General features: G+C 60.6%; 60 protein-coding genes, 2 tRNA genes and 1 other RNA gene (1 of these 63 running past the window's edge). 32 read left to right on the top strand and 31 right to left on the bottom strand.

Annotated elements, in window-relative coordinates; all coding sequences use genetic code 11:
* Nucleotides 1–712: the 5' portion of a BMP family lipoprotein gene (locus ACR3FE_RS06890; protein WP_458206341.1), read on the bottom strand. The gene continues 359 nt to the left of window position 1, outside the view; the window shows 712 of its 1,071 coding nt (coding positions 1–712); it begins with the start codon at nt 710–712; the stop codon falls past the left edge of the window.
* Between the two features lie 89 nt (nt 713–801).
* Complete coding sequence (locus ACR3FE_RS06885) at nt 802–2,163, bottom strand: phosphopentomutase/phosphoglucosamine mutase (RefSeq protein ID WP_458206340.1); 1,362 nt, start codon at nt 2,161–2,163, stop codon at nt 802–804.
* A gap of 92 nt (nt 2,164–2,255) precedes the next feature.
* On the opposite strand from ACR3FE_RS06885, the gene ACR3FE_RS06880 reads away from it, so the two are divergent.
* On the top strand, nt 2,256–2,387 hold the full coding sequence (locus ACR3FE_RS06880; protein ID WP_458206339.1) for a hypothetical protein: 132 nt from the start codon (nt 2,256–2,258) through the stop codon (nt 2,385–2,387).
* A gap of 15 nt (nt 2,388–2,402) precedes the next feature.
* Here ACR3FE_RS06880 and ACR3FE_RS06875 read toward each other — a convergent pair whose 3' ends face one another.
* A complete protein-coding gene (locus ACR3FE_RS06875) occupies nt 2,403–2,876 on the bottom strand; it encodes a DUF5793 family protein (protein WP_458206338.1) in 474 nt (157 codons plus the stop codon).
* A gap of 262 nt (nt 2,877–3,138) precedes the next feature.
* On the opposite strand from ACR3FE_RS06875, the gene ACR3FE_RS06870 reads away from it, so the two are divergent.
* The 8 genes from ACR3FE_RS06870 (at nt 3,139) to idsA3 (ending at nt 12,487) form a co-directional block, all read left to right on the top strand.
* Nucleotides 3,139–4,773 carry a type II/IV secretion system ATPase subunit gene (locus tag ACR3FE_RS06870; protein WP_458206337.1) on the top strand — a complete coding sequence of 545 codons (1,635 nt, stop codon included), beginning with the start codon at nt 3,139–3,141 and terminating at the stop codon, nt 4,771–4,773.
* The gene (locus ACR3FE_RS06865; RefSeq protein ID WP_458206336.1) at nt 4,773–6,857 is read left to right on the top strand and encodes a type II secretion system F family protein; all 2,085 of its coding nucleotides are present in this window, start codon (nt 4,773–4,775) and stop codon (nt 6,855–6,857) included. The genes ACR3FE_RS06870 and ACR3FE_RS06865 overlap by 1 nt, the downstream gene beginning before the upstream one ends.
* Nucleotides 6,858–6,954: 97 nt before the next feature.
* Nucleotides 6,955–7,596, top strand: coding sequence for a class I SAM-dependent methyltransferase (locus ACR3FE_RS06860; protein WP_458206335.1), 642 nt, complete (start codon nt 6,955–6,957; stop codon nt 7,594–7,596).
* Between the two features lie 70 nt (nt 7,597–7,666).
* Nucleotides 7,667–7,737: transfer RNA gene (locus tag ACR3FE_RS06855), tRNA-Gly, on the top strand.
* Nucleotides 7,738–8,328: 591 nt separating this feature from the next.
* The gene (locus ACR3FE_RS06850; RefSeq protein ID WP_458206334.1) at nt 8,329–8,781 is read left to right on the top strand and encodes a hypothetical protein; all 453 of its coding nucleotides are present in this window, start codon (nt 8,329–8,331) and stop codon (nt 8,779–8,781) included.
* 121 nt (nt 8,782–8,902) lie between these two features.
* Entirely contained in the window at nt 8,903–9,499 is a 597-nt protein-coding gene (locus ACR3FE_RS06845) for a class I SAM-dependent methyltransferase (protein WP_458206333.1), read from the top strand.
* Between the two features lie 584 nt (nt 9,500–10,083).
* Nucleotides 10,084–11,430 (top strand): RNase J family beta-CASP ribonuclease, encoded by a 1,347-nt coding sequence (locus ACR3FE_RS06840; protein WP_458206332.1) that lies wholly within the window; start codon nt 10,084–10,086, stop codon nt 11,428–11,430.
* Nucleotide 11,431: 1 nt separating this feature from the next.
* Complete coding sequence (gene idsA3, locus ACR3FE_RS06835) at nt 11,432–12,487, top strand: geranylfarnesyl diphosphate synthase (protein WP_458206331.1); 1,056 nt, start codon at nt 11,432–11,434, stop codon at nt 12,485–12,487.
* 23 nt (nt 12,488–12,510) lie between these two features.
* Here idsA3 and ACR3FE_RS06830 read toward each other — a convergent pair whose 3' ends face one another.
* On the bottom strand, nt 12,511–14,124 hold the full coding sequence (locus tag ACR3FE_RS06830) for a vWA domain-containing protein (protein ID WP_458206330.1): 1,614 nt from the start codon (nt 14,122–14,124) through the stop codon (nt 12,511–12,513).
* 110 nt (nt 14,125–14,234) lie between these two features.
* On the opposite strand from ACR3FE_RS06830, the gene ACR3FE_RS06825 reads away from it, so the two are divergent.
* Nucleotides 14,235–15,953, top strand: coding sequence for a glutamate--tRNA ligase (locus ACR3FE_RS06825; RefSeq protein WP_458206329.1), 1,719 nt, complete (start codon nt 14,235–14,237; stop codon nt 15,951–15,953).
* Between the two features lie 536 nt (nt 15,954–16,489).
* Here ACR3FE_RS06825 and ACR3FE_RS06820 read toward each other — a convergent pair.
* From ACR3FE_RS06820 to ACR3FE_RS06810, 3 genes are all read right to left on the bottom strand, one after another.
* Nucleotides 16,490–16,645: a DUF8014 family protein gene (locus tag ACR3FE_RS06820; protein WP_458206328.1), complete on the bottom strand. Its 156-nt coding sequence runs from the start codon at nt 16,643–16,645 to the stop codon at nt 16,490–16,492.
* A 23-nt stretch (nt 16,646–16,668) separates the two neighbouring features.
* Nucleotides 16,669–18,957, bottom strand: coding sequence for a tRNA(Met) cytidine acetyltransferase TmcA (gene tmcA, locus ACR3FE_RS06815; protein ID WP_458206327.1), 2,289 nt, complete (start codon nt 18,955–18,957; stop codon nt 16,669–16,671).
* A 186-nt stretch (nt 18,958–19,143) separates the two neighbouring features.
* Complete coding sequence (locus ACR3FE_RS06810) at nt 19,144–20,004, bottom strand: cytochrome c oxidase subunit 3 (protein WP_458206326.1); 861 nt, start codon at nt 20,002–20,004, stop codon at nt 19,144–19,146.
* A 182-nt stretch (nt 20,005–20,186) separates the two neighbouring features.
* On the opposite strand from ACR3FE_RS06810, the gene ACR3FE_RS06805 reads away from it, so the two are divergent.
* From ACR3FE_RS06805 to ACR3FE_RS06765, 9 genes are all read left to right on the top strand, one after another.
* Nucleotides 20,187–20,720 carry a GNAT family N-acetyltransferase gene (locus tag ACR3FE_RS06805; RefSeq protein ID WP_458206325.1) on the top strand — a complete coding sequence of 178 codons (534 nt, stop codon included), beginning with the start codon at nt 20,187–20,189 and terminating at the stop codon, nt 20,718–20,720.
* A gap of 193 nt (nt 20,721–20,913) precedes the next feature.
* Complete coding sequence (gene rpl7ae / locus ACR3FE_RS06800) at nt 20,914–21,276, top strand: 50S ribosomal protein L7Ae (protein ID WP_458206324.1); 363 nt, start codon at nt 20,914–20,916, stop codon at nt 21,274–21,276.
* An 11-nt stretch (nt 21,277–21,287) separates the two neighbouring features.
* Nucleotides 21,288–21,515 carry a 30S ribosomal protein S28e gene (locus ACR3FE_RS06795; RefSeq protein WP_049970866.1) on the top strand — a complete coding sequence of 76 codons (228 nt, stop codon included), beginning with the start codon at nt 21,288–21,290 and terminating at the stop codon, nt 21,513–21,515.
* Nucleotides 21,515–21,703, top strand: coding sequence for a 50S ribosomal protein L24e (locus ACR3FE_RS06790; RefSeq protein ID WP_458206323.1), 189 nt, complete (start codon nt 21,515–21,517; stop codon nt 21,701–21,703). Before ACR3FE_RS06795 ends, ACR3FE_RS06790 begins: the two co-directional genes overlap by 1 nt.
* Entirely contained in the window at nt 21,700–22,155 is a 456-nt protein-coding gene (gene ndk / locus ACR3FE_RS06785; protein ID WP_458206322.1) for a nucleoside-diphosphate kinase, read from the top strand. The genes ACR3FE_RS06790 and ndk overlap by 4 nt, the downstream gene beginning before the upstream one ends.
* Nucleotides 22,156–22,292: 137 nt before the next feature.
* Entirely contained in the window at nt 22,293–23,696 is a 1,404-nt protein-coding gene (locus ACR3FE_RS06780; RefSeq protein WP_458206321.1) for a selenium-binding family protein, read from the top strand.
* Nucleotides 23,687–24,010, top strand: coding sequence for a 2Fe-2S iron-sulfur cluster-binding protein (locus tag ACR3FE_RS06775; RefSeq protein ID WP_458206320.1), 324 nt, complete (start codon nt 23,687–23,689; stop codon nt 24,008–24,010). Before ACR3FE_RS06780 ends, ACR3FE_RS06775 begins: the two co-directional genes overlap by 10 nt.
* A 102-nt stretch (nt 24,011–24,112) precedes the next feature.
* Nucleotides 24,113–26,515, top strand: coding sequence for a penicillin acylase family protein (locus ACR3FE_RS06770; protein ID WP_458206319.1), 2,403 nt, complete (start codon nt 24,113–24,115; stop codon nt 26,513–26,515).
* Nucleotides 26,512–26,877: a hypothetical protein gene (locus ACR3FE_RS06765; RefSeq protein ID WP_458206318.1), complete on the top strand. Its 366-nt coding sequence runs from the start codon at nt 26,512–26,514 to the stop codon at nt 26,875–26,877. The genes ACR3FE_RS06770 and ACR3FE_RS06765 overlap by 4 nt, the downstream gene beginning before the upstream one ends.
* Nucleotides 26,878–27,022: 145 nt before the next feature.
* Here ACR3FE_RS06765 and ACR3FE_RS06760 read toward each other — a convergent pair whose 3' ends face one another.
* The 6 genes from ACR3FE_RS06760 to ACR3FE_RS06735 all read right to left on the bottom strand — a co-directional run bounded on the left by ACR3FE_RS06760 (nt 27,023) and on the right by ACR3FE_RS06735 (nt 32,504).
* Nucleotides 27,023–27,355 (bottom strand): hypothetical protein, encoded by a 333-nt coding sequence (locus tag ACR3FE_RS06760; RefSeq protein WP_458206317.1) that lies wholly within the window; start codon nt 27,353–27,355, stop codon nt 27,023–27,025.
* 333 nt (nt 27,356–27,688) lie between these two features.
* Nucleotides 27,689–28,816, bottom strand: coding sequence for a methionine synthase (locus tag ACR3FE_RS06755; RefSeq protein WP_458206316.1), 1,128 nt, complete (start codon nt 28,814–28,816; stop codon nt 27,689–27,691).
* Nucleotides 28,813–29,808, bottom strand: a complete 996-nt coding sequence (locus ACR3FE_RS06750; protein ID WP_458206315.1) for a 5-methyltetrahydropteroyltriglutamate--homocysteine methyltransferase — start codon at nt 29,806–29,808, stop codon at nt 28,813–28,815. Before ACR3FE_RS06750 ends, ACR3FE_RS06755 begins: the two co-directional genes overlap by 4 nt.
* Before the next feature lie 64 nt (nt 29,809–29,872).
* A complete protein-coding gene (locus tag ACR3FE_RS06745) occupies nt 29,873–30,448 on the bottom strand; it encodes a HemK2/MTQ2 family protein methyltransferase (protein WP_458206314.1) in 576 nt (191 codons plus the stop codon).
* A complete protein-coding gene (locus ACR3FE_RS06740; protein ID WP_458206313.1) occupies nt 30,445–31,620 on the bottom strand; it encodes a mechanosensitive ion channel family protein in 1,176 nt (391 codons plus the stop codon). Before ACR3FE_RS06740 ends, ACR3FE_RS06745 begins: the two co-directional genes overlap by 4 nt.
* Nucleotides 31,620–32,504, bottom strand: a complete 885-nt coding sequence (locus ACR3FE_RS06735; protein ID WP_458206312.1) for a 16S ribosomal RNA methyltransferase A — start codon at nt 32,502–32,504, stop codon at nt 31,620–31,622. The genes ACR3FE_RS06740 and ACR3FE_RS06735 overlap by 1 nt, the downstream gene beginning before the upstream one ends.
* A 112-nt stretch (nt 32,505–32,616) precedes the next feature.
* Between ACR3FE_RS06735 and ACR3FE_RS06730 the strand changes: the two genes are divergently transcribed.
* Nucleotides 32,617–32,925, top strand: coding sequence for a hypothetical protein (locus ACR3FE_RS06730; RefSeq protein ID WP_458206311.1), 309 nt, complete (start codon nt 32,617–32,619; stop codon nt 32,923–32,925).
* A gap of 51 nt (nt 32,926–32,976) precedes the next feature.
* On the opposite strand, the gene ACR3FE_RS06725 is transcribed toward ACR3FE_RS06730, so the two are convergent.
* Genes ACR3FE_RS06725 through ACR3FE_RS06715 form a run of 3 tightly spaced genes read right to left on the bottom strand, consistent with a single transcriptional unit; the run spans nt 32,977 to nt 34,244 of the window.
* Entirely contained in the window at nt 32,977–33,549 is a 573-nt protein-coding gene (locus ACR3FE_RS06725; protein ID WP_458206310.1) for a DUF655 domain-containing protein, read from the bottom strand.
* 43 nt (nt 33,550–33,592) lie between these two features.
* Nucleotides 33,593–33,949, bottom strand: a complete 357-nt coding sequence (locus ACR3FE_RS06720) for an RNA polymerase Rpb4 family protein (RefSeq protein ID WP_458206309.1) — start codon at nt 33,947–33,949, stop codon at nt 33,593–33,595.
* A gap of 4 nt (nt 33,950–33,953) precedes the next feature.
* Complete coding sequence (locus tag ACR3FE_RS06715) at nt 33,954–34,244, bottom strand: 50S ribosomal protein L21e (RefSeq protein WP_458206308.1); 291 nt, start codon at nt 34,242–34,244, stop codon at nt 33,954–33,956.
* Nucleotides 34,245–34,381: 137 nt separating this feature from the next.
* Between ACR3FE_RS06715 and ACR3FE_RS06710 the strand changes: the two genes are divergently transcribed.
* Nucleotides 34,382–35,548 carry a cystathionine gamma-synthase gene (locus ACR3FE_RS06710; RefSeq protein WP_458206307.1) on the top strand — a complete coding sequence of 389 codons (1,167 nt, stop codon included), beginning with the start codon at nt 34,382–34,384 and terminating at the stop codon, nt 35,546–35,548.
* 50 nt (nt 35,549–35,598) lie between these two features.
* Nucleotides 35,599–36,273: an MBL fold metallo-hydrolase gene (locus ACR3FE_RS06705; RefSeq protein WP_458206306.1), complete on the top strand. Its 675-nt coding sequence runs from the start codon at nt 35,599–35,601 to the stop codon at nt 36,271–36,273.
* Between the two features lie 25 nt (nt 36,274–36,298).
* Here ACR3FE_RS06705 and ACR3FE_RS06700 read toward each other — a convergent pair whose 3' ends face one another.
* The 4 genes from ACR3FE_RS06700 to ACR3FE_RS06685 all read right to left on the bottom strand — a co-directional run bounded on the left by ACR3FE_RS06700 (nt 36,299) and on the right by ACR3FE_RS06685 (nt 38,021).
* Complete coding sequence (locus tag ACR3FE_RS06700) at nt 36,299–36,565, bottom strand: elongation factor 1-beta (RefSeq protein WP_458206305.1); 267 nt, start codon at nt 36,563–36,565, stop codon at nt 36,299–36,301.
* A gap of 2 nt (nt 36,566–36,567) precedes the next feature.
* The gene (locus ACR3FE_RS06695) at nt 36,568–36,744 is read right to left on the bottom strand and encodes an HVO_2753 family zinc finger protein (RefSeq protein WP_007978781.1); all 177 of its coding nucleotides are present in this window, start codon (nt 36,742–36,744) and stop codon (nt 36,568–36,570) included.
* Between the two features lie 57 nt (nt 36,745–36,801).
* Nucleotides 36,802–37,194, bottom strand: coding sequence for an OsmC family protein (locus ACR3FE_RS06690; RefSeq protein WP_458206304.1), 393 nt, complete (start codon nt 37,192–37,194; stop codon nt 36,802–36,804).
* Between the two features lie 89 nt (nt 37,195–37,283).
* On the bottom strand, nt 37,284–38,021 hold the full coding sequence (locus ACR3FE_RS06685) for a metal-dependent hydrolase (RefSeq protein ID WP_458206303.1): 738 nt from the start codon (nt 38,019–38,021) through the stop codon (nt 37,284–37,286).
* A gap of 114 nt (nt 38,022–38,135) precedes the next feature.
* Between ACR3FE_RS06685 and ACR3FE_RS06680 the strand changes: the two genes are divergently transcribed.
* Nucleotides 38,136–38,867, top strand: coding sequence for a fumarylacetoacetate hydrolase family protein (locus ACR3FE_RS06680; protein WP_458206302.1), 732 nt, complete (start codon nt 38,136–38,138; stop codon nt 38,865–38,867).
* 122 nt (nt 38,868–38,989) lie between these two features.
* On the opposite strand, the gene ACR3FE_RS06675 is transcribed toward ACR3FE_RS06680, so the two are convergent.
* Nucleotides 38,990–40,141: an NAD(P)/FAD-dependent oxidoreductase gene (locus tag ACR3FE_RS06675; RefSeq protein WP_458206301.1), complete on the bottom strand. Its 1,152-nt coding sequence runs from the start codon at nt 40,139–40,141 to the stop codon at nt 38,990–38,992.
* Between the two features lie 135 nt (nt 40,142–40,276).
* On the opposite strand from ACR3FE_RS06675, the gene ACR3FE_RS06670 reads away from it, so the two are divergent.
* From ACR3FE_RS06670 to ACR3FE_RS06655, 4 genes are all read left to right on the top strand, one after another.
* Nucleotides 40,277–40,522: a YhbY family RNA-binding protein gene (locus ACR3FE_RS06670; protein ID WP_458206300.1), complete on the top strand. Its 246-nt coding sequence runs from the start codon at nt 40,277–40,279 to the stop codon at nt 40,520–40,522.
* On the top strand, nt 40,522–41,436 hold the full coding sequence (locus tag ACR3FE_RS06665; protein ID WP_458206299.1) for a mechanosensitive ion channel family protein: 915 nt from the start codon (nt 40,522–40,524) through the stop codon (nt 41,434–41,436). Before ACR3FE_RS06670 ends, ACR3FE_RS06665 begins: the two co-directional genes overlap by 1 nt.
* A gap of 322 nt (nt 41,437–41,758) precedes the next feature.
* A complete protein-coding gene (locus ACR3FE_RS06660; protein WP_458206298.1) occupies nt 41,759–41,932 on the top strand; it encodes a hypothetical protein in 174 nt (57 codons plus the stop codon).
* A 202-nt stretch (nt 41,933–42,134) separates the two neighbouring features.
* Nucleotides 42,135–43,028 (top strand): succinylglutamate desuccinylase/aspartoacylase family protein, encoded by an 894-nt coding sequence (locus ACR3FE_RS06655; RefSeq protein ID WP_458206297.1) that lies wholly within the window; start codon nt 42,135–42,137, stop codon nt 43,026–43,028.
* Nucleotides 43,029–43,052: 24 nt separating this feature from the next.
* Here the strand turns inward: ACR3FE_RS06655 and ffs are convergent.
* The 3 genes from ffs to ACR3FE_RS06640 form a co-directional block, all read right to left on the bottom strand.
* An RNA gene (gene ffs, locus ACR3FE_RS06650) (signal recognition particle sRNA) lies at nt 43,053–43,364 on the bottom strand.
* Between the two features lie 63 nt (nt 43,365–43,427).
* Complete coding sequence (locus tag ACR3FE_RS06645; RefSeq protein WP_458206296.1) at nt 43,428–43,760, bottom strand: DUF5658 family protein; 333 nt, start codon at nt 43,758–43,760, stop codon at nt 43,428–43,430.
* A gap of 82 nt (nt 43,761–43,842) precedes the next feature.
* A complete protein-coding gene (locus ACR3FE_RS06640) occupies nt 43,843–44,247 on the bottom strand; it encodes a DUF7548 family protein (RefSeq protein WP_458206295.1) in 405 nt (134 codons plus the stop codon).
* Nucleotides 44,248–44,328: 81 nt separating this feature from the next.
* Between ACR3FE_RS06640 and ACR3FE_RS06635 the strand changes: the two genes are divergently transcribed.
* A complete protein-coding gene (locus tag ACR3FE_RS06635; protein ID WP_458206294.1) occupies nt 44,329–44,649 on the top strand; it encodes a DUF5798 family protein in 321 nt (106 codons plus the stop codon).
* Between the two features lie 35 nt (nt 44,650–44,684).
* Nucleotides 44,685–45,665, top strand: coding sequence for a PLP-dependent cysteine synthase family protein (locus ACR3FE_RS06630; protein WP_458206293.1), 981 nt, complete (start codon nt 44,685–44,687; stop codon nt 45,663–45,665).
* Nucleotides 45,666–45,704: 39 nt separating this feature from the next.
* On the opposite strand, the gene ACR3FE_RS06625 is transcribed toward ACR3FE_RS06630, so the two are convergent.
* The 3 genes from ACR3FE_RS06625 to ACR3FE_RS06615 all read right to left on the bottom strand — a co-directional run bounded on the left by ACR3FE_RS06625 (nt 45,705) and on the right by ACR3FE_RS06615 (nt 47,807).
* Complete coding sequence (locus tag ACR3FE_RS06625) at nt 45,705–46,115, bottom strand: CoA-binding protein (RefSeq protein WP_458206292.1); 411 nt, start codon at nt 46,113–46,115, stop codon at nt 45,705–45,707.
* 57 nt (nt 46,116–46,172) lie between these two features.
* On the bottom strand, nt 46,173–46,814 hold the full coding sequence (locus ACR3FE_RS06620) for an RAD55 family ATPase (RefSeq protein WP_458206291.1): 642 nt from the start codon (nt 46,812–46,814) through the stop codon (nt 46,173–46,175).
* A 138-nt stretch (nt 46,815–46,952) separates the two neighbouring features.
* On the bottom strand, nt 46,953–47,807 hold the full coding sequence (locus ACR3FE_RS06615) for a geranylgeranylglycerol-phosphate geranylgeranyltransferase (RefSeq protein WP_458206290.1): 855 nt from the start codon (nt 47,805–47,807) through the stop codon (nt 46,953–46,955).
* 101 nt (nt 47,808–47,908) lie between these two features.
* Between ACR3FE_RS06615 and ACR3FE_RS06610 the strand changes: the two genes are divergently transcribed.
* Nucleotides 47,909–47,983, top strand: a tRNA-Arg gene (locus tag ACR3FE_RS06610).
* Between the two features lie 465 nt (nt 47,984–48,448).
* Here ACR3FE_RS06610 and ACR3FE_RS06605 read toward each other — a convergent pair.
* On the bottom strand, nt 48,449–50,278 hold the full coding sequence (locus ACR3FE_RS06605) for a twin-arginine translocation signal domain-containing protein (protein WP_458206289.1): 1,830 nt from the start codon (nt 50,276–50,278) through the stop codon (nt 48,449–48,451).
* A gap of 392 nt (nt 50,279–50,670) precedes the next feature.
* Nucleotides 50,671–50,856: a hypothetical protein gene (locus ACR3FE_RS06600; RefSeq protein WP_458206288.1), complete on the bottom strand. Its 186-nt coding sequence runs from the start codon at nt 50,854–50,856 to the stop codon at nt 50,671–50,673.
* A 367-nt stretch (nt 50,857–51,223) separates the two neighbouring features.
* Here ACR3FE_RS06600 and ACR3FE_RS06595 point away from each other — a divergent pair, with 367 nt between their 5' ends.
* Both ACR3FE_RS06595 and ACR3FE_RS06590 read left to right on the top strand, forming a co-directional pair.
* Entirely contained in the window at nt 51,224–51,583 is a 360-nt protein-coding gene (locus ACR3FE_RS06595) for a DUF7344 domain-containing protein (RefSeq protein WP_458206287.1), read from the top strand.
* A gap of 1,598 nt (nt 51,584–53,181) precedes the next feature.
* Complete coding sequence (locus tag ACR3FE_RS06590; RefSeq protein ID WP_458206286.1) at nt 53,182–53,598, top strand: DUF7344 domain-containing protein; 417 nt, start codon at nt 53,182–53,184, stop codon at nt 53,596–53,598.
* Between the two features lie 146 nt (nt 53,599–53,744).
* Here ACR3FE_RS06590 and ACR3FE_RS06585 read toward each other — a convergent pair whose 3' ends face one another.
* Together ACR3FE_RS06585 and ACR3FE_RS06580 are read right to left on the bottom strand one after the other, a co-directional pair.
* Nucleotides 53,745–54,083 (bottom strand): HalOD1 output domain-containing protein, encoded by a 339-nt coding sequence (locus ACR3FE_RS06585; RefSeq protein ID WP_458206285.1) that lies wholly within the window; start codon nt 54,081–54,083, stop codon nt 53,745–53,747.
* Complete coding sequence (locus ACR3FE_RS06580; protein ID WP_458206284.1) at nt 54,067–54,519, bottom strand: DUF7344 domain-containing protein; 453 nt, start codon at nt 54,517–54,519, stop codon at nt 54,067–54,069. Before ACR3FE_RS06580 ends, ACR3FE_RS06585 begins: the two co-directional genes overlap by 17 nt.
* Nucleotides 54,520–54,677: the final 158 nt, after the last annotated feature.

Genomic DNA, 54,677 nt, shown 5'->3' with positions numbered 1-54,677 from the left:
GATAGACGACATCTGCACCCTCGTCGTACATCGAGAGGGCAATCTCCTTCCCGCGCTGGATGTCGCTCCACGAGCCCGCGTACGCCGACTTGATCTTGATACTGCTGTCGGCGTGCTTCGCGCCAGCCATGAATCCGGCCTCGAACTTCTTGATGAGCGGGTTCTTCTTACCGCCGACGAAGCCGACCACCTTGTCGCCGTTGGTCGAACCGCCGCCCTCACTGAAGTCGCTCGTCGTCAGCAGTCCTGCGAGGTGACCGACCTGGAACGATCCCTGTTGTTCTTTGAACACGTAGTTGGCGACGTTGTCCTTCTCGACCGCGCTGTCGACCAGCATGAAGTTCTGCTTCGGGAAGTTCTTCGCCGTCTTCTTGAGCGCGTCAGTCTGTACGAACCCGATGCAGCAGATGAGGTCGTAGTTGGGACTCTTCGACGACGCGAACTTTCGCTGTAGCGTCTGGAACTGGCTCGCGTCCTCCGGTTCGACCTCGGAGAGGGAGACGCTCATCTCGTTTTTGGCCTTCTGGGCACCCTTGAACGCCATGTCGTTGAACGAGTTGTCACCCTTGCCGCCGAGGGCGTACACCATGCCGACGTTCGTCTTGTCGCCACCGGAACCTGGAACACCACTGAGACATCCCGCGAGACCGCCGATACCGAGTGCACCGCCGGTTTTTACGAGTCGCCGCCTCTGTTTGTCAATGTTCGTCATCTATGTATAGTTCACCCCAATTGTTCCTCATAAACGCACCGCTTCGCTACTGTAACGGCGAAAAATAGGGAATCTACTTATATTGCGAACTAATTCCTGGAATCTGACACCGCTTCTGCTACGACATTTTCGGTGTCGGCGACCAGTGTTGCCACGTCTTCACTTTCGGCGTAGATCCTGATATACGGTTCCGTCCCACTCGGTCGGACGAGAATCCACGACCCGTCCGGTAGTTCGGCCCTGACACCGTACTCGGTTCGAACTGTCGCGTCTGAGAGTCGCTCCGGAATCGCTGTCTCTAGCCGTTCCATCGCGCCCGCCTTTGCATCGTCCGGACAGTCGACGCTCACTTTTCGATACGGGCGCTCGGTCACCGCACCCCGGAGTGTTTCGACGGAACCCACGTCGGCGACAAGTCGAGCGAGCACTGCCGCGCTGACGACGCCGTCTATCCACCCGCCGAACTGGGTGTGGATGTGTTTCCACGGTTCGGCAGCGAACACGACCTCGGTGTCGTCATCACTCGCTTCGAGTGCCGATGTGATGCCCTCGTGGAGTGCGCCGAGTCGAACGCGCTCGACACGGCCCCCCGCCTCTCGAACACGTTCGTCGATCCGCGCCGAGGCGTTCGGCGTCGTCACGACGACCGGGTCTTGGGCCTCGCTCTCTTGTACGTACTGTTCGGCGAGGATGGCCACGACGGTGTCTTCGTGGACGACTTCACCGTCACCGTTGACGAGGACGATCCGGTCTGCGTCGCCGTCGTGGGCGAGGCCAAAGGCGAAGTCGTCTGTGGCGACGAACGAGAGCAAGTCCGTCAGCGTATCCGGTGTCGGTTTGCTCGGGCGACCGGGGAAGTGGCCATCGACGTTCGCGTTGAGCGTGACGACACGGGCACCCAGCGCGCGGAGCACCTGCGGCGTGGCGAGACCGCCCATCCCGTTTCCACAGTCGACGGCGATACGAATCCCATCCAGGGGTGCGCCGTGACCTCGTGCGTACTCGATGACGGCGTTTCGATAGTCTTCGAGTACGTCCTCGCTCGTTCCCGTCCCCCACTCGTCCCACGGGAGCGGTGGTGAGTCTTCCGCGACGAGTGATTCCACCTCTCGCTCGGCGGTGCGGTCGTACTCCACTCCATCCTCGAACAGTTTGATACCGTTGTCGGTCGGCGGGTTGTGGCTCGCCGTGAGCATGACGCCGCGACGTCCCTGTGATGCGAACGCCAGTCCGGGGGTCGGCAGTTTGCCGATGCGACGGACGTCCGCCCCGGCACTTTCCAGTCCAGCCTCCATGGCGGCAGCGAGCGCGGTTCCCGTTTCGCGCCCATCGCGGGCTACGACAAACTCTTCACCCGGTCGTCCCGCGGCCCGCCCGACCGCGAGTGCGAGCTCGGGCGTCACCCGCTCGACGACGTTGCCGCGGATACCCGCGGTTCCGAACAAGTCCATACGAGTTCGTTTGCTCCTGGATACTTAGATTCACGCGATTCCCGACTCGTACTCCCAACAACGATATGCTACAGACCATCGTAGTGACTGACATGAACGTGCCAAAACTGACGACACCATCCGGTCTGTTCGATTATCTCATCGGACTCATCATCGTTCTCGCAGCACTCGCCGGACTCTACCTCGTCGCAGTATCCGCGAACGTCATCAATCCGTGGTTCTAAGTCCAAAAAGCAGGATCAAAGCTCGACACCGCTCGGAATGAGACTGTGTTGGCGGAGGAGGTTGCCGTCGCTGTTGTAGATGAGGAATGTCGCTTTTTCGTAGGAGACCACGTGGTCACCGTTGATGGCGATATCGACGTGATACCGACCCTCCGTATCGTCTGTCTCGCTTCCGTACGCGCGGGCAGCTTTGATGAATCTGATGACGTCCGCCGCGTCCTCGTTGAGTTCGAGGATGAAATCTCCCGTCGTTCGATTCGTCACGCTCACCACGCCCGTCGCGTCGGGATCGTCGATGTCAGCCTGTAGACGGAAGGTCACGTCCGTCTCGTTGGCGTCGAGCAGTTCGTCGTCGAGTCCAGTGAGGCGTTCACGAAGTGTCGATGACGGCCCCTCGAAATCGATGATTACCGTCGGTTTACGGGGCGTTCCATCCGCTTCGACCCAGTCGATATTTTCGACCTCTAGTGTGAAATAGTCGCGCCTCATTCCGTAGGCCCATCTACGTTCTCGCGTCTCATGAACGTAACGCACACGACAGCACATCGGAAACCGAACGTGTCGCCCCTCGGACGAACGTTCACTATCGTTTTGGCAATAAATCGACGTTCGTATCTGCACTGAAACTATCCAGCCATTGTTTTAAGTACTCCTACTCCAATGAGTGTGACGAAACCAACCTGTCACGCAGAGGATGATGGGTAACTCCTATCATCCCACGACAACCATGCCCGATTGACGGTTACAACACATGTCGAGTCTGGAACTAGACGAACTGACCGTCCGCGTCCGAGAGTTTCGGCGAACGATCCGCCGGACTGCCGAGATGCTTCGCGGCTCGACGATATCGGTCGGTGACTACGACCCCGACGAGCACGGCTCACTCATCACCTTCACGGGGGTTCCGGGCTACCGCGAAATTGAACGATACTGGATGAACGCGCCGTTCACGTTCATCTCCATCAACTACGACGCGGACGCGAACGAACACCTCTACTACGTGGTCGAACCGGAGCTGGACGAGTTCGAAACCGAACTACTCGACCGACTGTTCTCCGACCTGCGGGAGTCGCTCATCTACCGCCGTGAGATGGGTGGCAAAACCGCGGAAGGCGTCCTCCGTGACGAACTGCGCGAACTGCTGGAGGTGTACGGCGTCGAAGTCGACGCAGCCAGCTACTACCGACTCTTCTACTATCTCTTCCGGGCGTTTCGCGGATTCGGCAAACTCGATCCGCTCATGCACGACCCGCACATCGAGGATATCTCCTGTGACGGGTACGACCTGCCCATCTTCGTCTATCACGACGAGTACAACGACATCGAGACGAACATCGTCTACGCTGAACACGAACTCGACAGTCTCGTCGTCCGACTCGCCCAGCAGTCGGGCCAGCACGTCAGCGTCGGCGAACCCGTCGTCGAAGCGACCCTGCCGGACGGCAGTCGTGCGGAACTCGCCCTCGGTCAGGAGGTCACGCCGCGCGGGTCGGCGTTCACCATCCGGAAGTACGCCGACGAACCGTCCACGCCGGTCGATCTGGTGAACTACGGTACCTTCAGCTTAGATCAGATGGCTTACCTCTGGCTCGCTATCGAGAACAACAAATCGCTCATCTTCGCGGGCGGGACAGCGTCCGGGAAGACCACTTCGATGAACGCCATCTCGATGTTCATCCCGCCGCGCTCGAAGGTACTTACCATCGAGGACACCCGAGAGCTGACACTGTATCACGACAACTGGCTCTCGTCGGTGACCCGCGACCGACTGGACGAAGGCGCAGACATCACGATGTACGACCTGCTTCGCTCCGCACTGCGCCATCGGCCCGAGTACATCGCGGTGGGCGAGGTGCGCGGACAGGAGGCGATGACGCTGTTCCAGGCGATGAACACGGGGCACACGACCTACTCCACGATGCACGCCGACAGCGTCCAGACGGTCATCAACCGGCTCGAAAACGAACCCATCAACGTGCCGCGAGCGATGATCCAGTCGCTCGATATCCTCTCTATCCAGACGCTCACCTACGTCGGGGAGGAGCGCGTTCGTCGAAACCGAACGGTCGCAGAGATAACCGGTATCGACCAGCGAACTGGCGACCTAGACTACACGACCGCTTTCAAATGGGACGCCGCGACCGACACCGTCCGCAAACGCGACAGCGACGTGCTGGACGAGATTCAAGAGAATCACGGCTGGTCGCGGTCGGAACTCCTCTCGGAACTGCGTGACAGAAAACTCGTCCTGCAGTATCTCCGTGAGAACGACGTGACCGATTATCGTCGGTTCACCGCGATGGTGAACGAGTATTACGCCGACCCCGAGCGCGTCGTGGCGAAAGTCGAGCGAAACACCGACAGCGACGTATCGGAGTTCGACTGATGGGGCTACTGAACTTCGTTCCACTCGTCGTCGCCCTCCTTTTGCTCATCCCTGTCGCGTTTTCGCCCGTAAGCAAGACGGCCTACCGAATCGTCACGCGAATCGCGTTGCAGGTATTCGGAACCTATCTTCAAACCCAGGGCAGGCGACGGTCGAAGCGAAGCGATCTCCTGCGTGCCGCGCACGTCGGTGAGACCTACCGACTGTACGCCTCGAAGACGTGGGTGTATGCCACGCTGGCGGCGGTGTCGGGGAGCATTCTCGGCGTCTATCTCGTCGGGCTGGTGCTGGCCGTGCTGTCCATATCGCCTGAGACGGTTCGGGAAACGCTTCCCACTCGACTCGATTTTCTGTCGAACCTCCTTTCGGTTCCCAGCCTCTCACCGGGGGAGCTGTTCGTCCTCCTGCTGTTCAGCAGCGCGACGGTCGGACTGCTCGGTGGCGTGACGGTCTACTGGTATCGCTGGGAGACGCTCTCGTATCGTGGAAACGCCCGCGCTCGAAAGATCGACGCTAGCCTCGCGCGAACCGTCGCGTTCATCTACGCGCTCTCACGGAGTGGAATGGCGTTTCCCGAGATCATGCGGACGTTGGCACAGAATCAGGACGTGTACGGAGAGGCTGCAGAGGAGATCTCGGTCGGGGTGAAGGCGATGGATCTGTTCGGTCTCGACATGCTGACGGCCATCCGCCAGATGTCACGCCAGTCACCCAGCGAGAAGTTCGAGGAGTTCGGCGAGAATCTGGCGAGCGTTCTCCAGAGCGGTCAGAGCCTTCCGTCGTACCTCCACGACCAGTACGAACGCTACCAACAGGACGCGAAAGCAGAACAGGAGGCGTTTCTCGAACTGCTGGCGACGCTCGCCGAAGGGTACGTCTCGCTGTTCGTCGTCGGCCCGCTCCTCTTCATCACCATCCTCGTCGTCATCGGGCTGATGGGTGTGGCAAGCACGCTCGAATTCATCTCACTGATGGCCTACGTGCTCATCCCCCTCGGAAACGCCGGTTTCGTCGTCTACCTCGACAGCATCACGGAGTCGCTGCGCATCTCCCGAGACGACCAGGAGATAGTTGAAGGGAGTCTCCCCAGCGTTCGCCGGGCGGCAGACCCGGATGCGGGACGAGCCGTGAGCGACGGCGGGTTCACGACGAACACCGAGCGACTGGCGGCATACGACCAGTTCCGAGACGTCAGGAACGCACTCGCCAACCCCTTCCGCACGGTACGCGAGAATCCGGTCACACTGCTTTACCTGACGATACCCCTCGCACTCCTCTCTGTCGTGGCTCGTCTCGGCCCCGAAATCGTGGCTGGAACCGCCACGGTCGCGGCGGCGGACGACGTAGTGGCACAGGCCATCCTGCTCGTCCTGGCGACGTTCGCCGCTGTCCGGGAGGTGAAACGGCGTCGACTCGCCGCCATCGAAGCCGCGATTCCGGACTTGCTCGACCGACTCGCCAGCGTCAACAAGGCGGGGATGACGGTCGTCGAGAGTTTCGGTCGCGTCGCCAACAGCGACCTCGGGGTGCTCAACACGGAACTCCAGCGCACGTGGCGCGACATCGAGTGGGGAACCGACGCGGCGACGGCCCTCCGGCGGTTCGAAGACCGGGTCGACACACCGACCGTCACCCGTGTCGTGACGCTCGTGACGAACGCGATGCACGCGAGCGGCGCCATCGGTCGCATCCTCCGTATCGCAGCGGACGACGCACAGGCGAGTCGGCGACTGAAACGCCAGCTCCGTCAGGAGATGGCGACCTATCTCGTCATCATCTACCTCTCGTTTCTCGTCTTTCTCGTCATCATCGGATCGCTGAACAGCATCCTCATCCCCGTGCTGGAGAACCTGCCAGCCACGGACGCGGGCACGGGTGGCCCGGTCGGCGTCGGCGGCATCGCCGACATCGCGTCGGTCGATATCAGTGCCTACGAGATCGTGTTCTTCCATACCGCACTCTCGCAGGCGATCTTCTCCGGATTCGTCGCGGGACAGATGGGTGAAGGGAGCGTGCAAGACGGCGCGAAACACGCAACCATCCTGTTCACCATCGCCTACGTGATATTCCTCGTGCTCCCGTAGCTCGGTTCCGCTTTCTTGCGCCGTAGTTCGACACCGTGTACGTCTGCCGTTCGTCCGTTCCCGCAGGACATTTGGCGTCCGACGCGAGAGTTCCGATATGGAGCCGACCAGCCGCGACGTGCGGGCGACCTACGACCGCATCGCGGCCCACTTCGCCCAGACGCGGGAGTACGCCTGGCCCGAAGTCGAAACGTACCTCGACGGACGACGAGTGGACACCGCGCTCGACCTCGGCTGTGGCAACGGACGCCACGCGGAGGTGCTCACCGCGCACGCACAGCGCGTCGTGGGCGCGGACGTGAGCGCAGGACTGCTCGCGGAAGCTCTCGCACGCGCACGCGAGAGAGATTACGAAGTCGAACTGGTGCAGTGCGATGCAGCCCGCCTGCCCCTCACTGACGACTCCATCGACCTCGCGGTGTACGTGGCGACACTTCACCATCTTCCCACGCGCGAGGCTCGCGTCGAGAGTCTGAACGAGTTGGCGCGGGTGCTTGGCGCGGAAGGCACCGCACTGGTGAGTGCCTGGAGCACGGCCCACGACCGATTCGAACAGGAGGAAGGGTTCGATACGACGGTCGATTGGACGCTCCCCGGCGGCGAGACGGTGCCTCGATTCTATCACATCTACTCGCCGGAGGAGTTCCGCGACGATCTGGCCGACAGCGCGTTGCTGCCGGACGACGTGCGCGTTTCGAGTGGCAACTGCTACGCCGAAGTTAGCGGACGAAAACAGTAACACCCTTAAGCCGGGGTGCACAATTCGGGAGTACGCTCGAATGCACATATCGTGTGTCCGAGTGAGATGCGCACCGGTGGTCTAGTGGCAGGACCTGAGCCTTCCAAGCTCATGGCACGGGTTCAAATCCCGTCCGGTGCATTTTACCGAACGTAAACCGGCGAGCGACTGGTAAGGGCTTGGTTCGTCTCGATACGAAGGTTACTACCGGAGTTATGGCGTCACAGAAAGCTCACAGTCACGTATCGCGCCGCATTCGGGTGACTTCTGGTGAGTGAACGATTGCGGTCAAGATGTCTTCGAATGCCTCCGGTCGATCACGGCGCTTCGCGCCTCGGTTGGGAACGGTGAAACCGTGAGGGAGGTAGGCGAAGCACGACACCGTAAGCACCGCAACAGAGCGAAGCGAGGTGAGGAGCGCAGTAGGGGGCGCGCGAGTCACCCGGACGGAGTGAGTGTGACCACGGAAGTCACACGCCCGCACAACGCAGTGAGCAGGAACGTCCACGAGAGCGAAGCGCTTGTGTGCCGATCAGAGATCTCCGATTTCTGATGACGTCTTCCGGTGGCATAGCCCACGAGGGCTTTCTGGGGCTCTGTAACTGCAGTCGCTCATCCGTCAGAAAAACAGAGACGAAGCACGACTCCATTGCCAGACCTAGGACGAAGAAAATGTCCGAACCCACTAGCGAAGGTGAATCGTTTTATCCCACCGCTCCTCTAGTCGTCCTGATGGATTCCGACAGCATCTCGCCAGTCCACTTCGTCACCGCCCAACTCGCGGTCGTCGTCGCGGTGATCCACCTTTCGTTGGGCGTGCTCAACTGGACGCGGTGGGTGATGGCCGGATTTCTGATTCCCCGCGATCTGCGGTGGCCGCTGTTCGTGCTCTCGGGAGCGGCGATAATCATCGGGCTGTTCCTCGCCGCCGCTGGGGCCAATCGGCGGCCGCTGTACGCCGGTGGGATCGTTCTCATGGTCGTGTACATCGTCGGCTACTTCGGCTGGCACGTAGGTGGGCATCGACCCCTGCTCTTTTCCGGCCCCGGAACGGAGCACGCAGGCCCACTCGTGCCATCTCTCCTCGACCATCTCTTCGCTGGCCCGGTGGAGTTCCTCGCACTCGCCTCGGAGTTCGCACTGCTCGTGCTGTTGGCATACCTGCTCGTGACTGAATCGCGGTGAGGTGTCGAAGTTCACCGACGCACTGAATTCGGTGACACATCCGAGTTCACCCACGTAACTGACCATCACGTTCTGCGACAGTGCCAACTAAGGGGAACCATCACATCGTCCCGTGCGAGAGATGACAGACCCTGGAACGATCTCGACCTACCAGTCGGTCGCAGACGAGTACCGAGAGCGCCACGCCGACCGCTCGAGTATCGAGGAGCTGGTCGAGCGATTCCTCGCTGTCGTCGAGGACGCCACGGACGATGAGCGCGCCCTGATCGCCGACGTCGGCTGTGGTCCCGGTTGGGAGTCGGCCACGTTCGCCGCTCGCGGGCACGAGGTGGTCGGAATCGACCTCACGCCGAACTTCCTCCGTGCGGCACGCGACCAGGCCCCCAGCGCATCGTTCGCCCGGATGGACATGCGCCAGACCGGCCTCGAATCGGATTCCTTCGACGGGCTGTGGGCCTGCGCGTCCTTCCTCCACGTCCCCCGGAACGACGCGCCCGATACCCTCGCAGAATTCCGGCGGGTGCTCCGCCCCGGCGGCCGCGTCCACCTCTCGGTCAAACGCGGCGACGGCGAGCGCGACGGCACCACCTACGACGAGGACGACCGGCGATTCACGCTGTACCAACCGGACGACCTGCGGGCGATGGCCGAGGACGCTGGCTTCGACATCGTATCACTCCACGCCGACCAGTGGGTGCAACTGCTGGCACGAGCGTAACGAGCGATCTACCGATCTGTTTCTCCTCGGAACATTCACCAACATCCGATTCTTGGCGTTGTACTATTTTGTACTGAAATGTACTATTTCACGGTTGTTCGAACGGATAAAGCCAAGCACTGGTGCGTAGCGAAGCGCACAGCGAGTGCGCCGCGAACGAACGTGAGCGGCGACCGGACGAGCAACGCGAGACCGGCCCGGCGAGCGACCGGGGGCTTTCGAGGACATCGTCACTGCGGGAACTCGTTTCGAAGAGATCGACGAAATCTTTCAACGACAGCAGGACGTCGTTCTCGGAGCTATCGGTTCGAACGGAGCGTCGAGATGTTTTTCGGGTCGATACGACGACGTGATAGGACGTGCTAGTTGCTTGCGTAGAACGCAATCCCCGCAGTTTTTATTACCCCGGGGCGTAGGTGCGGCTAGACTGGGCAACTCGCGGGTGTGCGGCCCCCGTCGCGCGCGAGTGCCAGACCGACGTGCTGTAAGACGCCGGGGTCTGACGCTCGCGGCCCCGCGAGAGTTTCAGTGAGCAACGCAACCGCCACGCAGTGTGGCATTTCAGTGCTCGAGGAAAGCAAACTATGGAAATCGAAATCGCAACAATCGGCGGCTACGAAGAAGTTGGACGGCAGATGACTGCCGTGCGCGCGGGTGATGACGTGGTTATCTTCGACATGGGACTGAACCTGTCGAAAGTACTGCTTCACGACAACGTCGAGACCGAGAAGCTACACAGCCTCGACTTGATCGACATGGGCGCGATTCCGGACGACCGGGTCATGTCCGATCTCGAAGGCGACGTGAAAGCCATCGTCCCGACGCACGGTCACCTGGACCACATCGGTGCCATCAGCAAATTGGCGCACCGATACAACGCACCCATCGTCGCCTCGCCGTTCACCATCGAACTGGTGAAACAGCAGATTCAGGGCGAGGAGAAGTTCGGGGTCGAAAACGACCTCATGAAAATGGAAGCGGGCGAGACGATGCAGCTGGGCGACGAGGTGGAACTGGAGTTCGTCAACGTCACTCACTCCATCATCGACGCCATCAACCCCGTGGTTCACACGCCCGAGGGCGCGATCGTCTACGGACTGGACAAGCGGATGGACCACTCGCCGGTTCTCGGCGACCCCATCGACATGAAGCGGTTCCGTGAGATCGGACGTGAAGGCAACGGCGTCCTCGCGTACATCGAGGACTGTACGAACGCAGGACGCAAGGGTCGCACGCCGAGCGAATCGGTCGCTCGCCGACACCTGAAAGACGTTCTATACAGCGTCCAGGACTATGACGGCGGTATCGTGGCGACGACCTTCTCCAGCCACATCGCCCGCGTGAAGAGTCTCGTCGAGTTCGCACAGGATATCGGACGCACTCCGGTTCTGCTCGGACGCTCGATGGAGAAGTACTCCGGCACCGCAGAACGACTGAACTTCGTCGACTTCCCCGAAGAGATGGGCATGTTCGGCCACCGCAAGTCGGTCGACCGAACCTTCAAGCGCATCATGAAGGAAGGCAAGGAGAACTACCTCCCCATCGTCACCGGCCACCAGGGCGAACCCCGCGCGATGTTGACCCGGATGGGTCGCGGCGAGACGCCGTTCCAGCTCGAAGACGGTGACAAGGTCGTCTTCTCCGCGCGTGTCATCCCGGAGCCGACGAACGAGGGACAGCGCTACCAGTCCGAGCGCCTCCTGAAGATGCAGGGTGCACGAATCTACGACGACGTGCACGTCTCCGGCCACCTCCGCGAGGAAGGTCACTACGAGATGCTCGACGCACTGCAACCGCAGAACGTCATCCCGGCTCACCAGAACATGAAGGGGTACGCGCCGTACGTGGATCTCTGTGAGAACCAAGGCTACCGCCTCGGTCGAGACCTTCACGCCACGCGAAACGGCAACCTCATCCAGCTAGTCGATTGATATGACAGACGCGAGCACGGAAACACGCGAAGAACTCGTCATGCAGACGGTCGAACAGCGTCGCGAGCTGGTCAACGAGGCCATCGTGGAGGAGCTTCCCATCGTCGAACCGGAGCGCCTCTACGAAGCGTCGCGGTATCTGCTCGATGCAGGCGGGAAACGTCTCCGACCGACGGTGCTGCTGTTGGTGGCAGACGCATTGCTGGATGTCGAACCCATGTCGGAAGCCTACCGGAAGTTCCCGGCGCTCGACGGAACGGAGGTGGACGTGATGGCCGCCGCGGTGAGTATCGAGGTCATCCAGTCGTTCACCCTCATCCACGATGATATCATGGACGACGACGACCTGCGTCGGGGCGTTCCGTCCGTCCACCGTGCCTACGACACCGAGACGGCAATCCTGGCCGGTGACACCCTCTACTCGAAAGCGTTCGAGATCATGCTGGACACCGACGCCGCGCCGGAGCGATGTGTCGATGCACTCGACGTGCTCGCATCGACCTGTACGAGAATCTGCGAGGGACAGGCGCTCGACGTCGCGTTCGAAGAGCGTCCGGACGTGCTCCCCGAGGAGTATCTGGAGATGATCGAGAACAAGACCGCCGTGCTCTATGGTGCGGCGGCGAAGGTTCCCGCCGTCTTGCTCGGTGCGGACGAAGAGACCACGGAAGCGCTCTACCGATACGGCATCGACGTGGGGCGGGCCTTCCAGATTCAGGACGACGTGCTCGACCTGACGGTGCCGAGTGAGAAACTCGGCAAACAGCGCGGAAGCGACCTGGTCGAGAACAAACAGACCATCATCACACTCCACGCCCGCAACCAGGGCGTCGACGTGGATTCGCTGGTCGAGGCCGACGAAGTCGGCGACGTGACCGAAGAAGACATCAAGGAAGCGGTGCAGCAACTCGACGACGCGGGTAGTATCGACTACGCGACGGAGACGGCACAGGAGCTCGTCCAGCGTGGGAAAGACCACCTCGACGTGTTGCAGGACAACGAGTCTCGGTACCTGCTCAAAGAGATCGCAGACTACCTCATCGAACGCGGCTACTGAGCTGCTGACTTTTTGGCCAGGGACTACTCGTCTCCGGTCGATTCGTGTTCCAACAGCGACTGCAATATCGCCAACTCGCGTTTCAGCGAGTCGTCACCGATGACTCCCATCTCCGATTCGAAATGTCGTTCGAACCGGTCGATACGGTCGGCGTAGGTCGGCGACACCTGCAGGTCGGTCGAACGTCGCTCCCACTCGCCGAGGTCGGACGCGGTCGATGCGGGTTCGACGCCATCACCGGGTGTCTCCACGTTCTCGCCAGCCAACTGTGCGCGTTCGTAGCGAATCCAATTTTGCATCAGATCACCGTACTGGGCCAGCAATACCGCTTTGCGGATGGCGGTGTTGTCGGCGTGCGGTGGCGACCGCTCGGCGAACGTGACCGTCTTCTCGTTCTCGTACTGTTTTCCGGTACGGTCTTCGTACGACACGGTGAGTGTGAGTTCCGAGGCGGGTGCCGCGCGGTTCAGTTGGACGAGGACGACACCACCTTTCGTCCGATTTTCCTTCGTCTGCGAGGGGAACAGCGTGTTCACAGACATCAGTTCGCCGGTCGCCTCGTCCGCACTCGGTGAGCCATACACGTTCTCGATCTCGTAGCCATCGGAATCGACGGCGAGCGAGAGGTCGAACACGAGCGGAGTCACCATGTACTCGAATCCGCTGTCCATGCGCTCGGCGAACTGCTCGTTCGAGTGGACGGCGTAGTAGTTCGCGCCTCGAACGTCGGTGATGGCGTTCACCAGCTCCGAGTTGAAGTCGATACCGACGCCGATGAACGTCGAGTAGATACCGTCGGCTGCTTGCCCTTCGAGATCGTTTTCGAACCCTACGAGGCTCGTGTCACCGGTGTTCGGCATCGCGTCGGTGAGGTAGATGACGCGGTTCTCGTACTCCTGCGGATTCGCCGTGCGATACGGTTCGAGCATCCCCGACGCAGTGTCCATCCCCGCTTCGAGGTTCGTGCTCCCATCGGCCTGTATCTCTCGAATCCGCCCCCTGACCTGCTCCATGTTCATCTCGTCCACGCGTTGCAGGTCGATGACCGTGCGAGCGTTCTCGTTGTAGACGACGACACCCAACCTGTCGTCGCCACGAAGGTGGGTCGTCAGGTCGGCGAGTGCCTGCGTCGCTGCCTCGATCTTCTTCGTTCGCTCTTCTTCCGCGACGGTCTTCTTCTCGCCGCCGTCGTAGTAGTAGCGACCGAATTCGCTTTGCATCGACCCTGACACGTCGAGGACGACGACGAGGTTCAGCCGCTTTCGCTCGAACGCTTTCTTCGAGATACCGGAGTTGAGACTGACGGTCATGTATCGCTCCGTCTCGTTCGAGAGTGGGTCACGGAGCGTGGCAGTGCTGTAGGCTGGACAGAACAACTCGGAACACTGGCCGTCACCGCCGGTGTCGAAGTAGTAGTCGTGGAACAGTCCTTCGTGGGTCACGTCGGAGGGCAGGGGAAGCTTCTCCTCTTCGACGTTGTTCCGGAAGTTGTTGATGTCGTTCGCGCCGCCGACGGCGTACCCTAGCTTGCTCCCACTGGATCTTGCCGCATCGTTGCCCGAGAGGTTGCCACTACCGGCACAGCCAGCGAGAACGAGCATCACTGCGACGAGTATCGCAGGAATCGACCTGTGCATGCTAGAGGATATCTACGTGATGGTTTATTTGTTCTCAAGACTACAATAACCGTTTGAGTCTTGTGGCGGATTCGCGGGAGTTTTGAGACGGGCAGGAATACGATTCGGTAATGGACGACGAGTTACGCACCCGAGTCGAGACCGAAGCGGAGAAACACGCGCTGTTCAACGCGCTAAAACACGACAGCGACGCGGATGTCGGTGCCATCATGGGGTCGCTGATGGGAGAGAATCCCGAGTTCCGCGAGTACGGAAGCGAGGTTCCGGGAATCGCGGGGAAGGTCGTCGCGCAGGTGAACCAGTTGGACGCTGAAGGCAAGCGAGAGCGACTCGCCGACCTCGACCCCGAACTCGTCGAGGAACTGGATGCCGAAGACGAGGAAGACGACCGAGTGCTCCCCGACCTGCCGAACGCCGAGGAGTACGAACAGGTGCGCATGCGCTGTGCGCCGAACCCCAACGGCCCGTGGCACATCGGGCACGGTCGGATGCCAGCCGTCATCGGGACGTACAAGGACATCTACGACGGCTGGTTCCTCGTTCGCTTCGACGACACCGACCCCGAGACGAAACGCCCCGACCTGGACGCCTACGACGATATCTTAGAGGACGTGGAATACCTCGGCTTCGAACCCGACGAGGTGATGAAGGCCTCCGACCGTCTCGAAATCTACTATGACCACGCCCGCGACCTCATCGAGAAGGGCGGCGCGTACACCTGCTCGTGCTCGGGTGAGGAGTTCTCGGACCTGAAAAACGACGCGAAGCCGTGCCCGCACCGCGACAAAGACCCCGCGACGACGATGGCCGAGTTCGAGGACATGATCGCCGGGGAGTACAGTTCGGGCGAGTTGGTGCTCCGCGTGAAGACAGATATCGAGCACAAGAACCCCGCACTCCGCGATTGGGTGGCCTTCCGAATCGTCGATACGCCCCACCCCCGGCCGGAGGCCGCTGAGTACCGCTGCTGGCCCATGCTCGACTTCCAGTCCGGTATCGACGACCACCTGAAAGGTATCACACATATCATCCGCGGGATCGACCTGCAGGACTCCGCGAAGCGCCAGCGATTCGTCTACGACTACTTCGACTGGGAGTACCCTGAGACCATCCACTGGGGGCACGTCCAGGTAGACGAGTACGACATCAAGATGTCCACCTCGACCATCGGCGAACTCGTTCGAAAGGGCGAACTCGACGGCTGGGACGACCCACGCGCACCCACGCTCCAGAGCGTGCGCAGGCGCGGCATCCGCGGCGAGGCGATCACCGAGGCGATGGCCGAACTCGGCACCTCCACGAGCAACGTCGATCTGGCGATGAGCACCATCTACGCCAAGAACCGCGATCTCGTGGACGACGAGGCACCGCGATTCTTCTTTGTCCGCGACGGGGTGGAGTACCCCCTCATCGGCGACCATCCCGAGGTCGCAGAACCGCCGGTTCACCCCGACCACGAGGATAGAGGCACGCGCCACATCCCCGCCGGAGAGGCAGTCCGCATCGAATCCAAGGATATCCCCGACCACAACGAGCGCGTCTGGTTGAAGGGACTGGGCTGTTTCCGCCACACCCGCGACGCCCTCCAGTACACGGGCGACGACATCAGCGCCGTCCGCGACGAGGGCGTGGACGTGATCCACTGGGTACCCGCCGAGGCGACCGTCCCGGTTCGAATGCGAACCATGGACGGGGACGTGGACGGCCACGCGGAACCCGACTTCGCGGAAACCGACGTGGACGACGTCGTCCAGTTCGAGCGCGTCGGCTTCGCTCGCGTGGATCGCCACGACGAGGACGAGATCGTGACCTACTTCACACACGAATAGACCGACGGAGCGGCGTTTTTCTCGGATCTCGACCACCTGTCGCGTTTCACGAATCGTTGACTCCCTTCACGGCCACGAGGACGGGACGAACCAGTCCGGTGAGTCCCGTCCTCGACGGGGGAGGGCAGGACCGAACCTGGCGGATGACGGGCGGGGGAGGAGCGACTGAAAGGAGCGACGACCGAGGGCAGGAGGAAATCTCCGATTTCCTCGGCCGCGGAAGAGCTTTTTTCTTCCGCAGGCTTCGCTTTGCTCCACCATCAGCTAGCCTCTCGACCGGTAGTCTCTCTGCTGGTTCGGTAGTTTTCCGAGAGCGAATCACTGGAGTCGAACGATTCTACGCAGACTATCGCTAGGGCAAAACGAAGCCCTCAGTCGCTCACGACTCGCTTCGCTCGTCGTTCTCTCTTTCGCCCTTCACCCGCCAGGCACCGCACCGCCTGCTTTCCCCCGTCGAACGCGGAACTCGCTGAACGTGCTCGTTCCGCGGTCTCGGCCACGATACTGAGGTCAGTAGCGAGAAGATCGCCTCCTCTCTACTTCCACTCGACATCCTTGAGCGGTTCTGCCACGACACCGTCCTTTTGAGCCAGCACCCGCGCGTGGCTGGTGCAAACCTCTCGATTCTCGGCCCAGGGGATGTGCAGGCGAACCGCCGCCTCGTCGTCGCAGTCGTCCTCGGCGCACTCCATCACCCGACCATTGGGTGTCGCCCCTAATCGGTGTACCGCCCGACTTCCGCTTGGGCGGTGTCGTTCCCATACTGGTCGACGAGTGGCTGGAACGCCTTGCCTAATGCCCGCATGGCCTCCCCCGCTGAGTGGTATCCGAGTTCGTCAGCGACACCCGGCCATCGGTGGGCCTGCAACACCTTCCGCACCAGCAGACGCTCTTGGTCGGCCGAGAGCAGGTTCGAATCGGCTGGATCGACGAGCTGCTTCACGACCAGTCGCCGGAAGGGGTCGGGGCCGTGGTCGAACTGCCCCGGCCCGTAGGCGCTGGCGGCGACGAGTCGCCACTCCCAATCCGAGAGCGCCAGCGAGATCGTGGTGTCTGTCGCCCGAAGCGCCTCCCGCACCACGTCCGGTTCCATGTCGCGGAGGGCATCCGTGAGCACCGACACGATTCGTTCCGCGAAATGCCGAGCGTGGCGGTCGTACAGGTCGCCCCCCGCATCGCTGAGCGGGTCGAGCATGAGCGCCGAGTACTCGCCGCTGGCGTCGTTGCGCGTGGTCGAGAGCTGGACGGTTCGATAGCCGTTCTCGCTCCAGAAACGGAGCAGTTCGGGGGTCGCACCGAATCCCGTTCCGAGCCAGTCGAGGGTCGAGAATTCGCGCCGGATCTCGCCGAGTAGGCGCGATCCGAGTCCGGACGACCGCACGGCGTGGTGAGTGGCGATCCGCATGACGCGCATCCCCTCCGGAACTCCAGCCTCGAAATCTCGCAACTGCGTCGTGAGAACGTCGGGGAGCATGTTCCCCTTCACGCGCCCGCCGTCGTACATGTGGTCGCGCACGCTCGCGGGGAGGTTCCCTTCCCGCGCCAGCAGCGCGACACTGACGACATGGCCACGCCAGCAGAGTGCTCGCACCGCGACGTTCGGTGCGTCGAGCAGCCGTGCGAGGTCTGCCGGTTCGGTTCGGTAATGAGCGAGAACCAGCAGGCCGAACGTCTCGCGGAGGCGGTTCTCGTCTTCGAGCAGGTCGTCCGGCTCGAACGCTCGATACTCGGCCTCGTCGGGAGTCGCATCCGCGACGAGCGGTTCGACTGCGGGCCGGGCATCGAGTGCGAGTGCGCGGAACGCCCACACCTCCACGGGGTCGCCCGGCGCGTACCGTATCGGCTCGACCATGCTCACGTCGGTCACATCGTGGCCGGTCCCGGCGAGTCGGTCGCGAAACCGAACCGAGAAGCCACGCCCGGCACCCTCGTAGCCGTGGACGGTGGTCGTGAACGCGACACGGGGAAATTCGAGAAAACGCTCCAACAGCCGTACCGAGAGTGCGGCGGCTTCGTCCACCAGCACCACGTCGGGGCGTGAGTCGGGATCGACCGCCGCCGTCGGTTTCTCGAATCGAACGCTGCCACCTGCGCCCGACTCGATCCGCGTCGGTGGGTCGTGGTCGGTGTCGGCGAGTTCGTCCAGCGTATCGAGCACTGCACTCGCCCGGACGAACACCTCGCGGGCACTCCGATAGCTCCGAGCAGTGACGAGTACGTCGTCTCCCTCTGCGGCGAAACAGCCTGCCGCGATTCCGGCGGCGCTCGATTTCCCCCGTCCGCGGTCGGCCTCGACGACGACTGCTCGTTCCTGCTCTCCGCGTTCCGATTCGTCTCGTTCGTCGTGTTTCGAGTCACTCTGTCCGCGAAGTACTTCGAGGGCACGCACCGCCGTCATCTGGTCGTCGGTGAGGCAGGCTTCGTAGGCGGCTCGTGGAAATTCGTGCGTCGGGAACTCGCGTTTCTGCTGTGTCAGTCGCGGGGCGGGGTGAGTCAGGCCGTCGTCCTCGACGGTTCCCGAATCCACGTTCAGGATTGCGACGCCGGGATGCGCGCGGAGGGTGGCGACGAAGCGTGTTCGAAAGTTCCCCGTCACGTCCTCGACTTCGAACGGTGGCACTGCGAGCGTCTCGTCGAACTCGTCCCGCCGGGTGGCCCACGAATCGAGCGACGGGGTGAGAAGAACGAACAGGCCACCGCCATCGACCGCGCCGACGACCCGCCCCAATGCGTTTGGTTGGAGTTCGTCGTGCGCGTCGAAGACGATGGCCTCGTGGGTCGTTCCGAGCAGGGTTCCCGCCTGCTGTTGAGTGACCTGTTCGCAATCGAGGACGTGTTGTGGGCCGACCTGCGTCGTTTTCGCTCGCGGAATCGTCGCCGCGTCGAATGCTCGTCTGGCGGCGTCGTACCCCGAATCTCGATTACCAGCGAGCACGAGCAGTCGTCGCTCGTTCGACTGGCGGGCTTCTGCTTTCAGGGCGGTCGCCACAGACGAGACGTCCATACTCGGCCTTCGGAAGGCTGTCGCAAGGATGTTTCTCTTCTTCGATGAACCGGTAAAAGGTCAGGAGTCGTGGCGAGGTGGAGTCGGGTGATGGCGCCAGACCCACTCGCACTCTGCGGGGACCTCGCCATTTGCACCGACATCGTCGTTAAATAAATGCTTTCTGGCACTGGCAACGTTTCACACTCACCCAGTGAGCGACGCCCCGGCGTAGATGGAGACGACGAGGAATATCCAGACTGCGTCCACGAAGTGCCAGTACATCGAGACCGTGCTGATCGAAGTGTCACGGTCCGCGTCGTACTGTCCGACCAGCGCACGAACCAGCAAGATCGCCATGAGAACGACGCCGAGTGTGACGTGCAGTCCGTGCAACCCCGTCAAGCCGAAGAATGCGCTTCCGAAGACGCCGGACGTGAGCGTAAAGCCCTCGTGGACGATGAACTCGTAGTACTCGAACAGCTGTCCACCGAGGAAGACGACGGCGAGCGCGACGGTCAAAGCGAGGAGACCGACGAATCGCGTTCGGTTCCCTCGATGGAGCGCGACGTGCGAGAAGTGCAGGGTGACGCTACTGACGACGAGGATGAGGGTGTTGACGAGGACGAGCGAGTTCAGCAGGGGTGGGATGGTCTGCCCGGTCGGTGGCCACGCGCCCGTGCGGATGAAAAAGTAGTAGACGAACCCCGCGCCGAACGTCGCCAGTTCGGTGCCGAGAAACAGGATCATCGCCCACCGGAGTTTCGTCCCACCGGTCGCCTCTCGACTCCAGTAGTGGTCGACGAAGCCGTGATAGAGCCAGCCGTAGAGTCCGACGAGAAAGACTACCGTACTTGCGACGAAGACGGCAGGGCCGGACATCGCCGGAGCGTAGTCGTTTCCGCCGTGGCTCAGCACGTACAGTCCGGCACCGGCATACAGCCCTGCCGCCCCGACCGCGGAGACGAAGGGCCACCACGACGCTTCGCCGAACCCCTGTGGCCAGTCCGCCGTCGCTGGATGGTGAGCGTGTTCTCGTTCTTCCCTGCTTCCTCCCGTAGTCTCCATCCCTCCTTCTCCTCTGGACTCTATGCCTTCCCCACTCATGGCTCCCATTCCTTCCCATTCATACCTCGAAGTACGGGCCGCCGCGTCAAAACAGTCATTCAGATTTCTCGAAGACGTTTCGGTCGGCAATTTGCTGTGAGCGATGTGAAACGATTTTGTCACTCTTCCGTCTCGTCTCAGGTATGCCCGGCCCCGTCTTTCTCGAAGGCGACCGCGTCGAATTGCGTACGACCGAACGGGAGGATCTCGACCTCCTGCAGCAAGCACGGAGTAACCCCGACCTTCGGAGGTCACTCGGCTTCCTCCAGCCGTACTCCCACGAACAGGTCGAGGAGTTCTACGAGAACACGATAACCGCGAACAACGGCGATGCGAACTTCGTCGTCTGTGTCGACGGCGAACCCATCGGTGAAGCGAGTCTGTTCGGCATCGAACGAGACCACGGCGAGATCGCCTATTGGATAGATACCGATTGGCAGGGAGAGGGATACGCCACGGAGGCGGTGTCGCTCTTGCTCGACTACGCCTTCGATACGAGAGGGCTTCATCGAATCGTCGCAAAGGTTGCAGCTTTCAACGAGGCCTCGCAAGCCCTCGTCGAGCGACTGGGATTCGCGCAGGAAGGTCGGTTGCGAGATCACGTGTTCTCGCGCGGCGACTACCGCGACGTGCTGTTTTACGGTCTGTTGTGCGACGAATATCCCACAGATAACTGACAATGGATTCGTCCGAAATCACCCGACGTGGGGGCGTGCGCTAGCGTAGCACCCCGTCGTCTATTTGAAAGCGTTTTTATGGGGGCATAATCTACTGAAGGGTACAACCTGTGCGGGGTTGATGATGCTCCTAGCCATACAGGATTCATCTGGCAGGGGAGCCTGAGCCAGCGCACAGGGAGGTGAACAACCTATGCCAGTATACGTCAACTACGACGTCCCAGCTGACCTTCAAGACCGAGCGCTCGAGGCGCTCGAAGTCGCACGGGACACCGGAAGCGTAAAGAAAGGAACGAACGAGACGACCAAGGCAGTCGAACGGGGTAACGCAGACCTCATCTACGTCGCCGAGGACGTCCAGCCGGAAGAGATCGTCATGCACCTGCCCGAACTCGCAGACGAGAAGGGTATCCCCTTTATCTTCGTCGAGACGCAGGACGATGTCGGCCACGCCGCTGGACTCGAAGTCGGCAGTGCCGCCGCAGCCATCGTCGATGCGGGCGAGGCTGGCGAGGACGTAGACGATATCGCCTCCAAGGTCGAGGAACTGCGGTGAGGTGGTAGACGATGAGTGCTGAAGAGACCGGACAGGAGGATTCCACCTCCGCCGAGGTCATCGAAATCGTCGGCAAGACTGGGATGCACGGCGAGGCCATGCAGGTCAAGTGCCGCATCCGAGAGGGCGAGAATCAAGGGCGCATCATCACGCGCAACTGTCTTGGCCCCGTCCGTGAGGGCGACGTGCTCCAGTTGCGTGAGACCGCACGCGAGGCAGACTCCATCGGAGGACAATAATGCCACAGACACGAGAGTGTGACTACTGCGGAGACGACATCGAACCCGGTACGGGGACGATGTTCGTCCGGACGGACGGAACGACCATCCACTACTGTTCATCGAAGTGCGAGAAGAACGCCGACCTTGGCCGGGAACCGCGCGACCTCGAATGGACCGAGGAAGGCGGTAGTGGTGGTAACGAATGAGCGAGCGAACCTTCGTGATGGTCAAGCCCGACGGCGTCCAGCGCGGCCTCATCGGTGAGATCGTCTCCCGATTCGAAGACCGCGGTCTGAAGATGGTCGGCGGGAAGTTCATGCAGATCGACCAGGAACTCGCCGAGGAACACTACGGCGAGCACGAGGGCAAACCCTTCTTCGAAGGCCTCGTGGGCTTCATCACCTCCGGACCAGTCTTCGCGATGGTCTGGGAGGGACAGGATGCAGTCGCACAGGTTCGCAAGATGATGGGTGAGACCGACCCCGCCGAGTCCGCGCCGGGAACGATCCGCGGCGACTTCGGACTCGACCTCGGTCGGAACGTCATCCACGGCTCGGACACCGAAGAAGGCTCCAACGAACGTGAGATCTCGTTGTTCTTCGACGATGACGAACTCATCGACTACGAGCGAGTCGACGAACCGTGGCTGTACGAGTAATCAGCTACTGACGACACGGATTCATTTCATTTTGCTTCGATAGATAGCGGATAGCCGGAGATGTTAGCGGCAATATTTGCCGCTACACGTCACATCACGATAATCGGTAGCGTACCTCATCCCCGAGGGGAGGAACAGTGAGTGACACCGAATCACCAGAAAGCGGAGCGCACGAGCACCACGAACACCACCACGAGGTAGAGGGGCCGGGGTACGCCACGCCACAGGCGGCCATCGAGCAGGCCGAGCGCGAGAAGATCGCCTACGTACCATCGCTGTACGTCGGCACCGACGTCGACGCACCGGACTTCCTGTCAGTCGTGGACGTCGACCCTGAGTCCGACACCTACTGCGAGGTCATCGATCGAGTGGAGATGCCGAACAAAGGCGACGAGCTACATCACTTCGGCTGGAACGCCTGTTCGTCGTCCTGCCACGTCGAAGGACTGGAGCGCCGACACCTCGTCGTTCCGGGCCAGCGGTCGTCCCGACTCCACATCGTGGACACGAAGAACCGCGAGAGCCCCGAGATCGTAAAGACCATCGAACCGGAGGAGGTGTACGAGTACGACCTCTCGGCACCGCACACCGTCCACTGCATTCCGGATGGCGAGATACTCGTCTCGATGCTCGGTAACGCAGAGGGCGACCTGCCGGGTGGCTTCCTCGAACTGAACGAGGACTTCGAGATCGAAGGGCGGTGGGACTCGCCGGGCGATATCGAATTCAACTACGACTACTGGTACCAACCCCGGCACAACGTGATGGTGTCGAGTGAGTGGGGTGCGCCGAAGACCTACTATCCCGGCTTCGACCTGGAAGACGTGGAGGCGGGCAAGTACGGCCACAGTATCCACTTCTGGGACTGGACGAACCAGACTCTCGAGCAGACTATCGACCTGGGCGAAGAGGGGTTGATACCGCTCGAAGTCCGATTCCTCCACAGCCCCGAGGCAGCCCACGGCTACGTGGGCGCGGCACTCTCGTCGAACATGTTCCACTTCTACGAAGAGGATGGCGAGTGGCACGCCGAGAAGGTGATCGACATCGAACCGCGCGAGCACGAGGACTGGGATATGCCGGTACCGGGTCTCATCACCGACCTCCTCGTCTCGATGGACGACCGATACCTGTTCTTCTCGAACTGGCTCCACGGCGACGTGCGGATGTACGACGTGAGCGACCCGAAGAACCCACGGCTCGTCGATCAGGTGTGGGCTGGCGGTCTCTACGGCCCGCGCCACCCAACCGGCGAGGACGACCGGCCGGTCATCGCAGGGCCACAGATGCTACAGTTGTCCATCGACGGTGAACGGCTCTACTGGACGACCTCGTTGTTCTCCACGTGGGACAACCAGTTCTTCCCGGAGGAGGGCGAGAAGGGGTCGGTGATGCTCAAAGCCGACGTGAACCCACGGAAAGGCACGATGACCCTGGACGAGGACTTCCTCGTTGACTTCGGTGAGATGCCGAACGGTCCGGCCCGCGCACACGAGATCCGGTGGCCCGACGGCGACTGCACGAGCGACGTGTGGCAGTGAGCCATCGCGTCGAACTCCACTGGCGCGACGGGCGCACCGAACTCGTCCACACCGACGGCGAACAGTCGATACTCGACGCGGCAGAGGGTGTGGCGGTCGGGCTACCCTTCGGCTGTCGAATCGGCGCGTGTGCGACCTGTACGGGGCGACTCCTCGACGGTCGAATCGAACATACGCGACCACCGAAAGCACTGAAATCCCGTTTTCGTGACGAGGGCTACGTCCTGCTCTGTATCGCACGGGCACGAGAGGATTGCCGAATCGAAGTCGGTGTCGACGTACAGACCGACCTCGTGACGAATCCGTGGAAGTGAGACGAAGCACGACCACACAAAATCACCGATTGACCTGATCGGCCCGATGGGTTCGATTGTCGGGATACATCCATTTATATCGACTCCCTCACAGTTCGATACATGGATACTGACATCACCCGCCGCGCGCTCGTCGGAGCCATCCTCGGCGGGAGCGTTGCCGGGGGTGTCCTATCCCCGGTCGAGAGCTACCTCCAGCGATTCGCCCCTCTCTCCGGGTCTGCGTGGGACGGGGCGACCGACCCACCCGACGGGCGCGTCGAAAGTCCCTACGGGGACGCCAAACTCCGGTACGACGAGGACGGTGTCCCGAACGTCACGGCCGACGACGAGCAGTCGTTGTACTTCGCGGTGGGGTACGCACAGGCTCGAGACAGATTGTTCCAGCTCGACCTCCAGCGCCGACTGATGCGCGGCCAAGTGTCCGCTGTCGTGGGCGAGGTGGCCCTGGAGTCGGACGAGTTCCACGTCCAGATGGATTTCGCGGGTGCGGCAGAAGCCACGTGGAACCACGTCTCGGACACCGACACCGGCAAACTCGTTGCGGCGTTCTCCGAAGGCGTCAACAGCTACATCGAGAACGAATCGCTTCCGCTGGAGTTCGGTCTGCTGGAGTACGAACCCGCACCGTGGACGCCCGCGGACACCATGCTGATGGAAAAGCAGATATCGTGGAACCTGACGGGGAGTTTCCTCACACTCCGGCGGGCGAAGGTCGCGGAGAAACTCGGTGGCGAAGCCGCCCGTGACCTCTATCCCGCACGCCTCGACCACGATTCGCCCATCATCCGAGGCGGCGGGGGCGGGGACGAGAGTGGAGACGGCTCGAACGAGTACGTCTCGCCGGGGTACGATCTGTCAGGGTACGGTTCGTCGGGGAGCACGGTCGGAACGCCACTGCTGGACTGGGTGGGCAAGTTCGAACGCGGACACGGAATCGGGTCGAACAGTTGGGTCGTCTCCGGGAAACACACGAAGAGCGGAAAGCCCATCGTGGCGAACGACCCGCACCTGACCCTGATGGCGCCGCCCGTCTGGTACGAGATGAACCTGCGGGTAGACGGGATGCGAGTGCGTGGGGTCACCTTTCCGGGTGTCCCGTTCGTCGTCATCGGGGAGAACCACGCCGGGGCGTGGGGATTCACGAATACGGGTGCGGACGTCATCGATTTCTACGATTACGAGACCGACGGCGACCGCTATCGATACGAAGGTGCGTGGCGCGAGTTCGACGAAACGACGCGGGAGATCGAAGTGGCCGATGGCGAGAGCCGCCGCGTGACGGTTCGGAAGACGGTTCACGGCCCGCTGCTGGAACGGGAGATGCTGGACGACGAAGCGTACCGCGTCGGTGTCGCGTGGACGGGCCACACCGCGACGGAGACGACGCTGGCGATCCACCGGTACAGCAAGAGTGAGGGGATGGACGACGTACTCGCCGCGACGCGGCAGTTCGACCTGCCGACACAGAACCTCGTCTACGCCGACCGCGATGGAAACACGCTCTACTACGTCACCGGTCGGATTCCGAGACGGATGGTAGACGGCAAGCAGGTGCGCGGTGACCGGATCTTCGATGGCTCTGCCGGGGAGGGCGAGTGGAGAGGCTTCGAACCCTTCGGCGTCTCGACGTGGGAAGGGTTCGTCCCGTTCGAGGAGAAACCGCACGTCATCAACCCGGACCTGCTGGCCACCGCGAACCAGCGCGTCACCGACGACCCGTATCTCTCGGAAGCCTACTCCAGCCCCTACCGCGGCCAGCGAATCTACGAACTGCTGGACGAAGCGGTGGCGTCCGGCTCGGGGATAGACGTGGCGACGATGGAGGCGATACAGGACGACGCGCTGGACAAGCGCGCCCAGCAGCTCGTGCCCGAACTGCTCGACGCCGCGCGTGGAAAAGACGGCCTTCAGTCGGCGGTAAAGACGCTCTCAGGGTGGAACTACCGGATGAGCCGCGATTCGTGGGGTGCGCTGGTGTTTGCGCACTGGTTCGACGCCTTCCGCGAGGAGACGCTGGGACAAGAGTTCGAACGCGCGGGGTTGGACGAGAGCTACTACCCCCGCGACTGGGTGCTGGCGCACCTCCGAGGTAAACGATGGTTCGGCGGCGACGGCAGGAAGGCGGTGATGGTGCGCGCCCTGCGGAATGCGCTAAAGAAAATCGAGGACGAGGGGTACCGGACTTACGGCGACTACAACACGACGCGGGCCATCACGCATCCCTTCGACCAGTCGTTCTTGAACTACCCCCACATCCCGACCGACGGGTCGAGTCACACCGTGAACAACTATCGGGTGGAGTCCGCTGCGGGGAGCAGTTGGCGGATGATCTGCCCGATGGACGACGATTCGGAGGCCATCCTGCCGGGTGGCAACTCGGGTGACTACTTCTCCGACCACTACCGTGATCAACTCAGAGAGTGGGCAGACACGAAGTACAAACCGATGACACACGAGATTCGTGGTGATGTCGCCGCCACGTTCGAGGAGGGAGCACGATGAACCGACTCGACGAGGTTCGAGGGGAGGATGCGGCGAGGCGATTCGACGACCTCCAGAACGACGGCACTCTCCGCTGGGTGCTGATCGGCGTCGGCGCGATCATCGGCCTCGCACTGGCGTGGGTGCACTGGCTCGGCTTGCTGGTCGGTGGCGTGCTGGTCAGTCTTCCCACGCGCGACTGGAGACGCGGCATCCTCGCCGGACTCGGGTTCGGTGTGCTCGCCCTGCTGGTCTTCGCGGGATTGCTAGCGGCTCGCGGTGCACTTGCTCCGGCGCTTGAGATGGGTCAGATCACTCTCTTGGCAGTGGCGATTCCGCTGGTCGCCGGTGGAATCGGTGGACTAGCACGGGGACTAGTTTAACGGCTATAGCATCGGAATCGTTTCGTTCTCGGAGGACGAGTCGAAAGCGGTAACGAAGTTTCCAGACACCTTTGCTTTGAGGCGTAAATTACCGCAGTGACGTCGTCCCAGAAAGCCTTTGGACGCCATCGTCACTACAGACGAGCTATCGACGTAACAGAGTCCTCGAAAGCCCCCGTCGTCTCGACTCGAGCGCTACGCGAGCGCGGGGCGCTCGCTCGTCGCCGCTCACTATGTTCGCGGCGACCTCGTAGCGCGCTTCACTCCCTCCGGTCGCTCCAGTACTTACGTCGTCGTCCTTCGCCGAGACGACGGCCCCTTTCAGTCCCACCCCGCAACCGCCACCGCACCTCGTCCTCCCCAACCCCCTCGCTCCCGGTGGTCGCTCGTCCCTCGCGCGGACGACCCGGAGGGTCGTCTTCGCGCGCCACCACGATTGCTGGCCAATCACCGTCGAGAGTTCACGCCTGTCAGTCACGGAAGTTCCCGGCCCGTCCAGACAACTCCCTGGTGGACTGATAGGGCGAGCGGAGTAGGCGAAGCCCGACCCCTAAACACCGCAGGCACGACCAGCGGGAGCGCCGAGGAGCGCAGGGCGGTTCGCGCGAGAATAGCCCGCGAGGGCTTTCTGGGACGACGTCACTGCGTCGGTGGGGGCGCACGAAGTACGAAAGAGAGCTTTTCGAGACGTTAACACGGTGTTAGCAGAATCATCCGAATCCAGTACAAAACAGTACAAATCAGTACAAGTCAGTAAGACCCCGCCATGAAGGCTGTAATCCCCGAAAACCACTTCGACTCTGAACCGTCGCTAGTCGTCCGCGCTGACGGGCGTGCGACGAACCTCCAACTCGCCCGAATCCAGTTCTGCCTCGATCTCGCGTGCGGCCTGCACCATGTTGGCCATCTTCTCGTAGGCGACCTCACGCGGAAGGAGTTTGAGACCACAGTCGGGACTCACCGTCAACTGATCCGGTGGGACGATCTCGAGCCCTTTCTCGATGTTCGCCTTGATCTCCTCGACGCTCTCGACGGTGGCGTCGTGGGCGTCGGTGACGCCGAGCGCGAGGTTCGCCGTGAACTCGGGGTCGCGGAACACGTCCAGTTGGTCGTAATCGCCGTTCGCCAGTTCGAGATCGAACTCGTCCACCGGGAACTCCAGAATCTCAGGGTAGATGCGCGAGTAGTCGCCGTAGCAGACGTGCAATCCGAGATACACGTCGTCCGGGATGCCGTCAGCGATACGCTCCAGACATCCCCCGACGATGGCGTGGTCGTCGGGCGTCGTCGCCAGCGCGGGTTCGTCGATCTGGATGTAGCGCGCTCCGGCGTCCACCAGTTTCTCTATCTCCTCGTTCACGAGGTCGGCGAGGTCGTAAGCCAGCGATTCTTCGTCGTCGTAGGCTTCGTTGAAACTCCAGCTCGCCAGCGTGTAGGGACCGGTGATCGGAACCTTCACGGGGCGCTCTGCGACCTCGCTGGTGAACTCGTACTCGTCCACGAGCCACGTCTCGTCGTACTCGACTTCCGAGACGACGCTCGGTTTGTCGAAGTAGTTGTGCCCCCACACCTTCACCGGGCCATTGAACTCGTAGCCGTCGATCCGGTGGGCGAAGTACTCGACCATCTCGTTGCGCCGCATCTCACCATCGACCACCACGTCGAGGCCCGCGCGCTCGTGTTCGGACGTGATGAGCCGAGACGCGTCGTTCTGTGCTTCTTCCAACGCTTTCTCGTCGAAGTCGGCGTCGGGGTCGTCGTACAGGTCACGCGCCCTGTCCACCCACTTGGGCTTGGGGTAGCTGCCGACGACAGTCGTCAGGATGAAGTGGTCGTTGTCGTGCTCCGGGGGTTCGAACTGGGAGCGTGCGTCGCTCTGCTCGCGGGTCGTTCCTCCCCGCTCGCTACTTCGAGATTCCTCCGGGATCTCGCTACTCATGCTCGCACCTCCTGCACCTGTGCCGCTTCAGCCAGCGCCGCGAGTTTCGCCTCGAACTTGTTGTACGGCAGGTAGAACAGTTCGGTGTTGCTCGTCAGGTAGGCGGTATCGAACTCGTTGACCGGCGTGTTCTCCTCGAACCATTCGACGCGCTCCGCGATAGTTTCCGACGATTCGACCAGGGTGTTCTGGCCGTCCACGAGACCGAGCGCGACGGAATCTTTCGTTCCGTACTCGTTGACGTTGTAGAGACTACCTTCGTGGTCGGTGACGAGGTCGTACCCCACTGCGTCTACGTCGGCGTCCAGCAGATGGGCGTGAACCTTCTCGTCGAGCGAGCCCCAGTAGGTGTGGACGACCACCTCGGCGTCGGTCGCCTCGGCCACCACGTCGATCGCCTCGCTGGCACGGGCGTCCGTCTCGTCGCCGGGTGCGTTCGTCACGAGCGACGGTTCGAGGAGGAACAGCGTCTCGACATCGGGGAACGCCGCGACTTCCCCTGCCAGGAAGTCGGCAACTCCGGCGAGGAACTCCTCGTTGTCACCATAGTACTCGTCGGTTGCGAGGTCGGCGAGCGAGTACGGGCCGGGGAGGACGGCCTGTACGTCGTCGGTGAGTTCGCTCGCCGCCTCCAGTTCCGAGGCCACGTCGCCATCGAAGGTGAGTTCGTCCACCACGATGGGGTCACGATAGAAGTTGTTGTTGTCGTAATACCGGACGATGCCACCCGTCTCCACCGAATCGTGAACCGTGAGTGGATGCGCGAGCATGTCGTCCCAGCGCAGTTGTCCTTCCACGATGCGGTCGAGTCCGGCATCCTGCTGTCCCTCGACGACTTCGGCACGCGCGTCGTCGTAGATGGCGGCTAGTTCTGGCCCCTCATCGCCGGTGATGAGGTCGTCTTTCTGGTGTCCTTTGACGTCAGAAAGGTCGTCTTTCGCCCAGTCCGGAAGGGGGAAGACCCCCGGTGTGGTTGCGATGCGCTCGGTCATGGTACCCGACCGTATGGTATGCTGGGCTTTAATATTTTCCATACCAGAAAATTATCGACAGTTATCAACGGACCAACTTCAGCACCGTCAGCGTCTCGAAGGGGAACGACTCGTCCCGGAGCGCGACTGCACTGAACCCGTTCGCGCTCGCCCGCTCGACTACCTCCTCGACGCCGGAGAGACTACTGACGAGGAGGAACACTCGACCCTCCGGAGCCAGCACTCGTCCGACGGAGTCGAGAAATGGGTCGATGACCTCTCGCCCCGATTCGCCACCCGACAATGCTCGTTCCATCCAGTCGTCGCGTTCTTCCTCTGAGTCGGTCGGGAGGTATGGTGGATTGAACAGGACGGCGTCGAAGACGCCATCGCGAAATGGGGCGACGAGGTCGCCACGAACCGCCTCGACGCCGCGCTCGCGTGCGCGCTCACAGGCGTGTGGATTCACGTCCGACCCGAACACTCGCGCGCCAGTCTCGTCTCCGACGTACTCGGCGACGTATCCCGAACCCGTCCCGACTTCGAGCACGAGTTCGTTCGAGGACACCTCCTCGCCCGCTACCTCGGCCAGCAGGTGCGAATCCTCCGCCGGTTGGTACACCGCCCTCTCGATTCCGCGTCGGTCTGCGAGGTCGGTCATTCCTCGTCACCGTCCTCGTCCGAGGCGGTTCGCTCGCGCTCACCGCCGTCCGCCGTCGCGCCGAGTTCACGCTGCTGTTTGCCAGCGACCTGAAATCCACCGGTCTCCTCGCGCCCCGAGAGTTCACGTTGCGGGAAGGGAATCTTGATTCCCTCGTTCTCGAACGCACGCTTGACTGCCCCGATGACCTCCGTCCGTGCACGCCACTTCCGGCGCGCACTCGGCTTGTCGATCCAGAATCGCAGGCCGAGGACGACGGCGGAATCGGCGAGTTCCTTCGTCACGACCTCCGGCGACGGTACCGACAGCACGTCGTCCGGTTCCTTCATCGCATCCTTCGCCAGACTGGCGGCTTTCTCGATATCCGCGTCGTAATCGATACCCACGTCCACCTCCAGTCGCAGCCGCCCTTTCCGGCTCCGGTTGACGATGGTACTCCCGCCGACTACGTCGTTCGGAATCATCACGAACTCGCCGTCGAACGTCTGGATGCGTGTGTTGACGACGGAGATGTCCGTCACGATTCCTTCGCGCTCTTCGATCTCCACCCAGTCACCGATCTCGAACGGGCGGGCGAACATCAGCATGAATCCGGCAAGCAACGAGCCGAGCGTCTGGCGGGCGGCCATACCGACGACGATACCGAGGAATCCAGCACCGACGAGCAGGCCGGTGATGTCGACGTTCCAGACGCCGAGTACGGCGGTGAACCCGACGACGTACACGGAGAGCTGTGCGACGCGGATCATCACCCTCGTCTGGTGCTGGGAGAACGCATCGCGTTGGTCTGTCATGCGTTCTATCCCTTGCCGGGTTAGGCTTGCTGCGACGTATGCCACAGAGAGCGTCACGACGGTCATCGTGACCTTGACGCCCGTCCAGTCAGTTATCAATGTGTTTATCCAATCCTCCCAATCGGTAGGGATGATGAGTGCCGTATTGACGACCTCCCACAAGAACAGTAACGTCACCCCCCCGAGTGCGAAAAACACGGTGAGGAATCCGATCACGAGGACGTTCGCCAGTGCATCCGGCATCCTCTCTCGCAAGCGTGGCCACATCTGCCACGCGATGAAGAACACGGCAGCGATGGCGATAACGACGAATGCCGTGATGAACAACCGCACGTCGAGCATGGTGAGGTTGCCGATCTGCTCGATCCACTTCGCCATCAGCCGCCACCTCGCCTGAACTCGTCTGCGACCTTCGCCATCGCGGCGAACTGTGCGGGCGTCACCTTACCGGCACGCTTCCGCAGGATGTCGTCGCCCAGAACGTCGGAATCGGGGGTTTCGAGTGCGTCGACCACCGCGTCGGGGTCGTCCAGGCCCGAGATGTGGGCCGTATTGCGAATCGCGTTTCGAATCGTCTTCCGACGTTGGGTGAAGACCGCCTTCACGAAATCGAGGAAGAACGCTTCGTCGTCCACTTCGTAATCCGGCTTTCGCGGCGTCGTGCGGACGATGGCGCTCGACACCTCCGGTTGTGGCGCGAACGCCTCGCGCGGGACGTGCTCGACGACTTCCACGTCGGCATAATGCTGTGCCGTCACGGAGAGTCGGCCATAATCGTCGCTTCCGGCCTCTGCGGCCATGCGCTCTGCGAACTCTTTCTGGAACATCAACACCAGTGGCTTGCCCAGCGGGAGCAGGCGAAACGCGATCTCGCTGGAGATTCCGTACGGAAGGTTGGCGATGCAGGCGGTTAAGTCGGGGAGTTCGACGCTCAGTGCATCGCCCTCGACGACCGTCAGTCTGCCAGCCTCGCAATCGTCCCGGAACTCCCGCCGCAGGAACTCGGCGAAGGTCGGGTCGCGTTCGACGACGGTTACTCGGTCTGCGACGGCGAGCAGTCGATCCGTGAGTACGCCCGGCCCGCCCCCGATCTCGAGGACGTGCGAGCGATCCATCTCCTCGGCGTACGTCGGTATGCGATCGACGACTCGGTCGTCCACGAGGAAGTGCTGGTCACGGTTCGGGTCGCCACGAACGCCTGCTCGCTGGATAAGGGCGTCGGGGTCTCTCTGACCGTGTTCCTCGTGTGGCGCGCGTTCCATCGTTATTTCGGTCTTCCAGAGCGAGTGGCCTAAACCCACCGAGTTGCAGTCGTCAGTAGCCACCACTCTTACTGCGCTCGCGTGTCTAGTCAGAACGAAGGGAGGTTCGAACATGGGACGACGAAATCCAATACATCCGGACGTCGCCGAATGGGACATCGACGACGACGAGTACGACCGCGCCGAATACGTGGGTGTGAAAGATGAAGGCGACCCCGTCTTCTACAACCCGGAGTCTCGTTCGACGTTCAGGGGGAGAGTCCACCCTGAAGACGAGCAAATTACGCCGGTCGAAGGTTCGGAGGAGTCGCTCGGTGCCGGAGAGTCGCTCGGACAGGCGATCGAACGACTCGGCGAGAAGACGGGATGGGAATCCCTCTCGGAGTTCGCGCGCGAACATCTCGAAAGCGACGAAAACTGATCGCTAGCCGAACGACCGAAAGCGACGAGAGCGAAATCGGCGAAAACGAGGTCAGTCGCGCCGCGCGAACGTCCGATACTTCAGGTCGTCTTCCCGAACTTCTTCGAGAATCCGCTCGACCAGCACCTCTTTCGGGTTGTGAAGCCCGGAAACGCGGTCTTCGAGATCGTCGAAGCTGTCGAAGGGCTGGCGCTTTCTCGTTTCGAGCACGTTGTTCCGTAGCTTCTTCCCGATTCCCGGCAGCAGATTCAACTGGTGAAGCCGGAGGGTGATGGGCTGTGCGTCGTTGTAGAAATCGACGAAGCGCTGTTCATCGCTGTCGATGATGTCTCTGACGGCGTGTTCGAGTTCGGACTGTGCGGCCGCCGACAGGTCGCTGTACTCTATCTTCCGTACTTTCTCGACGCCATCTCGGTCTCCCGGCGGTTCGACGGTGACATGGTCACCGATTCCGACGCCCCCATCCTGTTCGAACGTGAGTTCGAGCAGGTGAAAGTCCGATTCTGTCAGTGCGTACGCGAGCGGTTCCTTCTGGTACCGAGGCCGGTCGTCGTCCGCCCTACCATGCGGAAGAAAGTCCAGCACCACAGCCACCGCTTCGCGGCCACTCTCGGATTCGCTCATTGCCACGTAGTACGGTGACGAGTAACTTAAAGAGTCGGTCAGTTTACTCGTATTTCGCCACGACGTTCAGGATCTCGTCCAGTTCGTCACCGGAGAGTGTGAATCGTTCCTGTGCGTAGATCGCTCGGAGTTCGTCGCGGTCTTTCGGCAGGAGGTCTGCGATCTTGAACGCCGTCGGTTCGTCAACCTTCTCCAGCTCACGCAGCTCTTCGACCAGATCTCGGGACTCCTCAGCGTCAAGAACCGCGAACCGGTTGACGTGCTCGATGGCACGCGAGAGGTTGTAGGGCATATCGCGGGTCTCGTCCATCGCGCGTTCGTACTCGATGTCCGAGAGCAGTTCCTTAGCCTCTGCCGTAGTGAGATAGTCCTCGTCGAGCTTTTCCTTGAAGATCGTCATGGAGTTACTCCTGAGCGCGGAGGTGAGCTGGCTTGACGATCAGCGTCTTGTCCTTGCCACCATCGTTGATGATGACTTTGAAGGCTTTCCCTTGCTTGCCGACGACCTCACCCGTTCGACCGTCGAATCGGGGGTGGAAGCGTCCTTCGCGGACGCTCGGGTCGATCTTGAGATGGACTTTCTGTCCTTCCTCGAACTCCTGGACTGCGCGCTGTGGCGGCGATGTGCCGCGATCTCGGGGGTTGTTAGACAACTTTTCGCGGGTGCTGTGGTACGGTCCGTGCGAACTCGGCATAGTCGTATGACGCTCTTGTTCGGTGACGGTTATAAAAGGTACGTTCCGCGTCCGAGAGGTGGGGTGGATTTCCCATCCGACTCGTCGGTCGGCGATGAAGGACAAGAGTAACCTGCCCGCACTACCTCTCCTCGCCCATGACCGACCGCGACGACTTCCAGTTCGAAACGCGCTCTATCCACGCTGGACAGGAACCTGACGAGGAGACGGGTGCGCTGATGACGCCCATCTACGCCAACTCGACCTACGTGCAGGACGGCCCCGGCGACCACCGAGGATACGAGTACTCCCGGACGGGCAACCCGACGCGCACCGACCTCGAAGCCAACCTCGCCAGCCTCGAAGGCGGCGAATACGGCCGTGCCTTCTCCAGCGGGATGGGCGCTATCAACACCGTCCTGAACCTGCTCGAGTCCGGCGACCACGTGGTCGCCAGCGAGGACGTGTACGGCGGTACCCACCGCATCTTCACGCAGGTCTACGAGAAGTACGACCTCGAATTCGACTTCGTGGACATGACCGACCTCGGTGAAACCGAGTCCGCGATGCGCGAGAACACCGAACTCGTCTGGGTCGAGACGCCGACGAACCCACTGCTCAACGTCGTTGACATCGACGGAACTGCCGAGGTCGCCCACGAGTACGACGCGCTCTGTGCCGTGGACAACACCTTCGCCACGCCGTACCTCCAGCGCCCGCTCGAACTCGGTGCTGACATCGTCTCGCACTCGCTGACGAAGTACCTCGGCGGCCACTCCGACGTGGTCGGTGGCGCGCTCATCACGGACGACACCGAATTGGACGAGCAGTTCGGCTTCTACCAGAACAGCGTCGGCGCGACGCCCGGCCCCCACGACTGTTTCCTCGTCCTTCGCGGCACCAAAACGCTCGGCGTGCGGATGGATCGCCACTGCGACAACGCCCGCGACATCGCCCACTGGCTGGACGACCACGAGGCGGTCGAGACGGTGTACTTCCCCGGCCTCGAATCGCATCCCGGTCACGACCTCGCAGCAGCGCAGATGGACGACTTCGGCGGCATGGTGAGCTTCGAACTCGACGCCTCGCTGGAAGAGGCCGCAGACGTGGTCTCGGAGACAGAAGTCTTCACCCTCGCTGAGAGCCTCGGCGGTGTCGAATCGCTCATCGAACAGCCAGCGACGATGACCCACGCCGCGATTCCGGAAGCAGAGCGCCACGCCGCAGGACTCTCTGACGGTCTCATCCGCGCCAGCATCGGCATCGAGCACGTTGACGACCTGAAGGTCGACCTCCAGCAGGCGTTCGACACGGTTCTCGATTGAGAACCAGTTCAGCCAAACGATTCAGGCAGGTGGCTCTCGTTGGGCGAGGTATGAAGCTCGACCAGCACGTCTATTCGTTCCCGCTCACCTTCGACCGCGGCGACCACCAGACGACCATCCATCCGGCAGGCGTCGAAACCGAAACCGGACTCATCCTTCTCGATGCTGGCTTTCCGGGGCAGATAGACGGCCTTGCGTCGGCGCTCGCCGACGACGGATTCGAGTTCGAAGACGTGGAGACGCTCCTGTTGACCCATCAGGATGGCGACCACGTGGGCGGCGCGAGCGAACTGGTCTCCCGAACCGACGCAACAGTGATGGCCCATCCCCGAGATGCGCCAGCCATCGAGGGCGACGAAGACCCCATCAAATCGTCGGGCGACCGCTATCCGCCGGTTCCGGTGGACGTGCAAGTGGTCGAAGGCGTCGTCTTCCGAACCGAAGCCGGGCCGATGTGGGTCGTCGAAACGCCGGGGCATACGCCGGGTCACGTCTCGCTGATTCTCCCCGATTCCGACCTGCTCATCGCGGGTGACGCCATGACCGCCGACGAAAACGGTCTTGCTGGGCCGAACGAGAGATTCACACCCAAGATGGACGAGGCGATCGACTCGGTGGGAAAACTCACGCAGTTCGACGTGCACCGAACGCTCTGCTATCACGGTGGCTCCGTCGAAGGTGACAATGCCGACGTTCGAGCAGTGTACGAGTCACTAACGGGGTGAGAGTTCGAAAGTCGAAAAAATCGATCTAAATTCGACCGACGTTCTGCACGTCGACGCTCTCGACGCCGTCGACGGTCGAGAACGACTCCTCGACGGCTTCCGTGCCACCGGCATCGTCGGGGACGATGACGGTCGGCAGGAGCGCGACGAGACCGAACGCGACGTTGTCACGTTCGAAGCCGTTGATCTTCGCTCCTTCGGGGAGCGAATCCTCCAGTCGATCCTGGAGGTCGTCGAGGTCGATATCCGGGCTCTGCGGCATCACTTTGATTTTGGCTGCGACTTTTCCCATTGTTATGGTCCGAGGAACCCACAGTCGGGGCACTCGTAGAGGTTGCTTTGTTTGCGGCACTTTGCACAGCGGTAGATAGTTTGCCCGCAGTCGGGGCATTTGAAGGACGCGGCGTTCGTGCCGGAGATATTGATCCCGCACGAGACGCATTTTCGCGCCTGCTTTTGCGTCTGACTCATACCCCCACGTTCCGCCGCGCGGTTTTTAACGCTTCCCTTTCGGGGTTCGGAGGTTCCTTAGAATGCGCCGGTTTCGACGGAGGCCTCTGCGTGGAGGCTCTCTTTCAGGGCGTCGTGAACCTTACAGAGTTCGAACGCGCGTTCTACGACTTCGTCAGCCGTCTCGTCGTCGGTGTCCGCTTCCCATCGGATGTTGAAGCCGATGGCGTCGAGTTTGTCGTCGTCATTTAGCTCGCCGGTGACGTCGATCTCGATCTTCCCGAGGTCGCCAGCACCGCGCTGCTCGCCGCCGACGCGCAGGGCGGGGACGTAGCAGGAGCCGTACGACGCGAGCAGGGTTTCGAGCGTGTCGGGGGCGTCTTCACCCGTCGCGTCGATGCTGATGGCAAAATCGCGGACGTCGTTTTCGGCACTGAACCCTTCTTCAGACGTAGTGGTGACTTCTGGCATTGCGTTTCGACGGTCTCTCGCAACGCTCCTAAGTATTGTTCTTCCGGTCGCACTTGACGCAGAGAAGTAGGGATCGGATGCGATGACCCTCAGTACGACAGTTCGTCTGTCAGGTCGAACGTTTCGTCGCCCTCGAGCACGCGAACCTCGGCGTCGTTGCCGGTCGCCTCCACTTCGCGCACGAAGTCGTCGGTGTCCTGTTCGATGGGTGGGAAGGTGTCGTAGTGCATCGGGAACGCGAACTCGGGGTCGAGCCAATCGACCGCGATGGCCGCCTGCCATGGCCCCATCGTGAAGTGGTCGCCGATAGGAACGGCCACGGCGTCGGGTTCGAGGTACGGGCCGATGATCTCGCGCATCTCGGTCATCAGCGAGGTGTCACCCGCGTGGTAGAACGTCTCGCTCTCCTCGTCAGAGACCTGTGTCGGCTTCGTATCCGAGATGATGAAGCCCGCTGGCATCCCGCCGGAGGCACCGTAGCTGGTATCCATCCCGTTGGTGTGGTCGGCGCGGTGCATCGTCACGTACGCATCACCGCACTCGACGGTACCCCCGAGATTCATCCCCATTCCGCCGGCGGCGTCGAAGTCACCGTACTCGTCACGGCAGTAGTCGACGACTTCGGGTGTTGCGACCAGCGTTGTTCCCTCGTACCGGTCGACGTCTCCGATGTGGTCTGCGTGCCCGTGCGTGAGGAGGACGTAGTCCGGGTCGAGTTCCTCCGGGTCGGTGTCCGTCTTCGGGTTGTCGAAGAACGGATCGATGAGGAGTTCGGTGTCGTCTACGGTGACGTGCCACGTCGAATGTCCGTGCCAAGTGAGTTCCATGGTGCGGTCGTCAGTAGTGCATAATCGGCCTTAAAGGATGTTGGCGGTCGTGGGCGACATCGACGGATTACCGGAGTCCGAACGATTTAGGCGCACGACCGCGACAAACCGCGTATGCGACGAGTACGCTTCCGCGACCCTGCCGGGTCCATCAGAACCGGCGAATGGACAGACGGCGAACTCCGATTCGCCGACGACACTTACGCTCCCGACGAGGTCGATATTCTCGCACCGTGCGAACCTACGAAGATCGTCTGCGTCGGCCTGAACTACGCCGACCACGCGGCGGAGCGAAACAAAGACGTTCCCGACCGGCCGCTCCTGTTCCTCAAGCCACCGAATACGGTCGCCTCACACGGCGACACCGTCACGCTCCCCGCCGGAAAGGAGCGCATCGACCACGAGGTCGAACTCGGTGTCGTCATCGGCGAGCAGTGTCGCAACGTCGCCGAAGAAGACGCGATGGACGTCGTCGCCGGGTTCACGTGCGCGAACGATATCTCGAACCGCGACGATCAGGACCGCGAACAGAACTGGGTGCGCGGCAAGGCGTTCGACCACTCCTGTCCACTCGGCCCGGTCGTGGCGACACCCGACGAAGTGCCCGACGACGCGACGGTTCGACTGCGCGTGAACGGCGAAGTCCGGCAGGAGTCCTCGCGCGATCAGTTTATTTTCTCCGTGCCGGAACTCATCGCGGAGATCACGACCTATCTCACGCTCGAACCGGGCGACGTCATCATCACGGGAACACCCTCGGGTGTGGCACCACTCGAAGATGGTGACCACGTCGATGTCGAGATCGAAGGCATCGGAACGCTCTCGCACGACGTTCGGATTCCGTGAGGTCGAGGCGTTCGATTCCGTAAAGTCAGGTCGTTTCGATTCCGGCGTCGTTTCTGTCGAGGCGTTCGAGGGTGCGGGGAAAAACGAGTCGATCGGAAAACGCGAAAGGTCGATTTCGCCGATTACAGCACGTCCCACGCTTTGATCGCGCGGTTCCACGAGGTCACGTCCGCGATCCAGCGTGCGGCGACGAACTTCTTCAGGAACTTGGCTCCGTAGGAGTTGAAGGTGCTGACCGGGATGATGTCGATCCCGTGGGCGACCGCGTCGTCGCCGATGGAGATGAGCGTCCCTTTGTCGTCGTACGTCCACGTGGCGAGTGGCTGGCCACGGATGGACCGTGCGATGTTCTCACCGACGACTTCGGCGGCCTGCCACGCGGCCTGTGCGGTCGGCGGGGCCGGGTTGTCCCCCTGGTCGATGATGGCACAGTCGCCGATGGCGAACACGCGGTCGTCGCTGGTCTGGAAGTTCGACTCGGTGGTGACTCGGTTGTGCTCGTTGTCGAGTCCACAGTCGTTCATCGCGTCGCGGCCCGTGACGCCGCCGGTCCAGACGAACACGTCGTATTCGAGGGGTTCGCCCTGGTCGAACTGGATCTCGTCCTCGGCTGCCTCGGTGATAGGGTCGCCCGTGAGGATGTTGATGTCCTTTTCGAGCAGGTACTTCTTCACCGTGCCCTGGAGTTCGGGATCCTGTCCGGGCATGATCTCGTCCAGCGCCTCCACGAGATAGATGTCGATGTGCGCGCGGTGTTTGTCGCGGTACTCGGCGATCTCGCCTGCGCTCTGGATGCCAGATAGTCCGGCACCGCCGATGACGACCTTCGCGGGATCGTTTCGGGAGGCGGTCTTCGCGGCGTCCTTGACCGCGTCGTGGATCTCCAGTGCGTCGTCGAGTCCTTTGAGCGTGAGCGAGTTCTCCGCCATGCCGGGGATACCGTAGTAGGCGGTCTTGCTGCCGAGCGCGACGAGGAGATAATCGTAGTCGATGCCGTCGCTGGCTTCGAGTTCGACCGTTCGCTCGTCCGTATCGACGCCCGTGACGGTGTCCTGCACGAATCTGGTGCTCGGGGATTTGACATCCTGAACCGGGAGCGTGATCTTGTCCTTGACTCGGGGGTCGCGGATGACACGGTGGGATTCGTGCAACACGAGGTGGTAATCGGTGTCCGACACCCACGTGATGTCGGCGTTGTCGAGTTCCGCTTCGAGTTGCTGTATCGCGCCAGCACCAGCATAACCAGCACCGAGCACGACGACCTTCGCAGTCATGTGCGAATCTCAGGAGTCATGCGATACAAAGGCTTTGAAACCCGGAGCAGAGTGCAAGGTATTCACTCCCTCGGTATGTGCCCGACCTGTCGGCTGTAAGGTTTAAAAGCAATCGCACACAACTACTCCGCAGTCATGAACGATCAGGAGTTGCGAAAGCAGGCACACGACCTCGACGTGACCGTCTGGGTCGGAAAGAGCGGTCTCGGTGCTGTCACCGACGAGCTGAAAGATCAGTTGCAGAACAACAAACTCGTGAAGGTGAAGTTCCTTCGCGCAGCCCGAGGCGGAACCTCGACCGAGGAACTCGCAGGAGAACTGGCAGACGAGGTGAATGCCGATCTGATAGAGACACGTGGGAATACGGCGGTGTACCACTGATGCAATCCGAAAACGGGAATCAGGGAGCGAACACAGTTGTCGAGAAGTTACTGATGGATTTTGGTCTTGGCGAGAATTTCGCAGAGCCTACGGCACAGGCTATCGTATTCGTCATCTCGTTCGTCGTCATCTATCTGCTCGGTCGAATCTTCGTCATCCCACTCGTCAAACGACTGCTCGACAGTCGCGGCTACGACCAGAGCGTCAAGAAACCGCTCACGAAGGTCACCCAGTTGGTCGTCCTGTTCGCGGCTGCCGGGATGGCATTCGCCTTCGCAGGATTCGGAAACATACTCACTGCACTTGCAACCGTCGCTGCTGCAGCAACACTCGCAATAGGTTTCGCCCTGCAGGATATCCTCGCCAACTTCGTCGCTGGCGTGTTCATCTTCACGGACAAACCGTTCAAGATCGGCGACTGGATCGAGTGGGACGACGGAACCTACTCGGGCATCGTCGAGGATATCGACCTTCGCGTGACCCGCGTGCGAACCTTCGATAACGAACTCCTCACCGTGGCGAACTCGGTGTTGACCGACGGGGTCATCAAGAACCCGGTGGCACACGACACACTCCGCATCCAGTTCCTCTTCGGCATCGGCTATGACGACGACATCGAACAGGCGACCGACATCCTCATCGAGGAGGCCGAGAACCATCCGGAGATTCTCGATGACCCCGGCCCGTCGGTTCGACTCACCGAACTCGGCGACTCCGCGGTCGGACTCAAATCTCGATTCTGGATCGACGACCCGCGGCGAGGTGACTTCGTGAAGACGCGCGGCGAGTACGTGAAGGCCGTAAAAGAGCGATTCGACGCGGAAGGCATCGACATGCCTTACCCCCACCGCCAGCTTACCGGTGGCGTCGAGGTCGGCAACCCCGCCGAACTACAGGCACTGAGCGGCGACTGAAACGCACACCGAACGCCCCACTCGATTTCTCGCTGCGCGGCTCCAGATACAATAAATACTGAATTTGACATATTGTGTCGTTTGGGATGTCTCACCGCAAAACCACCGAAGGTAGTCGGGCCCTCCATCGAAAGAATCAGATGTGTACCGGGAAACCTGAACGGTGACACAGAACGAACCCCCTGACCGAGAATCAGGGCCATCACCACCGGGGAAGGGGGAGAAAAGGATACGACAGGATCGAACGGCTTCCCGCAGAGAATTCAGTTACAGGGGCATTGCGCTAACGGGAGTGGTCGGCGTCGGGTTTTCGAACATCGGTGTGAGCAACGTCCGGGCTATCGACTGTCATCGAGAAGGAACCGTGGGATTCGAGACGGGCATCGAACTCGACCACAGTGATTTCGACGACGACTTCGACGATCTCGATAGCGGCGATTGCAACGACGATGAAACCGAGGTCGAAATCGACGGCATCGATATCGAAATCGGATAGTCGACCGACGACGGGATCTGTCTCCCCGTCGGTCCCCCGATCGGGACGTGCTAATCTCCGATGAGTCTTTGAAATCGGCACCGGATGCTCGTCGATTCGGAGAAGTCGACACCGAGTGACAGGCGAGAATAGTATAGATAGCCAGTAGTTTCAGCGAATCTGCAAGAGCGTTAAAGTCGTTCGAGATGTTATTTTTTCCAGTATGAGTTTGAGTAGGCGAGCGTTCCTCTCGACCGTGGGCAGTGGCTCGGTCGGCGGTGCGGTCGTTCTCACTGGGTGTGCCGGGAACGATTCGCAAGACGGCGAGGCCGGGGCGGCGACGACCTCTCGAACGCGTCGGGCGACATCGACATCGCCACCGACATCCGAATTGACCACGACGAATGGCGAAGCCACCAGGGTCGTCTCCACGTCGCTGATTCGTGCCGGAACCGAACAGGAGACGACGGTGTACGAGATTCGGTCGGGGAACCCCGGCCCGACCGCGTACGTCGTCGGCGGGATGCACGGGAACGAAGAGAGCAGCTACCGGGCGGCCAACGACATCCGCGAGTGGGATATCGATGCCGGAACGCTGGTCGTCCTTCCCGAAGCGAACGCGCCAGCTGTCGAGGAACACCGCCGGGAGTGGCCCGGCGAGATGGATCTGAATCGCCAGTTCCCGATCGGCGAACAGCCGAAGAACGCGCTCGCTCGGGAGATGTGGGAGTCGATTCTCGACCACGACCCAGACGTGCTCATCGACCTCCACAGTTCGAAAGGCATCTACGAACGCGAGGACGACGAGGGCTACGGCCAGAACGTCTTCCATTCGAGCCACGACGACGTGGTTCGGAGCATCAAAACCGCCACCAAACTACTGAACGAGGAGTACGTCACTGGCTACGAGCCGATCTACGACTTCGTTCACACACCCATCGAACAGACCGACTACGTGACAGCGCCGATACTCATCAACAAGACTCGGCGCGGTCAAGATATCCCGTCCTGTCTCTTCGAGGTCACGCAGGACGATGTCGAACCGGAGAAGCGAGCACGGTGGACGAAAGCGTTCGTCGCCAGCATACTCGATTCCTGGGATATCCGAACGTCGTAACTGCGCGATGAGAATGCGATATGAATGTGGACGGCCGGAGTTGCCCGGCGTTCCGGACCGGGGAATCCCGGTTGCCTCCTCCACCCCGCGATCCTACGAGCGACAGGTGTCCGATGGTCCGCTGCTCACTTCCGTGCCTGACGGATTGCCACCGACTAACTACGACGAAACACCCCTGCGAGTGTCCGTCGCAGACCGCTGTCCCCGCAGGACGAGGCTTCTGCGTTGGCTTCCGGGGCCCGGCCTGGTCTGACCGGACGCATCCGGAGTTCGGTCCCCGCTCAAGACCATAGCGCGGGTTGGGAGCAGGGCCTAACTGCCCGACCTAGTCCATCCACAAGTAGCCGACACCACCTTAAGGGCCTTTCGGGTTTCTGCCCCGAATCGCAGCGACCGCGTTTATCCGACCGTTGCGATGGCCACGACGTTCGAGAGCACTACCAGCGTCCCGACCGCGAGATACACCAGACTCCCGAGTCGGAAGGTTCGCCGAGAGCGCTGGGTCAACCCCGAGAGGACAACCAACAGGACGACGGTGATGACTTTGACGAGCACGAGTCCTGCGATTCCTAACTCCGCAAGCAAGTGTGCGACGAACGGGTTCCCCTCTTCGAGTCCGAGTTCGAGTCCTACTCCTGTCGTCACGACATCGCCGAGCATCACACCGAGGACGGCGACCAACAGTGGCAGAGAGACGTGCGACCACGGTCGAGAGTGAGCGTCCGGCGACACGGAACCACCTCCGCCGTCTCACCACTTTGTTATAGGGCCACTGAACGGGGGTAACAGGCCGCTGTACGGTGAAAAGGGATGACTACAGCACGTCTCGTGCGTACCAACCTGCGCTTGTGGGAACGGCAAGGGTCACGAGGAAGAATGCCCAGCGATGATAGACGAGCGAGTCCATCCGAGCAGATTCAACGAGCGTGTCGGCGGAGGTCACGACAGCCCACCAGAGCGTAATGACGGCCATGAACACCCCGAGGACGAGTGTGACGCCAGCGACGATTGCCGGGTCGGAACGCTCCTGTAACCCCGAGCCAAAGGCGATGACCGCGACGAGCGCGAAAATCGTATCGAGCCAGTGAACGGGAACCGGGATCGTCTCATAGTAGACGCCAACCGCGGTCGCAGGCGCGATGAAATACGGGAGCGCGAGGAGTGCAAGCACTGCCAGAGACGACACTATTCCGACCTTCGGTGCGAGTCGCTTGCTCATGGCTGCGACCACTCACGCGAGCGAGTTAAGCACCCCGCTTGAGTCGGAAAAATCACATTACTTCAGCACGAACCACGAGACATGGGACTCGGAAGCACGGCCAAGAAGATCCAGAAAGTCGCTGATACTGCGGAGAAACTGTACGCCAAACTTAACGAACTCCGGGAGCAGGTGCTCGCCATCCGCGACTCGTTGGAGGCGACGGACGAGCGCGTTCAACACCTCGAATCCGAGAACGCGAAGCAACGAGCACTTATCGAGGCACTGGCCGAAGAACAGGGAATCGACGTCGACGGTGTGCTGGACGACGTAGCGGAAACCGAGGAGGCTGACGAAACCACCACGGAAGACGAGACGACTGACGAGGCCAGCACGGACGAGACGCCGGAAGCGAGCACATAACAACGACTAACAGCCCCGCCTTCGTTTTCTCGCGCATGACGACACATCGGGAACCGCTCGACTCGGTGCTCGACACCGCCGGGCGAACGCCACTCGTTCGCGTCCACGCCGCACCCGACGAGGTGCCGGTGTACGCGAAGCTAGAGTCGTTCAACCCCGGCGCGAGCGTGAAAGATCGCATCGGGAAGTACATGGTCGAACAGATGCTCGAACGCGGCGACCTCGTTCCCGGTGGGACGGTCATCGAACCGACCGCCGGAAACACGGGTATCGGGTTCGCCATCGCGGCAGGCCAACTCGACGTGAATGCCGTCTTCGTCGTCCCCGAGCGGTTCAGCGTCGAGAAACAGCAGCTCATGCGCGCGCTCGGTGCGGAGGTCATCAACACCCCGACCGAGGACGGGATGGGTGGTGCGATCGACCGCGCCCACCAGCTCGCCGAAGAGACCGAAAACGGCGTCGTCCCCCAGCAGTTCGGGAATCCACTGAACGTCGAAGCCCACTACGAGACGACCGCGCCGGAGATCTACGACGCACTCGATGGTGACGTCGGCGCCATCGTCGCCGGGTGTGGCACTGCAGGAACCCTGATGGGCATGGCGAAGTACGCCCGCGAGCAGCACCCCGACACCTACGTCGCCGCAGTCGAACCAGAAGGGTCGCTCTACTCGCAGACGTTGGGTGCGAACGTCGACGAAGCGGAGTACAAGATAGAGGGTATCGGCACGCACGATCCGACGACGAACGAACTGTTCGAACCCGACCTCGTAGATGAGATCATCCAGGTGTCCGACCGAGCAGCCCACGACGAACTGAAACGACTCGCGCGCGAGGAAGGACACTTGGTCGCCTCCAGTGCGGGCGCGGCCAGCGTCGCGGCACGCACGGTCGCCGAGAAGATCCGTGACGGTGAGGTCGATGCGCCCGGCGAATCGGTGGTCACCATCTTCCCCGACTCCAGCGAACGCTACCTCTCGAAAGGCATCTACCGTTCGTTCGCGGAATGGGAAGGGTAGAACGAGAACGTCCGTCGTAACCTCCTCGGTGTCCGCTAGCTACTCCATCAGCCGTTCGTGTTCGACCTTCATACAGTGGTCTTGCACGACCCGTTTTCCGGCGTCTTCGGCTCGTTCTGCGGCGTCGTCGTCCCGGATTCCCAACTGCGTCCAGATGACGTCTACGTCGTCGCGTTCCAGGGCGTTTTCGACGATCCCGGCGACTTCGTCGCTCGGGCGGAACACGTCTACGATGTCTATCTCCTCGTCCACGTCCGTCAGTGAATCGTACGCTTTTCTGCCGAAGATCTCGTCCGCGAAGGGGTTGACCGGGATGACGTCGTAGCCGTGCTCGCGGAGATATTTCGGAATCTCGTGAGCGTCTTTGCCGGGCGTCGTGGAACAGCCGACGACCGCGACGGTGTCGAGTTCGAGGATGTCTCGGAGTTCGTCGTCGTTTTCGACTGGCATAGGAGAGACGACGTGATACTCGCGCAAAAGGATTCGGCTGTCACACCAGCTCCGCGTCTACAGCGGTTGCCAGCCGCTCATCGAGCCGACGCCCTTCATCCGAACTTCCGATTCGTTTCCATCGGCTTCGCGAACTTCGATCTCACCATCGAACAACTGCCGGAGCGTACTCATCGTCTGGTCGTCGTGGGCAGTCGAGTCGATGACGAACAGACCGAGGGCCTCCGCACTCTGAACGCGTCCCGTGAACACGTGCAGGAACCGGAACACGGTCTGTAAGTTCGAATACATGAGCAACGTCGACAGTGAGTTGAACACGATCCGGTTCGTCCGCACGCCCGAATCGTAAAATCGCTGGAGGAACTCGGAGAGCTGGATACCGATTCCGGTCATATCCATCGGTGACGAGGTGTACTCGACACCGTCCATATGACGGGGGTTCATCCCCTGTTGCTTCGAGACACAGTCCACGACACCGATCGGAGACTCCCCGCCATCGACCAGTGATTCGAATTCGGTGTACACCTGCTTGCCACCGTCTTTCGTCGTCACGATGATCGCACCATCACCGGTTCGACCGCCAGCGGCGATGATGTCGAGTGCGAGGTCCCGTTTCCCCGTCATCGGCGGCCCTGCGATGAGCAGATTCGTCCCCGGATCGACCTCCATTCCCGAGAACGATTCTCCTAAGTTATACATGATAGCTCCTCACGGCCATGTGGCACACTTCGGGGGGCGCTGACGAGGTATCTCTGTTCTCCCCCGGTGTCATCTGGGATTAATGTATAATGTAGCACTTATATTCTTTTTGATTGCTATTCAGTTCAACGGACACGACTAGACGAGCATGACGACTCGACCGACCACGAATGCGATGGCGGCCAGAAACATCCCGTATTTCAGGTGGTTCTGGCCCGCTGTCGGGTCGTCTCGACTCTCGTACGCCGCGTAGAGCATGATGGCATCTGCCGGGATCACGACTGCGAGATAGGGCAGGCCGAACGTTCCCCAGAGGTACGGCAGTGGACTCGCTATCACGGCGGCGACGAGCAAGGCCGCACCGATAGCGATAGCGGGCCGAGCGCCGATTGCCAGGGGAAGCGTGTTCAACCCTTCCTCACGGTCCCCCTCCATGTCCTCGACGTCCTTGATGACTTCGCGCGTGAACGTCGAGAGCGCGGCGAGCAGGAAGAGGATCGTTGCAGCACCAAGATCCCCAGTTGCAACGGCTGCGCTCCCGAACAGGAACGTGCTTCCGCCGAGATACGCGACGACTGCGTTCCCGACGCCGGGCAACCCCTTGAACATCTTCGTGTAGGCGACCAGCGCGAGGAGGTTGATCGCCGCGATACCGAGTGCGAGCAGTGGTAACGTGAGCACCGCGACCACGGCTCCGAGGAACAGCATGGTGCTGAACACGAGCGCACCTCGTGGCGAGACTGCACCTCGCGGGATGGGTCGTTCCGGTGCGTTGATACGGTCGATATCCCGGTCGAAGTAGTCGTTGATCGCGTTTCCTGCACCGGTCGCGAACCACGTCGCCAGTACTGCGGCGGCCACTTGCACGGGTTTCGGGTCGGTGAAGACGCCCCCCGCCACGAACGCGCCGATGAACGTGAGGACGCCCGCCGCGAATGCGTTGCCCGGACGTGTGAGTTCGAACAATCCTTTCGCACGTCCGGTCGTCGTCATACGGCGACGTACTCGGGCCACCCGGTATAAATGAACTGGATACGATTTCCACGACAGAAAACCACGACGTTTAAAAGGTGTCGCGCGATAGATGTGGATACGGGCGCTTAGCTCAGTCTGGACAGAGTGCTTGGCTTCGGACCAAGTTGCCGCGGGTTCAAATCCTGCAGCGCCCATCCTGCTGCTTCATCATCTGAATCCAACAGCCTGCGACGGGTTCCTTATAACCCAGCGCGCAGACCGGTGAGATGATTTGAACCTGCTACGGGTTGCCATCGGTGCCGCCCTCGATTTGCAGAGAGCTAAACGTGAGATGGCCGCATAAACGTATCGTCACCACCAGCCATTCCACTATTCGACCAGTGCTTTTCATCACCCACGGATAGCCACGCTGGTGGGTCTGTTGAAAATCCTCACCGATTGATAGAACTGGCATGCTGAATAGAGAGCGTGAATTGAGCAATTTCTTGTGCCTATTTACCTTCGTCCCTGCACGTCGATGTTAGCTCCTTTATTGTCAAGCGGCATGGTAAGCCGGTCGTCAATGACTCCGCGGCTCTTGAACTCTCAGCCGGCCTTCAGATGCGACCGGATTGCTTACTCTGTACTCTGGAAATCCAGAGGGTAGTTGTGAAGTGGCATTAGTCCTCAAACGTTGACGCCGTGCGCTCTGGGAACTCGTATCCGTCAGCTTGTTCGACCGCCTCGTACATCCACAACGAGCCGTGCGACGTCTCTGCTTTGTCGTAGATTTTCGTCTCGTCCATCGTAATGAGCTTGTATGTCGTTTCGCCACCAGACCGGACCGGAACGACCGACGGATGCGGTGCCTCATCGTTCGTGTCCACGTCCAAGTCGAAGCCTGTCCGGTTTGTCGAGACCGTCGGGTACTCACAACTCACCATCTGTCCAGACACCGTGGGGTCGGCATACAAGACCTTGTACTCACCGTTGACCCTCACGATGCGACCACCCTCAATTTGATTCTCCGGGTCTTGATGCGAGTCCAATACTGTCCACCCACCCGTCAGTGACTCGTCAGTGGTCTCGGCAATCGACACCTCATCAATCCCGCCAGAGTTATACACTGCACGCCATTTCCCAGCTTGCTCGTCGTAGATACCGTTGAAGTCGTGGTAGCCTCCGTTCCCCACTGCCGGATTCCGTGGCAAGTTCGAGTCCACTGCTTCTAAGAGGTGGGTCCCATCAAGGACGTTTTTTTCTGTGTGCGTTACCCATATCCGCTGGAACCCATCATCTTGTTTCGGGTCGTTCGGGCCGTTTCCGAATCCACTCCACATGACCGTGAACGTATCGTTCGAATCGTCATAGATAACGTGTGAAGCGACATAATTCGAGAGGTAGCCAGTCTTCGCTTCTGCAAAGAGCACGGACTGCATCTCAATTTCGAACGTTTCCAAATCAATGGTTGCAATCGTCTGGAATCCACGGTGCTTGATCGAGCCCGGTGTGAGTGCGCAGTAGAGTTTGCCATTTTTGATGAGTGGCGCACCGTTCTTGTAGGTGACCGGGAACGGGCCACGGACACCGAGTTGGTACGAGTAGAATAGCTCAAAATCACTAAGCGTGATACTGTTGTTACCACCGCACGCCGTGTGGATATACGGGTTGAACTGCTCCCACGTTGGTTTGTCGAATATGTCGTACAGCGTCCGAGCCACCCCGGCGTTTCCAATGTGGGCGTCGCCGTAATACTTCCAATCTTTATTATCGCCGTCTTCGCGGGCCAAACAGGAGACACAATCACCTTGGAAGATGACGTATAAATCGAATGGCGCTGACGGGAGCGCGTAGTCCGTATCGAACGGCACCGTATTCGTATGCGTTGCCCCGTTACTGTCGGTCAGCTTCTCGAACAACTGCATCTGGTTCGCGGCGACGTTACTCCCCACCCAGAGATAGTTGGTGTCGTCCTTGATGAGTCCAATGCCAGCGTTCGATGCCTCCCCGGATGTTCCAGGCGTCCCACTGTATTCCTCAACGCGGAGCATACCACTGAAGAACGGCGCAATGGGGTGGCAGCGCGGTTCATACCCGATTGCTTCGAACCGCCCCGTCCGGTTTGCGATAGTCATCGTCCCTCCCTCGATGGTTTGGCCGATGTCCGTCCCAGTGAGCAGGTGTTTGCCAATCATGTTGCCAGTGCCTTCGCTGGCACTTCGGAATGGTTGGGCGTCCATCTGCCACCGATACAGTGAGAGGGCGGGCGTCTCGGCCAGCCCGAATGCTTCTGGGAAGACGTCCCGCCACGTTCGGTCAACCTCCCATGTTATCTGCTCAATGGGAGTACCATTCGTAATCACGGACGACCGGTCGTTGGTTGTATCTGTTTGTATACCGGAAACGGTGGTAAGTCCGGCTGTCGTAATCGCCGCCGTTACCGCGCCGGCTGTTTTGAGATACGAGCGTCGGTTGAGTAACGGCTTATCGTTGTCCGTCTCGCGTGCCATGCCAGACTTCAATGAAAAGCACCAATTTAAAAAGGTGCTGGTACTGGCTGGTGAGGTCCTTCTGGAGGAACATTATCCACGATGGTGTATTCTTGTGTAGCCCACGACCCCTCCTTGCGATATTGTGGATTACCGCCGAACTACTGACGTGACTCTGCTACTGTGTGATTAGGAAAATAGGAAGACGCAGAGGATACTGCTCGATACGCACCACTAATTTACCGGAACGGTCATAACCAGCGTGCTGAATACGCGCCCTGTATTCAGCACGGCCGCAGAAACCTATCACCACTTGAGGGTTACAACACGTCCTCGCTGGTGTGACACTCCGCCACCTTCGCGTTCTATCCGTACCACCGAGCACGATGCTATCTCCGATAGTTGCGGCTGTCTCATGCGTTGTCATCGTGTTTTTGGTCGTCGTCCTTTGCCGGGTCGTAGAACTCAGCCTCCTCGGGCGATACGGGGATATGGTCTGCTAAGTCGAACGTCCCCTTCTCGGTCAGGTTTTGATATGCAGGGTCAGCCTCGGGGTTACGAGCGTCGGTGGCTGTGCTGAGCGTCGTTGGAAACCACACCGCACCATCATCAAGGTCTTCAAGCGTCCCGACCGTTAGCGCCGTTCACTCTGAGTAATCGTCGGAACCATCGCGAAACGAATTATTGAGTCCCACCGCAAACGCTATTCAGCGATAATCGGATGTAGGGGAACCGAACCCGCCAAAACTGAAACCCGACTCATCACCCCCATTTGCCGATAGGGATGGGACATCAGTACGCCCAGTGCTTCGTTTTGCAGCCAATGTGTCAGATAACGCCCAATATTCTGATAAAATAGGGACTGAACCATTAATATTAAGGATGGTAACAAATGGCAATCAGAGGGCGCTCACCACGACAATCCACGAAACGACACCTTCACCGATTGAACGAGAGGAATCCCCCATGACCCGATTTACTGGCACGGGGTCGTCTACTGGGGATGCACCATCACTGTCACTCGACACGTGCTTCGAACTCTTGGCCGACCGATGGCGTCGCCACCTGCTGTGCTACCTCGCCGAAATTTCGTCGGTCACAGCGACCACCGATGAGCTCGTCAGCCATCTCATTCAGGAGGACACTTCGGCGACCCCTGACGATACGACGTGGGTCAAACTCGAATTGCACCACAAACACCTCCTGAAGCTGGCTGCGGCCGGCGTCATTGACTATGACCGGCAGGATGAAACCGTTCGGTATCACGGTGGAAAGACGCTTGAAGACGCTGTGGCGTTCGCAGCAAACATAGAACACTCAGAATAGTGATAACAACGTGGTCAGGGGAGCGCCCTTGGCCGTCCCTATGGTCGCCGTGTCATATCCCTCGCGACGCTCAAGGACAGTCAACTAACGTCATGGCGATCATCATACTCACAAGTCCAGTCGTGTCCTGATACTCGGCACGACCATACCACACGATTCTCAGTTTGGCCCAAACGGATTGCAAGCGGATTTTCGGCGGCGGGTATCTCACATCAGCCATAATTTCGGTGCCGTGGCAAAGGCATCATTCACTGTGAATCACCGCATTTGTATCATGTTCAGGCGCCGTATAACAATACATGGCGCAACCATCGGTGCAACCGGAGCGTCGTACCGAAGCACCCACCAAGCGCCAACGTACGATGCTCCGATAAACAACGGTTTGCGTCGCGTGTGTCCGTTCTACTTACCGTCAGCAGGGCAGAATCGCCCTCTGTCCGGCTGGCGGTGGATACTCCTGGATTGCCAGCTGGGGTGGCGTACCATCGCCACCCGGCACGACTCCCCGCTTAGTCAGAACGGGGCTATTGTTCGAAGAAGTACCATTCCGGGCGTCACCGACGAGTGTTGCCGCAGATAGCCTCGCAATGGGTCGTCTTCAGTCACGTTTTCGGTCACGGCGATTCCAGTCGGTGTCTCTCTGCGTGCGGTTTGTGGTGTTTTCTTTTCCAGTTATTTTTCGAGTAGGCACCGTATAACAATACTCAACGCAGCCATTGGAACAACTGCGAGCGTGGCAGGAAACCCGCTGGCCTATCCCTGCACCGTTCGAGCACAGTGAGCGAACCAACGCCTGTCAAACCGCCATGTGGTCCGTCTGGTCGTGTCGCATCGTCCCTGGCACGACCAGACAACTCGCCTCACGGGGATTTCCGGGACGAGAACGGGTTGCTTGTTGGTAGAAGCACCATCGGCGTACGGTAGGTTGTACAGTGTCGATAGCGGCCATTTCATCCGAAGTGGTCCCGGTGGTTCGAGTCCACCCCCGTTCGTGTTTTTCGCACCGTTGCTGTTCTTCATAGTGGGTACTGTTGCTGCCGACAATCTCAGTGCTCCAGCGTGGACGCCAGGCGTTCGAGTACGAGGTCACGCAAGCGGGGAACGTCCGCTACAGTGCTCCGGCAAGCCAGCACGATGACTATGTGGACGCGTTGGCTCTGGCGTGCCCACTCGATCGTGTAGACGACACGGAGTTCGGTGTGTCATCCCCGTTACTCTCGTCACCCATGGCATAGAGTAGCGTGGTCGAACACATAACGATTTGCCCTTCTGGGTTCTCACTGTAGCGGCTCTGAACTACTGGTTATCAGTGGATGAGTCTCCGTTCGAGAGCATATTTTTCCTGTCGGTGGAAAACTATCATCGCGCGACGATTCGACGAAGGCATACTCACAGAGCATGAGTCAGTCGATGTAGCTGAAACGGAAAGCCAATCGGTGCTTCATGTGGGTTCTCTTGTATCATGAAACGAGCAAAATACAGATATATGATGATGAATCAATCGAACATGCGGGTTGGTATCATATGCTATTCAAAGGACACGATTTAGTGCACTGCACGAACCGGCACCCACATCGGCTGAGCGAGGCGAATACTTCATGACCGTACCTACCGGGAGAGCAGCTTCCACTGGGCACACACCCTCATTCTCACTGGATACGTATTTCGACCTCTTGGCCGATAAGTGGCGGCGTCACCTGCTGTATTACTTCGCCGATACCATGGCGCATACGGTGACCGTCGATGAACTCGTTACCCATCTCATCCATCGGGTTGATACGGCGGCCTCCCTCGGCAAGAAGCGAGTCACAACCGAACTGCGCCACAAACATCTCCCGAAGTTGGCTGCGGTCGGCGTTATTGAGTATGACTCGCAGGAGAAAGCCATCCACTATTACTGGGGGACTAAACTCGACGAAGTCGTGGCGTTCGCGGCACGAATGGAACAAGATAACGGGACTATGGCTGTTACACGAACTCCGTACGCGGCAGACGAGAATCCTGCCGACGAGTAAGGCGCTGGAAAACTACACCTCATCGAGGAACCCGCGTCGTTGCTTCATCTTTTCACGCTCCGTCCACCGGTTGTAGTGCTCGGCGATGACCGCTCGCTTGCCGTTTGCGTCGTTGCTTTTCGTCTCTCTCGCAGCACGAAGCTCGCTCAGTCCGTGGGTTCGTACACCGCAATCCAGCCATCGCTTTTGAGTTCGATACGATACTCACCAAACTGGAACTCAACACTCCCGACAGCGTCCCTACTGTGGCCCGCTACATCCGGCCCAAAGAGGGCATCTTCCAGCGCAGCGATATCGACACAGTCGTACAGGACCGGCTCGGTGATGTCCGTTGGCGACACCCCTTCGACGTCGGCGACCGCCGCAATAATCGTCGTCGTCAGGTCGTCTCGTCCAGCGCGGTCGTAGTGTGCTTGCTGCACGAGATGCCACCCACCATCCACGTCAGCGTTGATGTCACTCTCCTCGTCAGTACTCTTCGTCATCCATTTCACTCCGGGCGTGGGCTTCTTGTCTCATATCAAGGCTGGCACCGGCTCCGGCCAATGCGACCAAGACCTGCTCAGCGTATTCGCCGGGCTGAATCGTCTCGCGCTCCCTGTCGAACTCGATGACCCGCTCATTGACCAGCTTTGGGATATGTGCGTGGTAGAGAGATGCATACATCCGGTCGATGTCCTCTTGTGGCACGTCGGCCTCGGACGTGTCCATCTCCCACGCCGCGACTTTGGTTGCAAGCTCGGTCACGGACCACTCAGTCCCGGATTGCAGAGTATAGAGCAGATACCGCCGCCGCGCCTTTGCGACCGATTGGAAAACGTAGTCCAACCCCAGTATCTCTTGTGAAATCTCCGGTAGTTTATCAGCATCGGAAGGAATCTCCGATGCTGTTTCTTCGTCGTCTCGATTTGGTATGTCCATGCAATGAGGGTTGTGTGTGAACCTGTATCAATGTTTTTGGCAATTTAAAAATACTTTTTCTTCTTGAGGATATTTTTGGCCAGCATACAGTTTGGCTGTTATTTCTGAAATTTAGTATCTTCTTGCCAGACACTCCGTTCTCCGACTCTCATCGCCGC

This window comes from Haladaptatus rarus, from assembly GCF_054177585.1.
The sequence above is the reverse complement of the archived record's forward strand: the minus strand, read 5'-3'. Positions and strand labels throughout refer to the sequence as shown.

Bases quoted from the DNA above. Each gene is read 5' to 3' on its own strand.
- ACR3FE_RS06885 (WP_458206340.1), bottom strand. From the start codon at position 2,163: ATGGACTTGTTCGGAACCGCGGGTATCCGCGGCAACGTCGTCGAGCGG.
- ACR3FE_RS06880 (WP_458206339.1), top strand. From the start codon at position 2,256: ATGAACGTGCCAAAACTGACGACACCATCCGGTCTGTTCGATTATCTC.
- ACR3FE_RS06875 (WP_458206338.1), bottom strand. From the start codon at position 2,876: ATGAGGCGCGACTATTTCACACTAGAGGTCGAAAATATCGACTGGGTC.
- ACR3FE_RS06870 (WP_458206337.1), top strand. From the start codon at position 3,139: ATGTCGAGTCTGGAACTAGACGAACTGACCGTCCGCGTCCGAGAGTTT.
- ACR3FE_RS06865 (WP_458206336.1), top strand. From the start codon at position 4,773: ATGGGGCTACTGAACTTCGTTCCACTCGTCGTCGCCCTCCTTTTGCTC.
- ACR3FE_RS06860 (WP_458206335.1), top strand. From the start codon at position 6,955: ATGGAGCCGACCAGCCGCGACGTGCGGGCGACCTACGACCGCATCGCG.
- ACR3FE_RS06850 (WP_458206334.1), top strand. From the start codon at position 8,329: ATGGATTCCGACAGCATCTCGCCAGTCCACTTCGTCACCGCCCAACTC.
- ACR3FE_RS06845 (WP_458206333.1), top strand. From the start codon at position 8,903: ATGACAGACCCTGGAACGATCTCGACCTACCAGTCGGTCGCAGACGAG.
- ACR3FE_RS06840 (WP_458206332.1), top strand. From the start codon at position 10,084: ATGGAAATCGAAATCGCAACAATCGGCGGCTACGAAGAAGTTGGACGG.
- idsA3 (WP_458206331.1), top strand. From the start codon at position 11,432: ATGACAGACGCGAGCACGGAAACACGCGAAGAACTCGTCATGCAGACG.
- ACR3FE_RS06830 (WP_458206330.1), bottom strand. From the start codon at position 14,124: ATGCACAGGTCGATTCCTGCGATACTCGTCGCAGTGATGCTCGTTCTC.
- ACR3FE_RS06825 (WP_458206329.1), top strand. From the start codon at position 14,235: ATGGACGACGAGTTACGCACCCGAGTCGAGACCGAAGCGGAGAAACAC.
- ACR3FE_RS06820 (WP_458206328.1), bottom strand. From the start codon at position 16,645: ATGGAGTGCGCCGAGGACGACTGCGACGACGAGGCGGCGGTTCGCCTG.
- tmcA (WP_458206327.1), bottom strand. From the start codon at position 18,957: ATGGACGTCTCGTCTGTGGCGACCGCCCTGAAAGCAGAAGCCCGCCAG.
- ACR3FE_RS06810 (WP_458206326.1), bottom strand. From the start codon at position 20,004: ATGGAGACTACGGGAGGAAGCAGGGAAGAACGAGAACACGCTCACCAT.
- ACR3FE_RS06805 (WP_458206325.1), top strand. From the start codon at position 20,187: ATGCCCGGCCCCGTCTTTCTCGAAGGCGACCGCGTCGAATTGCGTACG.
- rpl7ae (WP_458206324.1), top strand. From the start codon at position 20,914: ATGCCAGTATACGTCAACTACGACGTCCCAGCTGACCTTCAAGACCGA.
- ACR3FE_RS06795 (WP_049970866.1), top strand. From the start codon at position 21,288: ATGAGTGCTGAAGAGACCGGACAGGAGGATTCCACCTCCGCCGAGGTC.
- ACR3FE_RS06790 (WP_458206323.1), top strand. From the start codon at position 21,515: ATGCCACAGACACGAGAGTGTGACTACTGCGGAGACGACATCGAACCC.
- ndk (WP_458206322.1), top strand. From the start codon at position 21,700: ATGAGCGAGCGAACCTTCGTGATGGTCAAGCCCGACGGCGTCCAGCGC.
- ACR3FE_RS06770 (WP_458206319.1), top strand. From the start codon at position 24,113: ATGGATACTGACATCACCCGCCGCGCGCTCGTCGGAGCCATCCTCGGC.
- ACR3FE_RS06765 (WP_458206318.1), top strand. From the start codon at position 26,512: ATGAACCGACTCGACGAGGTTCGAGGGGAGGATGCGGCGAGGCGATTC.
- ACR3FE_RS06755 (WP_458206316.1), bottom strand. From the start codon at position 28,816: ATGAGTAGCGAGATCCCGGAGGAATCTCGAAGTAGCGAGCGGGGAGGA.
- ACR3FE_RS06750 (WP_458206315.1), bottom strand. From the start codon at position 29,808: ATGACCGAGCGCATCGCAACCACACCGGGGGTCTTCCCCCTTCCGGAC.
- ACR3FE_RS06745 (WP_458206314.1), bottom strand. From the start codon at position 30,448: ATGACCGACCTCGCAGACCGACGCGGAATCGAGAGGGCGGTGTACCAA.
- ACR3FE_RS06740 (WP_458206313.1), bottom strand. From the start codon at position 31,620: ATGGCGAAGTGGATCGAGCAGATCGGCAACCTCACCATGCTCGACGTG.
- ACR3FE_RS06735 (WP_458206312.1), bottom strand. From the start codon at position 32,504: ATGGAACGCGCGCCACACGAGGAACACGGTCAGAGAGACCCCGACGCC.
- ACR3FE_RS06730 (WP_458206311.1), top strand. From the start codon at position 32,617: ATGGGACGACGAAATCCAATACATCCGGACGTCGCCGAATGGGACATC.
- ACR3FE_RS06725 (WP_458206310.1), bottom strand. From the start codon at position 33,549: ATGAGCGAATCCGAGAGTGGCCGCGAAGCGGTGGCTGTGGTGCTGGAC.
- ACR3FE_RS06720 (WP_458206309.1), bottom strand. From the start codon at position 33,949: ATGACGATCTTCAAGGAAAAGCTCGACGAGGACTATCTCACTACGGCA.
- ACR3FE_RS06715 (WP_458206308.1), bottom strand. From the start codon at position 34,244: ATGCCGAGTTCGCACGGACCGTACCACAGCACCCGCGAAAAGTTGTCT.
- ACR3FE_RS06710 (WP_458206307.1), top strand. From the start codon at position 34,382: ATGACCGACCGCGACGACTTCCAGTTCGAAACGCGCTCTATCCACGCT.
- ACR3FE_RS06705 (WP_458206306.1), top strand. From the start codon at position 35,599: ATGAAGCTCGACCAGCACGTCTATTCGTTCCCGCTCACCTTCGACCGC.
- ACR3FE_RS06700 (WP_458206305.1), bottom strand. From the start codon at position 36,565: ATGGGAAAAGTCGCAGCCAAAATCAAAGTGATGCCGCAGAGCCCGGAT.
- ACR3FE_RS06695 (WP_007978781.1), bottom strand. From the start codon at position 36,744: ATGAGTCAGACGCAAAAGCAGGCGCGAAAATGCGTCTCGTGCGGGATC.
- ACR3FE_RS06690 (WP_458206304.1), bottom strand. From the start codon at position 37,194: ATGCCAGAAGTCACCACTACGTCTGAAGAAGGGTTCAGTGCCGAAAAC.
- ACR3FE_RS06685 (WP_458206303.1), bottom strand. From the start codon at position 38,021: ATGGAACTCACTTGGCACGGACATTCGACGTGGCACGTCACCGTAGAC.
- ACR3FE_RS06680 (WP_458206302.1), top strand. From the start codon at position 38,136: ATGCGACGAGTACGCTTCCGCGACCCTGCCGGGTCCATCAGAACCGGC.
- ACR3FE_RS06675 (WP_458206301.1), bottom strand. From the start codon at position 40,141: ATGACTGCGAAGGTCGTCGTGCTCGGTGCTGGTTATGCTGGTGCTGGC.
- ACR3FE_RS06670 (WP_458206300.1), top strand. From the start codon at position 40,277: ATGAACGATCAGGAGTTGCGAAAGCAGGCACACGACCTCGACGTGACC.
- ACR3FE_RS06665 (WP_458206299.1), top strand. From the start codon at position 40,522: ATGCAATCCGAAAACGGGAATCAGGGAGCGAACACAGTTGTCGAGAAG.
- ACR3FE_RS06655 (WP_458206297.1), top strand. From the start codon at position 42,135: ATGAGTTTGAGTAGGCGAGCGTTCCTCTCGACCGTGGGCAGTGGCTCG.
- ACR3FE_RS06640 (WP_458206295.1), bottom strand. From the start codon at position 44,247: ATGAGCAAGCGACTCGCACCGAAGGTCGGAATAGTGTCGTCTCTGGCA.
- ACR3FE_RS06635 (WP_458206294.1), top strand. From the start codon at position 44,329: ATGGGACTCGGAAGCACGGCCAAGAAGATCCAGAAAGTCGCTGATACT.
- ACR3FE_RS06630 (WP_458206293.1), top strand. From the start codon at position 44,685: ATGACGACACATCGGGAACCGCTCGACTCGGTGCTCGACACCGCCGGG.
- ACR3FE_RS06625 (WP_458206292.1), bottom strand. From the start codon at position 46,115: ATGCCAGTCGAAAACGACGACGAACTCCGAGACATCCTCGAACTCGAC.
- ACR3FE_RS06620 (WP_458206291.1), bottom strand. From the start codon at position 46,814: ATGTATAACTTAGGAGAATCGTTCTCGGGAATGGAGGTCGATCCGGGG.
- ACR3FE_RS06615 (WP_458206290.1), bottom strand. From the start codon at position 47,807: ATGACGACGACCGGACGTGCGAAAGGATTGTTCGAACTCACACGTCCG.
- ACR3FE_RS06605 (WP_458206289.1), bottom strand. From the start codon at position 50,278: ATGGCACGCGAGACGGACAACGATAAGCCGTTACTCAACCGACGCTCG.
- ACR3FE_RS06595 (WP_458206287.1), top strand. From the start codon at position 51,224: ATGACCCGATTTACTGGCACGGGGTCGTCTACTGGGGATGCACCATCA.
- ACR3FE_RS06590 (WP_458206286.1), top strand. From the start codon at position 53,182: ATGACCGTACCTACCGGGAGAGCAGCTTCCACTGGGCACACACCCTCA.
- ACR3FE_RS06585 (WP_458206285.1), bottom strand. From the start codon at position 54,083: ATGACGAAGAGTACTGACGAGGAGAGTGACATCAACGCTGACGTGGAT.
- ACR3FE_RS06580 (WP_458206284.1), bottom strand. From the start codon at position 54,519: ATGGACATACCAAATCGAGACGACGAAGAAACAGCATCGGAGATTCCT.